Raw genomic sequence first — 57671 nt, 5'->3', positions numbered from 1 at the left:
GAAAAGAGGGAATTCCCTCTTTTTCACTTGTCAGAATGTATAGAATAGTAGACATGCGGATATAAAATTTGGGTAAAATTTTCGGTAATGATTAAACGTAATGATTAAACTCCCTGTCTAACTTGCTTATTTTCAGAAAATTTTGTATAATGTAACAATGCTATTGAGCTCGAAAAATATTTAGAAAGATTGGTGAACCTATGCTTCAACAACTTGTCAATGGTTTGATTCTTGGTTCTGTTTATGCCCTTTTGGCCCTTGGTTATACCATGGTGTACGGAATTATCAAACTCATTAACTTCGCCCATGGTGATTTGTATATGATGGGTGCTTTTATGGGGTACTTCCTATTAAACAATTTAACTTTTATTGCAGATGGTGGAACGCGTTTCTTTGTTGCTCTCGTTCTAGCGATGGTGGGGACGGCTATTCTCGGTGTCGTTATAGAGTTTTTAGCCTATCGTCCTTTGCGTAATTCAACGCGTATAGCAGCTTTAATTACGGCTATCGGTGTATCTTTCTTCTTGGAATACACTATGGTCAAATTCTTTACAGCAGACGTAAAAGCCTTTCCACAAGCCATCGAGGCTGTGACCTTTAACCTTGGTCCAGTTTCTGTTACCAATATCCAGTTGATTATTCTTGGTGTATCGCTTGTGTTGATGGTCGCTCTTCAATTAATTGTCAAACGTACAAAAATGGGGAAAGCCATGCGTGCGGTCTCTGTAGATAGCGATGCAGCTCAGTTGATGGGGATTAACGTAAACCGTACAATCAGCTTTACTTTTGCTCTTGGTTCAGCTCTTGCGGGGGCAGCGGGTGTTCTCCTAGGTCTCTACTATAACCAGATAGAGCCTTTGATGGGGATGACGCCAGGTCTTAAAGCCTTTGTTGCGGCAGTATTGGGCGGTATCGGTATTATTCCAGGTGCAGCACTTGGTGGATTTGTTATCGGTATTATTGAGACATTTACATATGTAGTCGGTTTGGATACTTTCCGTGATGCGATTGTTTATGCTGTATTGATCATCATCCTCCTTGTTCGTCCAAGTGGTATTCTTGGTAAAAATGTGAAAGAGAAGGTGTAACCATGAAGCAAAATTTAAAAGTTAATGCAATTTGGTTGGCAATCTTATTAGCTGGCTTTGGACTTATTCAAGGTCTTGTATCAGCAGGGATTCTGAATTTTTACTACATCCAGATTGTTCAGCAAATCGGAATTCAGATAATCTTGGCAGTTGGTTTAAACTTGATTGTCGGTTTTTCAGGTCAATTTTCACTTGGTCATGCTGGTTTTATGGCTATTGGTGCTTATGCAGTAGGTATCCTTGGGAAAATGATGCCATCTTATGGTGGTTTTGCTATTGCCTTGCTTGTTGGTATGTTGGTTGCTGGTGGTGTAGCCCTCTTAGTAGGTCTTCCAACATTGCGTTTGAAAGGTGACTACCTTGCCATTGCGACTCTTGGTGTTGCAGAGATTATTCGTATTTTAATTATCAATGGTGGTAGTGTAACGAATGGTGCAGCAGGTATTATGTCTATTCCACTCTTTACAAGCTGGCCTTTAGTTTATATTTTTGTAATCATCACAACCTTGGTGACAGTTAACTTTTTGCGCAGTCCGATGGGACGTGCTACAATTTCTGTTCGTGAGGATGAAATTGCGGCAGAATCTGTAGGTGTCAATCCAACATTTGTTAAGGTTTCAGCCTTTGTATTTGGTGCTATGACGGCAGCCATTGCAGGTGGTCTCCATGCAGGATACGTTGGGACAATTGTTCCGAAAGACTTTGCCTTTATGACATCCGTTAACGTTTTGATTATCATTGTATTGGGTGGTTTGGGCTCTATCACAGGTACCTTTGTAGCAGCCATTGTACTTGGTATTTTGAACGTATTCCTCAAGAGTTACTCTGATATTTCAATGATTATCTATTCATTAGCTCTTATTCTCTTGATGATTTTCCGTCCTGGAGGTCTTTTGGGAACTAAGGAATTCAGCGTAGCGGCTCTACTCAAGAAGAAGGAGGTTAAGTAATGGCATTACTTGAAGTAAAAGATTTAACCAAGAACTTCGGTGGCCTGACTGCCGTTGGTGACGTGACCATGGAACTTCATGAAGGGGAATTGGTTGGTCTTATCGGTCCAAACGGTGCTGGTAAAACGACTCTTTTCAACCTCTTAACAGGTGTTTATGAACCAAGCGAGGGGACAATTTCTCTTGCAGGGACTATTTTGAACGGTAAAGCACCATCAAAAATTGCTTCGCTTGGTCTTGGTCGTACTTTCCAGAACATTCGTTTGTTCAAAAATATGACCGTTTTGGAAAATGTATTGATTGGACTTGGTAATCACGGCAAAGCAGAAGTTCTCGCAAGTTTCTTACGACTTCCAGCATTTTATAAAAATGAAGAAGAATTGAAAAACAAGGCGATTGAACTCTTGAAGATTTTCGATTTGGATGGCGATGCGGATACGCTGGCTAAGAACCTTCCTTACGGTCAACAACGCCGTTTGGAAATCGTTCGTGCCCTTGCGACCGATCCAAAAATTCTTTTCTTGGATGAGCCAGCGGCTGGTATGAACCCGCAGGAAACGGCAGAATTGACCCAACTCATCCGAAAAATCAAGGAAGAATTTGGCATTACCATCATCTTGATTGAACACGATATGAGCTTGGTTATGGAAGTGACGGAGCGTATCTATGTATTGGAATACGGTCGTTTGATTGCCCACGGTACTCCTGAAGAAATCCGTAATAACAAGCGCGTAATTGAAGCCTACCTTGGAGGTGAAGCATAATGGCAATGTTAGAAGTTAAAAATCTTTCCGTCAACTATGGCGTTATTGAGGCTGTAAAAGATGTCAGCTTTGAAGTCAATGAGGGAGAAGTTGTAACCTTGATTGGTGCCAATGGTGCTGGTAAAACCTCTATCCTTCGTACTATTTCAGGTCTTGTACGTCCGTCAGCTGGAACGATTTCTTTCCTTGGAAATGAAATTCAAAAAGTTCCTGCCCGTAAAATCGTAGCGGATGGTTTGTCACAAGTTCCAGAAGGTCGCCATGTCTTTGCAGGCTTGACCGTTATGGAAAACTTGGAAATGGGTGCTTTTCTTCGCAACAATCGCGAGGAAAACCAAGCTAACTTGAAGAAAATCTTCGCACGCTTCCCACGTTTGGAAGAGCGTAAGAACCAAGATGCGGCAACCCTCTCAGGTGGTGAGCAGCAGATGTTGGCTATGGGTCGTGCTCTTATGAGCCAACCGAAACTCTTGCTCCTTGATGAGCCTTCCATGGGCTTGGCCCCAATCTTCATTCAAGAAATTTTTGATATCATCCAAGATATCCAAAAACAGGGAACAACCGTTCTCTTGATCGAACAAAATGCCAACAAAGCCCTTGCCATCGCAGACCGCGGCTACGTCCTAGAAACAGGAAAAGTCGTCCTCACAGGAACAGGAAAAGAACTCCTCGCCTCAGAAGAAGTCAAAAAAGCATATCTGGGTGGCTAAAAAGGTCCGGGGGACCTTTTTAGGTTGGAAATAGGAAAAGAAAAAGTCTTTCGAGGCTTTTTCTTTGTCCCCCCACACTGACGGGTTGTTTTAGGTTGGAAATGGGAAAACCAGCAATGTAGATTGCTGGTTTATCCCCCCCGAGGCTGACGCCTCATTTTAGGTTGGAGATGAGAACTGCCGGTAGGCAGTTTTCTTTATAAGTGGGTTCCCCCATGTTTTAAGTTGAAAATGAGAACTGCCGGCAGGCAGTTTTTTTATATTCGGATAGGCTAGGCTGTTTTAATCGGGAGATAGGAAAACCAGCAATATGCATTACTTGGTCCTCCAACTTTGACGGTTTTCTTTTTATCTCTTACTTGCTAATTTCTGGATAATATGATAGCATTGTATCTCCATCAGAAGTATTTTTAGAATGTCTATACCGAGGTATAAAAATGTTTAACAAAGAATTTGGTCTTATGTTTTATGTGGATGATGTAGCTGCTGAGAAGGCTTTTTGGACGGCTGCTGGTTTCACAATCTTCAATGAATCAGAGATGATGGGTTACGAAACCTTTGATATGAAGTCACATCTAGAAGCAACAACGACCATTACTGTTTATGCAAATGAATTTATCCACCAAGTATCGCCAGAAGTGATTGATATGAAGCCAAGTCTCTTGTTTGAGACAGATGATATTGACGGTCTTCAGGCACGAATCGCTGGCCTGACAGATACTTGCAGTCCGGTCAATGCGGAGCCTTTCCCTAACTTTAACTTTGCAAGTCCAAGTGGCCATTACTTTGCGGTTAAAGGATAGAAAAATTAGTTAGCTTTGGAACAATCAGCGGTTTTCTATCGCTGATTTTCATTTCTTTTCATTAAATATTGAAATCGTTTTCGGATTTGTGGTATAATAAAGTATGATTTACCAAAGGAGGAAGTCCTATGTCAGTTAAAGATTTTATGACCCGTAAAGTTGTTTACATTTCACCAGATACAACCATTGCATACGCTGCAGATATTATGCGTGAACAGGATTTGCACCGTCTACCTGTTATTGAAAATGATAAGTTGGTTGGTTTGGTCACTGAGGGAACGATCGCAGAAGCTAGTCCATCGAAGGCAACTAGCCTATCTATTTACGAGATGAACTACCTTTTGAATAAGACTAAGGTCAAGGATGTGATGATTAAGAACGTCATTACCGTTTCTGGCTATGCCAGTCTAGAAGATGCAGTCTATCTCATGTACAAAAACAAGGTCGGTATCTTACCAGTCGTGGATAATGGTCAACTCTATGGAGTTATTACTGATCGTGATATTTTTGCAGCTTTTCTTCATGTCTCAGGTTATGGAGAAGAAGGAGTACGCGCTCGGTTCCTTGTTGAAAATAAGGCAGGGGAGTTAGAAAAAATTATTCGATTGGTGGCAGATAAGGATTATAATATTGTATCTACTGTGCAACTTGCTACCAAGTCTGGAAAAGTTGTCATCGAAGTGCAGATTGACGGAAAAGTTGATGTTGAGGAAGTTCGAACTCTTTTCGAGGGTGCAGGTATCCAAGTGGATAGCTTGGTTCCGACTGTTGCTAAAAATATTTAAAAACCGAGATTTCTCGGTTTTTTTCTTTAGCTATCATTCTAGTATTTTAGGGGAATGTGATATAATAAAGTATATCATGTATGAGGAGGCTCTATGGGGCACAAATATAAAAAGTATAAGAAATATGGTAAAAATAATTCAGGACTTGTGGCCCTCCTTGTTTTATTGGCAATCGGTTTTGTCATGAGTTTCTGGTATATCTTATTGCCCATTGGGCTCTTAATTGGCTATTTTTACAAGAGAGAGGCTATCCAGCGTTTTTTGAATGGAGATTCTATAAAACGCTTGCAGGTATTAGCGCTATCTATTCGTTCGGGCTATGAAAAGCATCAAGAGCTCTTGGTGGAAAAGGGTGAGGATAAGGTTGTGTTACAGTTGCGAAACAGACTGTTAGGACAATTATTTGAATTAGATCAGCTCTATCAAAAAGTTGGAAAATATCTGAATAGATATGAAAGTAAAGAAGTTGTAGATACCTTGCAACTAAAATATCATTTAAAACTGCCAGAAGCTAAAACAGAAAAAAATACTGACACACAGGTTTCTACTGGTGGTAATGCTGTGATGGATGAACAAGGCATGATAGCGGATTTAGCTCCTGAAATTCTAGAAACCTATTGTAATATTCAAAGAGACAATCTTGTTATTCTTGAAAAGCTGGAAAAGGCGACAGATAAGCGGGAAGAATTGACAGCTATCCATGAGGCCAATATGAATCGGTTTAACGATATTTTACAGGGTTATTTGAAAATCAAAAAATCACCGAAAGATTATTTTAACGCAGAAGAACGATTGGTGCAGGCAAAATCAGCCATGGAAATGTTTGATAAGGATTTGGATGATACCATCAAACAATTTAACGAAGCGGATATGAAAGATTTTGAAGTCAGTCTGCGTATGATGAAAAGAGAAGAGGAATAGAGAAGATGTCAGAATTTAATTTCGATATTGATCAGATTGCTAATAATAGTTTATCAACCAAAGATAAGACAACAGAGCTTATTCAAGCGACTCCGACTGGAGATAATTCAAAAGTGTCTTTCTTGGCACAGTTGACACCGGAACAACAAACAAGTATTCGTGCCAAGGCTCCCCAATTGGTGGATAATTTCTTAGCTAATCAAAATGCCCTCTTGGATTTTGGTAAGGAAGCGGTAGAAGAAGTCAATGCCACGGTCAATCACATTTTGTCAGAACAGAAGAAGATTGAAATTCCACAGGTGGATGAGCTATTGGCCAATACCAACCGTGAATTGAATGGTTTTGTGGCTAAGTATAAGGACATTTCCACAACTGCTGAATTAGAAAAGAAACCAGGTTTCTTCCAACGCCTGTTCAAGCAGACCAAAAATGATTTGCAGGAATTTTATTTTGATTCGCAGACCATTGAAAAGAAAATGGATAGCATGGCAGCCAGTGTGGTCAAGCAGGAAGAGGTGTTGGCGCGCAATATTGTTTCTGCAGAGCTTTTGATTGAAAACAATACTAAGTCTATTGAAAATCTAGTCGGTGTGATTGCCTTTATCGAGGCGACTGGTCAAGAGGCTGCCCAGCGAGCAAAAGCAGAGCAAGAACGCTTGGCAGGTCTGCAACCAACTACGGTAGATTATCAAGTAGCTTCTGAGAAGTTGGCACATGTAACAGAGGTTGCTAATATCCTCGAACAACAACATTCTGAGTATATGAGTCGCTTGTATGTCGCGTGGACAACGACACCGCAGATGCGTAATCTGGTCAAGGTTTCTTCGGATATGAAACAGCGCCTTGGGATGTTGCGTCGCAATACTATTCCAACAATGAAATTGTCCATTGCACAGTTGGGCATCTTACAACAATCTATCAAGTCTAGCCAGACGGCAGATGCGATTGTCAATGCTAATAATGCTGCTCTTCAAATGCTTGCGGATACATCAAAAGAAGCCATCCCGATGATGGAACGCACAGCTCAGAATCCGACCCTTTCAGTAGCATCTGTTACCAAATTGGCAGAAAGTTTGGTTGCCCAAAATAATGGCATTATTGCAGCTATAGATGAAGGGCGTCAGAAACGTCGGGAGTTGGAAGCAGCTATTGTACGGTCAGCAGAGACTATCAATGATTCTGTTAAGCTACGCGATCAAAAAATCATTGCTGCTTTGCTGGAGCAAGGCAAAGAAGCACAGTCTGAGGCAGAGCAACCACTTGAAACCAATCAATAATATAAAACCTGCAGTTCAGCGAAACTGCAGGTTTGTTTAATGGCGTTCTATTGGTTTTTTATCTCGATCTAAAGTAAATCCCTCACCGAGTACTTCATGTGCGTCTGTAATGGTGATAAATGCGTGGGGGTCAATGCGATGAATAAGCTCCTTCATCTCTTGGAGTTGGCTCTTATATATGACCGAGTAAATCATGTTGACATCTGCTTTGCTGTAGAAACCTTGTGCTTTGATAAAGGTGACACCACGCTCGATTTCACAATCAATAGCCTGGGCCAATTGGTCAGATTTTTGAGAAACAATCATAACACCCTTGCTACCATATCCGCCCTCTGTAACAAAATCAATCATTCTAGAAGCAATTGTCAGCATCATTAAGGTATAGAGTACGGTACGAAGGTCTTTAAAAACAATAACAATCAGAGTTAGGATGAGGATGTCAACTGCAAGAATGATTTGTCCAATGGAGTAAGGTAGGAATTTATGACCTATACGAGCAATAATATCGCTTCCCCCAGTCGTTCCGCCAGCACGGAAGATGGTTCCTAATCCTAGTCCCATAAGAATCCCACCCAGGATACTAACGAGTATCAAATCTTGTTGTAGATTGATTGAAAAATGGATTTTTTCAAAAATGGCCAACCAAAAGGTAACGCTAAAGGTTCCTAAGATACTGAGATAGAGAGTCTTCTTTCCGAGTATTTTCCACCCGAGGATGAACAATGGAATATTAATCACAATGTTCATTATCCAAGGTTGAATATGAAAAAGGTAGTAAATAATCAGCGTCAATCCAGTTGCGCCACCCTCGAATAGACGATTGGGCATGATTAAATAATTTAGCCCAAAGGCAAATAGCCCTGCACCAAGCAAAATAAGTAAAATATTTTTCAAACGAACCATAAGCACCTCCGAATATGTGTATATATCAATTTTAAAAGATTTTCTCCTTAAAAACAAGTCAATTTTCAAGTGATTTTTTGACTAATTTTTGGTAAAATGGAATGAATATCTAAGAACCAGTCTTCATAAGTGAAGTGCTGAACTGTGCATACTGGTACTAAGAGCGAGGGAAAGATGAGAAACGGTTTTTTTATTACATTTGAAGGTCCAGATGGGGCAGGGAAAACGACGGTATTGCAACAGTTATTGCCAGCCTTGCAGGAATTGGGGCCAGAAGTAGTCACAACTAGAGAGCCAGGTGGGGTGGCTATTGCAGAAGAAATTCGCAATATTATTCTGAATCCTGCAAATACAGCGATGGATGATAAGACGGAGCTGTTATTGTTCATTGCAGCACGACGTCAGCATTTGAAAGAGAAGATTCTTCCACCCTTGGCACAGGGGAAATTGCTCTTGATTGATCGTTTTATCGATTCCTCTATTGCCTATCAAGGATTTGGACGGGGTTTGGATATAGATGACATTCATTGGCTTAACCAGTTTGCAACAGATGGTTTAAAGCCAGATTTAACCCTTTATTTTGATATTGATACAGAAGAGGGGCTGGCTCGAATTGCCCGCAATGCTGACCGTGATGTGGATCGCTTGGATATGGAAAAAGCAGATATGCATAGACGGGTGCGTCAAGGCTATCTTAGTATTTTAGAGCAGGAACCAGAGCGGTTTGTAAAGATTGATGCCAGTCAGCCACTAGAGGCTGTTGTTGCAGATGCTCTGGTGGTCATTAAGAAACGGTTTGCAGAAAGAACATGAAGATTGAAGAACTTAGAAACTTACAACCCAATGTATTTCAACGTTTTGTGACAATTTTAGAGCAGAGACGTTTGGCACATGCCTATCTATTTTCAGGTGACTTTGCTAGTTTTGATATGGCAATTTTTCTCAGTCAATCGTTATTTTGTCAGGAGAAAGAAGGCGTCCTTCCTTGTCAGAAGTGTCGTTCCTGTCGTCTAATTGAAGCAAATGAGTTTTCAGATCTTACTGTTATTGCACCGCAGGGAAATGTTATCAAAACAGATACGATACGTGAATTAGTTAAGAATTTTTCACAATCTGGATTTGAATCCAATAAGCAGGTTTTCATTATTCGTGATGCTGAGAAAATGCATGCTAACGCAGCCAACTCTTTGCTAAAAGTGATTGAAGAACCTCAGTCAGCCATTCACATCTTCTTATTGACCAATCAGGAAGAAGCCGTCCTTCCTACTATCAAGAGTCGGACACAGATTATAGGTTTTCCTAAAAATATTCCGGCCATGGAGCGAATGTTAGAAGAGGAGGGCTTGTTAAAAACACAAGCGAATCTCTTAGCTCAACTGGTTTCAAGTCAAGAAGAAGCGAAAAAGTTAGCAGAAAATAAAAACTTTTTAGATTTGATGGGACAGACAAAGAAATTTACAGACTTGCTCTTGGTGGAGCCTACGCGTGCTTATTTGCAAGTTGGAATCCTAGTGTCTTTAGCTGTGGAAAAAGCTGAGCAGGGACGTTTGTTTGACCTTCTGAGTCTGATATTATCTGAGAAAATGATGGAATCGGCAAACGTACGTGAAAAAATGGATGCTGTTCTTAAGGCTAAGAAGATGTGGCAGGCAAACGTAAGTCTACAAAATAGTCTAGAGTACATAACTCTGTAAAATAAAAGAAAGGGAGATAATGGATAAAAAAGAAATTTTTGATGCCCTAGATGATTTTTCGCAAAATCTTCTAACCACGTTGGCAGAAGTGGATGCTATCAAAAAGCATTTACAGGGAGTTATTGATGAAAATACGACCCTCCGTTTGGAAAATTCCAAGTTGCGCGAACGTTTGGAAAAAGAAGATAAGACAGGCCATAAATCTTCCAACTTTGGTAAGGAGAATTTGGAGAATATTTACGAAGATGGTTTCCATATTTGTACCTTCTCTTATGGTCAACGTAGGGATAATGATGAACCTTGTATGTTCTGTGTAGAATTATTGAATCGAGATTAGGATGAAAGTACAAAAATCATTTAAGGGACAGACGAGTTTTGGGACTTTATATCTGGTGCCAACTCCTATTGGAAACTTACAGGATATGACATTCCGAGCTGTTCAGACCTTGAAAGAGGTGGATATAATTGCAGCGGAAGATACGAGAAACACAGGCCTCCTACTCAAACATTTTGAAGTAGAAACCAAGCAAATATCCTTTCATGAACACAATGCCCATGAAAAAATTCCAGTTTTGATTGATTGGCTCAAATCTGGTCAGTCCATTGCGCAAGTTTCTGATGCAGGCCTGCCTTCCATTTCGGATCCTGGTCATGACCTGGTAGGGGCAGCGATTGCGGAAGATATTCCTGTTGTAGCACTTCCAGGAGCATCGGCGGGAATTACAGCCTTGATTGCATCTGGTTTGGCACCCCAGCCACATATTTTTTATGGATTTTTACCGAGAAAATCGGGGCAGCAAAAAGAATTTTTCCAAGAAAAAAAGACCTATCCTGAGACGCAAATTTTCTATGAATCTCCATATCGTGTGGCAGATACCTTAGAAAATATGTTGACAGTTTATGGTGACCGTCAGGTAACAGTTGTTCGAGAATTGACTAAGTTATACGAAGAATACCAGAGAGGAAGCATTTCCGAATTACTAGAGTATTTGGAAGAAAATCCACTTAAGGGAGAATGCTTGATTATTGTCGAGGGTGCTGGTGAGGCAGTCTATCCTTCTGCTGACGAAGTGGACTTGAAGGCTGAGGTAGAAAGGGAAATTGCAAGTGGCATAAAACCTAATCAGGCTATCAAAGAAGTGGCCAAACGCTACCAACTCAAAAAACAAGAAGTATACGATATATATCATGGACTAGGCTAATGCTTGGTCTTTTTGGTTTTTAGGTATTTTCCGTACCTTTTCTGAGAACTCAGCATATTTTATGGAATTGTCTGAATATTTGTGATATAATGAACAGACTAACTTAATGGAGGGATTTTATGACAATCTACAACTTCTCTGCAGGTCCTGCAGTATTGCCAAAACCAGTGCTTGAACGTGCTCAAGCTGAATTCTTGGACTACAATGGTTCGGGAATGAGTGTTTTGGAGATGTCCCATCGCTCCAAGGACTTCGATGATATTATTAAAGGTGCTGAAGCGACGCTTCGTGAATTGATGGCCATTCCAGATAACTACAAGGTGTTGTTCTTACAAGGTGGAGCATCTTTGGAATTTACTATGATTCCTCTCAACTTTGCCCAAGGTAAAAAAGCCTACTATCTTGTCGGTGGCTCATGGGGTAAAAAAGCCTATACTGAGGCTGTGAAGCTATCTAAGACTATTGACTTTGAACCAATCTTGCTTGGCTCTACAGAAGATATCACCTATGCAGAATTGCCAACCTTCGATAAAAATGATATTGATCCAACTGCTGCTTACGTGCATTTGACAACCAACAATACCATTGAAGGTACAGCAGTATATGATATTCCTGACACTAATGGTGTGCCAGTGATTGCTGACATGTCTTCAAATATTTTAGCAGCTCGTTATAATGTTGAAGATTTTGCCATGATTTATGCTGGGGCCCAAAAGAATATTGGCCCTGCAGGTGTTACTGTGGTGATTGTTCGTGAGGATTTCCTCAATGATCAGCCAATGCTTTCAAGCATGTTGGACTACCGTATTCAAGCTGAAAATGAGTCTTTATATAATACTCCGCCAGCATACTCTATCTATATTTCTAAACTCGTCTTTGATTGGGTGAAAGAAATTGGTGGTGTTGATGAGATGGAAAAAATCAACCGTGAAAAATCTGGTTTGCTTTATGACTATATCGACCAGTCTAATTTCTATACAAACCCTGTTCGCAAAAAAGAAGAGCGTTCAGTAGCGAACATTCCTTTTGTCTCACCAAGCGAGGAATTGGATGCTAAATTTGTCAAAGAAGCAACAGCAGCTGGTTTTAAAAACATCAAAGGTCACCGTTCAGTAGGCGGGATGCGGGCGTCGCTCTATAATGCTTTCCCACGTCAAGGTGTGGTTGAATTAATTGAATTCATGAAAAAATTTGCAGTGGAGAATGCTTAATGGAAATTAGATTAGCACATCCCAATGAGATGGAGGCTATTGTCGATATTCTTGAAGATGCTCGTGCATTTCTAGCAACCTCCGGTATCAATCAATGGCAGGGAGAGTATCCAAATAAAGAGGATATCTTTGATGACATTCTTTCTGGCAGAGGTTACGTTGGTCTAGTTGACGGTAAGGTGGCAGCTTATGCCGCCGTTCATCGTGGTCAAGAAGCAGAATATGAGGCCATATATGAAGGAAAATGGCAGCACAATCATCCTGTATATACAACATTTCATAGAATTGCAGCAGCTGACGAATTTCGTGGTCAAGGAATCATACAAACGTTTTTGCAAGGTTTAATTGAAGGTCAAAAAGGACCGGATTTCCGCTGTGATACCCACGAGCAGAATAAGACAACGCAGCACATTCTAAAAAAATTGGGCTATGTCTATTGTGGTAAAGTCCCAATAGATGGAGAACGTCTAGCCTATCAAAAAATCAAGCAAAAGAGCGAGCGAAGTCTTTACCAGGAAATCAGTGAAGACGACCGTTGGTTGCTTGGGAATAATTAATAAATAAAGAAAGTCAGGCGGCAGCTATTCCGCCTTTTTAGGTAAAAATAAATGGTATTTAGCGTACGTACTTTTAACAATATCAATCAAATTGGTCTTAAGGAATTGGGCAATAAATTCCAGATTGATGGTGACCATGCGGCCAATCCAGATGCCTTTATCATTCGTTCTGAAAACTTGCATGGCTTTGATTTTCCCGAAAATCTGAAAGCCATTGCCCGTGCAGGAGCAGGGACTAACAATATTCCAATCGAAGAGGCAACAGAGAAAGGTATTGTTGTCTTTAACACTCCAGGTGCCAATGCCAATGCCGTAAAAGAGGCAGTCATTGCTTCCATTCTCTTGTCAGCACGTGACTATATCGGAGCGACTGCATGGGCAAATACATTGTCAGGAGATGATGTACCTAAGCAGGTTGAAGCAGGTAAGAAGCAGTTTGCTGGGACAGAAATTTCAGGTAAGACTCTTGGTGTTATCGGACTGGGTGCTATCGGTGCGCGCATTGCTAACGATGCCCGCCGTCTGGGAATGAATGTTCTCGGTTACGATCCATATGTGTCGATTGAAACGGCTTGGAGCATTTCCAGCCATGTCAAACGCGTGGATGATTTGAAAGAAATCTTTAACAACGCTGACTATATCACAGTCCATGTTCCTTTGACAGACAAGACCCGTGATTTGTTCAATGCAGACAGTTTTGGCCAAATGAAGAAAGGAACGACTTTGATTAACTTCGCCCGTGGTGAGTTGGTCAATAACGCTGACCTGTTTGAAGCTATCGAAGCAGGAGTAATCAAGAACTACATCACTGACTTTGGGACAGAAGAAGTGCTCAACAAGGACAACATTATCGCCTTCCCGCACGTTGGTGGGTCAACAGAAGAAGCGGAGCTTAACTGTGCTATTGCGGCTGGTCAGACCATTCGTCGTTTTATGGAGACTGGTGAAATCATCAACTCAGTCAATTTCCCAAATGTCAAACAGTTCTTGGATGCTCCCTATCGGATTACTCTCATCAACAAAAACATTCCAAACATGGTGGCAAAAATCACCACAGCCGTGTCTGAATTGGGCATCAATATTGACAACATTATCAACAAGTCAAAAGGTGACTATGCTTATACCTTGTTAGACTTGGATGAAGCAGATAAGGCAAAGATTGATCAGTTAGTTGCTAACTTTGAAGCGACCGATGCGATTGTCAAGGTTCGTGTTATCCAAAATAAAAACTAGTATGTATGTGAAAACGATCTATCAAAGTCCACTTGGGCCGATGTCCCTTGTTGCTAGTGATAGGGGCATGCGAGGAGCCTGGTTTGAGGGACAAAAATATTTTGAACGAGGACTAACTGAAGAACCAGTTCTAGGCTCACATCCTATTCTAGACCAGACTAGTCTCTTGTTGGATGCTTATTTTTCAGGTCAAGATGTGGATTTTACTAGCCTTCCTCTTGAAGCTATTGGAACGGAATTTCAGGAAAAAGTCTGGGCTTTATTGAAAGAAATCCCTTATGGCCAGACCACTAGCTATGGGCAGCTTGCTCGACAACTTGGTCAACGTTCAGGTCAGGCAATTGGTGGAGCAGTTGGGCGCAATCCTTATTCTATTATTGTTCCTTGTCACCGAGTTCTCAATCAGAAAGGGCAGTTGACAGGCTATGCTGGAGGACTGGATAAAAAAATCTGGCTCTTGCGGCATGAGAATCCAGAATTTGAGGTGAAAGATGATTTTATTTTATGAATATCCCAAGTGTTCGACTTGTCGGGCAGCAAAAGCAGAGCTGAACAGTTTGGGCTTGGAATTTGAAGCTATTGACATTAAGTCAACACCGCCTAGTGCTGAAGAGCTAAAAGCTTGGATGGAAGCCACGGGTCTTGAATTGAAAAAGTATTTCAATACTTCAGGAAATAGTTACCGCGAACTTGGTCTGAAGGATAAATTTGACAGTTTAACGGTGGATCAAGCATTAGACTTATTAGCTAATGATGGTATGTTGATTAAACGTCCTCTCTTGATTCAAGATGGAAAAATCTTACAGATTGGCTATCGCACAAAATATGAAAATCTCGGCTTATAAGGTCGGGATTTTTTATTGACTATAAAAGTCTAAATAAAAGGTAATAGTTACCAATCATAAAATGAGTATAAATATACATAATATACATATATGAAAACAATATATATATATATATATTTGTATGGTTAAAATCAAGAAAATTTCAAAAACTTTTTCAGAACTCTCTGCAAAACTGCTGAAAAAATGCGGTCGCATATATATATATATATAACAGTGAAATTTGTCTGCTTTTTGCCGTAAATTACTTTTGTTTTTTTGAAAAAATTAGTATAATAATGCTGAAATGACAACGTGATAAAGAATAATTATGCATATAAGTATATGAAATGGAGTAAAGTTATGAAAAAGGTAAGATACTTTCTTAGTTCTTTCTTATTACTTGTTCTATGTCTAGATATTATTCGGCTACCGATAACAATTTTTTCGGAATCAGTTAGTGCTACAACGCCACTAACCATTCGGACTAAGTATCTAGAACATCTGAAGGAAGATGGTCAAAAGCTGGCCATTAAGCTAGATACCAGTCAAAAGCAGCTCGATAGGCTAGATGTGATTATCCAGATTGAAGAGGGAGTAGACATCAGCAAAGGGCTTTCCTTGGTGATCCAGAATGAGCTGGAACTGGAAAGTCAGCTGGATGAGCAAGGGTTTCCAAAGGAAAAACTTCCACTAGGTTTTGTCAAGGACGAAGATTATCGTGAAGAAGATGTGCCCAAGGAATTTCCTGAGCAGGAAGTTGCCCCAACTGTTGCAACACAGGATTCTCTAGAAGAACCTTTGCCTGTATATGGTCTAGGCTATTACTCCATCAAAATCAAGCCAGAGCCTGAACGCCATATAGAGTGGAAGGTAGATGAAGAGCGGCCTGAGCGTAGATACGAGGAAATTCTGCTACGCTTGAAGATAAAGAATCCGCTACAAACTGGTCAATTTATGGCCGTTCTGTCTTCAGATTATAAGACCATCTTAACAGAAGACTGGAAAACATTTGAAGAATTTGTCAATAGGAATAGTATAGAGATGGTGACTGATTCCGCAGCCTTCGATACCTCACAACCAGTCTCAGAAAAATCGGTTTCTGATACCGAGCAGCCAGTCTCAGAAAAATCAGTTTCTGATACCGAGCAGCCAATTCCAGAAACTTCTGAAGCTATTTCTGACAACACGCAGTCTAATCCAGTACCTGAAGGCGAAGAGGTGCTACAAGAAGAACAAGCTTTAGCCATTCAAACAGCTAATCTACGCTTGGTATTACATGAATACGAAGAAGGTGTCTTGCAACCTAGCAAGCCCATCGCAGGTGCGGAGTTTTCTATTATAGCTGTAGGAAATTTTGAAAGCGTTCACAAAGGTCGTACAGATGAACAAGGAGTCTTGGAATGGCGAGATTTGCCCGTAGGTGAGTACCAGATCAGTCAATTGTCAACAGCTCAAGGTTACGAAGTAGAGAAACAGCTGCCAGCCATTCAGTTGCAAGAAAGTGGAGCCGAAAAAATAATCCATGTCACCAATGCTAAAAAGAATGAGTTAGAAGAACAGATTGGTAGTATGTTGCGCTCTGCTCGGACAAGGAGGGCTGTAACAGAAACGACTACGAATAGTACAACAACGATTATCAATAATCCGAATGGAACAACCACTACCATTACGAAAGAAGAGGAAATTTCAAAATATATATTTTCTCCAATAAAAATTGAAATTCCTGGAATTTCTACTAATTATATTCAAAATGGGCAACTTAGAAAAAAAGAAATAAAAACAGATAGCTCAGGACAAGCAACTTCGATTATATGGGAATATGTTACTACTGTAAATGGAGCTGATCCACAATTTATTAAAAGTATGCAACATCATTTTTCTACAACGACAGATTCTGGATTAGGAGAGCCTAGAATATTATCATTATCAAAAAATAATCAAAGCATATCCCAAAATTTTTTAAATATAGCAGATGATAGATTTAAATCTACTTATTCAAATTTACCGATAGAAAATGGTGTATATACATATACGATAGAAACGCCTATTATAGCACCTAGAGATTACTATACTTTAGATTATCACTCTACAATAAAAGTTCAACCTCCACAAAAAAGTAAGTTAACTCAAAACGGAGTTACAACAGAAATAGCACGAGGAGAAATAAAACATATTACCACTACTGGAACGTTGAGTTTACCAGCAGAAGATTGGGGTGGACCACTTAGTAAGGTAAGTGCAGATACTGTTAATGTATCTAATGCAGCAAATGTAGCAGGTGATTATAAGTCAGAAAGTGTTATAAAATGGACGCAATCTAATGTTAATAAAGGAACTGCGCTAGAAAACTTTGATTTTAGCATAGATCTTGATAATTCTCAAAGATTGCACAATGTTGTAGTCTATATTTATGAACCAACAGAAGACGGCTATAGACAAATAAGTGAACAAACATACACAAGTGTTTCAAATGGTAAAGTTACAGCGAGTAATGTGCCTCCTGGAGGAATAGCTGTAGTAGAAACTTTAACTAATATTACTAACAATAAGACAAACCATACGTTTGTAGGTGCAGAACTTTCTGCACTAAAAAAAGATTTGATTATAAAAAAAGAATGGCTTGAAAATGCAACGCCAGTTGATGTTAATTTTACAGTAAAAGGTGGAAATATAAATGAAACATTAACTATTAGAAGTAATCAAAGAGAAGTTGTAAAAAGAGATGTTAATAAATATGAAGTAACTACATCTCCAACTTTTAAAGTTGGTAAAAAAATATTTTATGATGTAAATGAAATAGAACCATCAGGTTATAGCCTGGTAGCTGCTGAGCAGGACACCGAGGAGCTAATTTACACCTACAAGAACAAAAAGAATACCAGTCGACCTGTTCCGACCAATCCTGGTACCTGTTCGCACTATGGTATCACTTCGGTACAAAATACTGACATCAAGTACTTCCGTTTGAGTGACGGTTGGCAGGGATTTGGCTCTCCTTTGCAGATGCAATTCAGGATTCCTGCCTATGCAGAAGAGGGAGATTATTTCGAAATCAAAATTCCTCGTGAGCTAATTTTAAAACATGTGTCCAATCCTAACAAGGTTTGGAAGGAAATTCAAGCTAATGGACGGCATGTTGCAAATGTCTACCATGTCGAGCAGGATAAAATTCGATTTATATTAACAGCAGATGCTTATTCCGTAACTGATTATACAGGTAGTTTCTTTATCGGAGATGAGATTCGTGGTGTTACTCACATCAATGGTAATCAGGTTTCAGGTAATCAAACTTATTATGATGGTGTAAACCCTCGTATCGAATACTTCTTTGATCCAAGCAATCCCATAGGGACTAAGGAAGTCCGAAAGGAACTTCAATTTGAAACCTATTACAGTGGTAGTGGCATGGAATGTAGCAAGACAGTGACCAACCAAACGACTGCCAATTATAGTGATGGGAATATTTTGTACCTATCAGGTTCAGTTAACAAATGGATGTCTTATACCGATGCAGATGAGATGGTATGGGATGTAGTCTATAATGCTTCAGGTGGTGACATCTGGGGAAAAAGCAATTGGCATGGGAATAACCGTAAGTTCTTTGAACACTTATCAGAAACAAACGAATTATACCACGGAAATAATCCAAACAGTTTCATCCAGGATATTGATGTTTATTTGATAGAAGGAACGGCAGCTGGTGGCTATCGTCAAGATACCATGCGAAAATTGACTCCTACTCAGGGATTGTTAAGAGGACATGTCCAAGAATATACTCTTCCAGGAACTGATGTAAAAGTGCATCTGACGGGGAGCAGTCAGGACTGGGCACCATCAAAATTTATAGGTGCCAACAATCGTCAGTTTAGGAGTAAGTATAAGATTGAGTTTTATTACGAAGGAAGTAACGTAGCCAGTGTTCACCGAAGAGGGATTCTTGCCAAGGTTCGAACTAAAAAGATGATATCTCCTACGGAAAACTATTTCTTCAATGCAGTTATTGCTAATAGCTACTCAGTTGGTTTAAATCGTAGAACTAAACTAGACTATTTCCGTCGCGAAGCAGATACGCTGGCTTGGGGTGGTGCCTATCCAGTGGACTGGTATTCTCTGAAATTACGCAAAGTGGGTAATGAAAATGGACAGAAACGTCCTCTACAAGGTGCAGTATTTGTACTTAGTCGTGATGGGAAGGTTGTTCAGCGGGTGATATCAGATAGCGAAGGTATTCTAAATATTCGAAATGTGTATGGAGGGACTTATAAACTAAGAGAGGTGTTAGCACCGGTGGGCTATGCCTTGGATCCGACTGAGAAAGAAATTGTTATCAGGAACGCTGACAATATAACAATTGATGGACGTCCGTATAATGCTAATACACCACCAGAAATTGTCAATACCAAATACATTTCTTTGCAGATTGATAAATACACTCAGGGGGAAACGCGTCGGCTGAAAGGAGCTGTCTTCCGTTTACGTAGTAAGGAAAATAATCGCTACAGTGTGACTTTGGGAGAAAATGCATCTTCCGCTACCTTCCTCTTTACAAACCTTGCAAAGGGTACCTATGTCTTAGAAGAATTAACGGCTCCGGCAGGTTATAAAAAAATTACCCCAATCGAGATTGAAGTATATGAAGATGCAGGTGTTTTGAAAATTCGCAAAGTGACAGATACCAATCATATCCAGTCTGGACATGTATTTGAAAGCAATGGTACTTTCCGCATGAATGTTGTCAACGAAGACATCAACCAGGAATTTACCAAGGTCAATACCGAACGACAACCACTTGTAGATGCAATCTTTGAATTGAGAAAGATGAAACAGGATGGCTATGACCTTATTCGAACAGGTACCGCCACCAATGCTGCTGGTAAGTTTCGGTTGAATAATCTACAACCAAATAGCCAGTATGAAGTTTGGGAGACCGTAGCACCTGAAGGTTACGAAAAACCTACAAATGCCGTTGCTAAATTCCGAGTAACAGCAGATGGTCAGATTGAATTTACCGAAAATAGTTCTACTATCATCAATAGAAGACCAGACAACAAGAAGTTTCAATTTAGAGTGGTGAAGGTTGATGCTGTAACCGATCAGCCAATTACAAGCCAGTCACGTATTGGTATTACTGACGCAAATGGCTCAGTTATTGGTGGGCAAGTAGCCACTTTTATAAGCGGAGGAACCTTTACTTTCCATAACCGAAACCAGAATTTTGTTGCTGGAACCTACTATATCAAGGAATTTACGGCACCAAATGGTTACAATATTCTGCCAGAACTGATTCCATTTACCGTCAACAACGATGGAACTTTCCATACAACAAGCCCGAATTTGATCATCAGTAATCAAGGTGGTAACCAGCCAATTACACTGGAAATTCGAGTGAAAAACTATAAGAAAGCCACCTTACGTTTCACCAAACGTATCAAGGGGATTGAGGATGTTCAGGGTGAAATCTCAGGCAATGTAACCTTCCGCTTGACCAAAGACAATGATAGTAGCTTTACTGCTGTGGAAAAAACACAGAGCGGCAATAGCGACTTTGTCATTGAAAATCTTGCTCCAGGTACATATACCTTAGAAGAAGTGACTTCGCCCCAAGGCTATGTGAAGGAAAATGCCACTTATAAGGTGGAAGTCAGCAACGACGGTTCGATTAAATACTATAAACAGATCAATCAGGTATCCGTCATAAAATCTGAGCATTTTAACCGCTATATTGACAACACTACGGATGCCAATATGATTGATGGAAGTGATACGAGCGAACTCATCTTTGATACCAATGTCAATGGTCAGAGCAACATCCAAGCTGGAAGTTATTTGGGCGTTGACTTAGGCAGTACCCAGCGTGTGACCCATATTCGCGTTTTACAAGGACGAGCAGGAAATCATGCCGATCGCATGGCCAAGGCTATTTTGGAATATTCGGAAGACGGTGTGAGCTATACTGTCATTCAAAATGGCACAAGCAACCATTTCACTGATCGACTGATTGATTTGGATGTGGCAATCAATGCACGCTACCTTCGTATTCGAAATGCAGAGCTTGTTGTTAATAAATGGATGGCAGTGCAAGAGTTCCAAGTTCAAGCTGATGCCCAAACCATTCTATATAACCAAGCTGGACAAAATGAGAAAATCTTGGTCGGCAACATACAAAATCCATCTATCGCCATTGTCAAAGTCAATCCACAGGATGAAGTAATGACAGGTGCAAACCTGACTGCTCGTTTCAAGCTCTATAAAGTTGCTAACGACACGACCTATCAGAATGTTTCAGAACGTATTCAAGACAGTGGATTGGTTCAAGAGTTCACATGGCAGAGTGGTTCTAAGACTGCAAGTTTACTGTCTGCCAAGGAACTTGGACGGTATGCCTTGGTTGAAACGCAGGCACCGACGGGTTACAGACGCTTAAGCAATCCAATACTCATGGACTTGTTTGAAACTGGTCAGTCTCACGACGGTAGGAATAAAGCCGTGACACGATTTAGAAAGGTCTACGATACAGAGTCAGACCTTGTCATTGATACGACCAATACAGTTAACGATAATACCATCAAATTGAAGGTAAAAAACTATCCTGAACTGTATCAACTCAAACTTCTAAAACGTGCCCTTAACGGTACTACTGGTCTGGTAGCTCGCTTTGAGCTGTATGATAGCCAAGATCGGAAGGTTGCAGAGGGACGAACAGATCAAGAAAGCAATAGCTATCTGTTTACGGACCTCACACCAGGGACCTATCGTTTGCGGGAAACGGAATCCCCAAGGGGTTACTATTTACACAATGATATTCGGGTAACGATTGGCGAGAGGGGAGAGGCAAGCATTGATTCGGGCAATACAGAATTAGTGAGCATTGCTCCTGCCAATAGCCAGAACACCATTGAGCTAACTGTAAAAAATAAACCTTATACGGCATTTAGTATCGAAAAAGTAAGCAAACTCGCTCCAACCACTACTTTGATGAATGTCAAATTGGAGATCAAGGCCAAAGATGGAGTGCTTTCACCTATCTTTAGTGATGAATCTTGGCATAGAGAACACTATCGGGCTGAGATTGATACGGCTAATCGTGCTCTCCGTTGGTGGACAAGTGCAGCAGGAAATGCAGTCTTTAGTCTGCCAGCAGGTACCTACACGGTAACGGAATTGGAAGCACCAGCAGGATATGAACGAATGGAACCGTTTGATATTACCATGTCGGAAGATGGACAGGTGGCAGTTCCGACAAACAATGCACAAGTTGAGGCGGGAGAAAAAGACAATCGTGTTCATATCAAGCTTACCAATGTCTTTAAGCCTAAGATAAAGATTACCAAAGTCGACAGCCGTGATGCCAACCGCAAGCTAGCAGATGCACGTTTCAAGCTATTTGGTCCTGATGAAAATACGCAGATAGGTCAAGAAGTGACGACAGACACCAACGGTGAAATCACGCTTCCAGGCTTGGAACCAGGTACCTACTATTTACAAGAAAGCCAGCCACCGACAGGTTATCAGGCTAATGCTCGCAAATACCAGTTGACCATAGGCGATGATGGTGCCGCCCAGTTGGTCAATGGAGATGCTAAGATTGAAATTGGCAATAGCCAAGATCAGGGGGCAGATAAGATTATTCCGATCACCGTTAAAAATGATCGGACACCGTTTACAGTCAAAATCCGTAAGCGGGATTACAATGATACCAGTAGAGGTCTGGATGCACGCTTCCAACTCTATCGAAAAAATGGCAATCAAGAAGAACTACTTTCTGGATTAGTTGGAGATACCATAGTGAATAATCATGAGTTAGTTCTTCCAAATATCTTGCCTGGAACCTATATCTTGAAAGAGATAAGGGTGCCATCTGGAAATTATGAAGCGATTCGACCGATTCAATTTACCATCACGGAAGAAGGTGCCTTACGGATTGATGTCAACGACCGCGGTTTTGCTTCGGTAGAAAATGGTGGAAACAGTCAGGAGCTCGTCTTGCTGATTAAAAATATCAAGAAGTTCCACCTGCGGATTAAAAAGCAAGATGCGACCAATGACCAAACCTTGCTTGATGGTGCGAGATTTACTCTTTATCGTGCCCAAGGCAATACAGGTGGTAAGCTAGAACAGCTTGCGACTGGTGTAACAGCCAATGGATTAGCAAACATTGATGTGGGTCCAGGCTACTTTATCCTACAAGAAACCCAAGCACCAACAGGCTATGTCCTAAATGATAAGGAATACATTTTCCAAATCAATCACGACGGAACAGTTGCTTTACATAACAGTGATGATATGACCTCTCTACAGGGGGCAGACAATAACCGTGTGGTTGTCTTTACCATGAAGAACAGAAGAAAGACAGGACAGTTTAAGCTAGCCAAACGTGCCTATAGCAACAGCGATCGTCGTCTCGCTGCGGTGTTTGAATTGAAAGAAGAGAATGGTGCGGCTCCTGTTGCCACCAAGACGACAGCGACCGATGGAGAAGAAATTGTTTTTGATAACCTCCGTATCGGTCAGATTTACCAACTGAAAGAAACCCAAGCCCCTGAAGGCTATCAGCTCAATACGAAAGTTTACCGACTTCGTCTTACCGATAGTGGTCAAGTGGAACTCCTAGACGGAGATGACCTCTTGTCCCTAGATGATAGCAATAGGCAGTTGCTTACTGCTAAAAACCTGAAAAAAGGGGAATATCCTAAGACAGGAGGTTTTGGAGTTCTACCATATATCACATTGGGAGGAGGGATGATGTTACTGGCTCTTGCCGTCGAGCTAGGAAAAGAGAAACGTTGGAAACGCATACGTAAATAGACTAGTCATCAGTTTATCTTTTATTACTTGGTTAACTGGTTTTGACGTACTTTAGTACAGTCTGTGACTCGTTGCTTAGTAGTAGAAGCAAACTGAAAGACTATAAAAAGAAAAGGAGAAAATAATGAAGAAGTTAACAAAATTATTCTCCCTCTTGACCGTTCTTCTGACGATGTTCGGTCCATTGGGAAATCTTCGACATTTAGTACATGCGAATGATGCGCAGGAAACTAAGGTTGTGGTGCACAAGATTTTGATGAACAAAGACGAATTTACTGCGTTTGATCATGAAACTAAAAAAGATCAGTACAAAGGTAATCAAATTGACCAAATAACTACTTTCTTTGGTAGTAGTGCTAAAGAAATTGCAGATGTCAACTTTAAGGTTTGGAAGAAGGTTGATGCTAAGATTGAAGGGCAAACAAAAACTGGTGCTGAACTAGGGATTACTGGTGAAGGTGTTGATGAAAACTATAAGTTATTTGAAGATGCCGGCGATAAAAAGTACGGTAGTGAAGGTGTAAATACCAAAGAAAGTGGTGCAGAATTCACTCTAGGTGAGGGAACTTACATCTTCGTTGAAGATAAGGTAGCATCACCTTACTACAATAAACAAGATGGTGATACCAAAGGTAACGAACTAACAGAAGCAAAAGCTGTTCCTTTCCGTCTCGTTTTGCCAGTTACACTTCCAGACGGAACAGGATATTTCAATAACACAGATAAACCTCTCCATGTTTATCCAAAAAACACAGAGGATAAGCCGACTGTGACAAAAGAATTTAAAACAGGTGGTACTGAAACAAAAAATGTGGCAATTGGTGAGGAAATAGAATATAAAATTGATACAACAATTCCAAAAGGTTCTTCTTATAAAACTCTTGTTTGGGAAGATACCATGCTTGAGGGATTGGACTTTGTCGTCTCTTCTTTAGAAGTGACAGGTGCAAATCTTAGTTTAGCTGACCTTGAAATTACACAGAGCAAACGAGGCTTTATTGCTAAGGTAAAAGCAGATAGTTTAGCTAAAGTTGAGACCGCTGCTAAAACAGGAGAAGTAACTATTACTTTAACCTACAAAGGTGTATTAAATGATTCTGCTCAAGTTGATACTGCAATCCCTAACAAGGTGAGATTCCATTATGGAAACCGTCCACGTACCTTCCAAGATGAAAATCCAAAACCAGTTACACCAGACCCAAATGGAAACAAAATTGTTGTAAATAAAACTTGGGGAGATACAGCAGCAACACATCCAGCTGTCGAATTTGATATTTATGAAGAAGAGACAGGTGTGAAAGTAGGGACTGTTACTCTTCCAGCGGATCAAACTAGTGCTGAATATTCTACTGATTTGAAAGCAGGCGTACAATATATTGTTATTGAACAACCAGTTTCAGGTTTCTTACCATCTTATACAGTTAATGGTAATGGAGTTGTAACTGTAACCAACAACCCATCAGACAACCCGCCACCAATCGTACCAGAACAACCAAAAGTTATTACTTATGGTAAACGCTTCATCAAAACAGACGATAAAGAGGTAGCTCAAGCAACCAAGTTGCTCGGTGCAGAGTTTATTGTGAAGAAACAAGGAATCGAAGAATACCTTGGTCTGAAAGATACAAATACCAAAGCTGAAGAACTAAGAAAGTACCAAGAAGCTGAAACAGCTTATCTAGCAGCAGTGAAATCTAATACGGAAGTCGAAGCTAAAAAAGCTCTTCGTAATGCAGCCTATGAAGCCTTGAATATGCAGTGGCAATGGGTGGCTAAGGATCAGGCATTCACTTTTGTATCGTCTGTAGATGGTAAATTTGAAGTTAAAGGTTTAAAAGCAGGTCGATATGAACTTGTCGAAACCAAGGCACCAGAAGGTTATGCATTACCAAGTAGCTCTATCGAGTTTGAAGTTGGACCAGATACCTGGATGGATACTACAACTCATATTGATAATCACTTACAAGTGAAAAACAAAAAGGTTACTATTCCACAAACTGGTGGTATTGGTACCCTTGTCTTCACAGTTGTTGGTTTGAGTACAATGGTATTTGCATTCATCGCTATGAAAAAACGCCAATCTGAAGAGGCATAATATCCGTTGAAAAGGAGGGACAGATGAGACGAATCAGACAGCTAGTATGTTGTTTCATAGCTATTATTTGTGTATTGTCACTGCCCTCGCTTTCACTTCAAGCACAAGATTCCTTTGATGTTCAGGTTCATATTCCGCTTCCTGATGGGATAGATGCCAGTCAAGTTTCGACAGGCTTGGAGGCTTGGTATATCGCTGCAGAAGAGTCAACCTCTTCTGAACGGTTGGCAGATACTTTATATCAAAAAAGTCGGTCCGAGTTGAACCAACTCTACGGAGAGCCAATTTCCTCACTGGCTCTCACTTCAGATGGTCAAGCCAGCTTTCAGGGCTTGGCTAAGGGATGGTATTACGTTCGACAAGTAGGGACTCCTACAAAACTCGAAGTCATTCCATTCGTCATGAAGGTAGATGGAAGTGTGTTGAAGATTGAGGCAAAAGTCAGAAGACCAAGCAAGGAAACCGGCAGTAAAACCTTTCTGAAGGTATCTACAAGTACTGCCCCCTTATCTGGTGCAGAGTTTGCAGTTCTTGAGGAAGTGAACGGAGAATTGAAGGAAGTGATAGTCGACGGCATTACCTATCATGTTACTTCTGGAGCAAACGGTCAGTTTGTTGTAGGACCTCTTCCCTATGGTACTTATTATCTGAAAGAGGTCAAGGCTCCTGCAGGCTATATTCTAGCCCAAGATACGATTCCTTTTGAAATTACTTCGGATTCACATGTGTCTGAAATTGTTAAAATCAAGAATAAACCCGTCACACCTCCCGGTATTGAAATCCCCTATACCGGAAATGCGGTGCTGGTGACGGTCGTTTCCATCGGAGTCTTGCTTTTCCTCTTGGGCTACCGTTTGGTTAGCTACAAGAAAGAGGAGAAGTTTTAAACAACTTTGAGACATGTTATTAACAAAGTATACACCTGCTGAAATCAAGTGTCAGCAGGTGTATTTTTCCTTGAAAACACCGAGTGTCTCTGGAAAAAAATTCTCTCAAGTGCTATAATATTACTAGGAACTTCGAATAAATAGATTGAGATTATTCTTAAATTCTATTTATCGGAGGAACACAATTGACAAAATTTCGACATAGCATCAATCCCATGATTGATATCGTGGCAAAAAAGATATTTAATGACCACGAGATTACCATTGATTTCATTGAGACCTTTCTGGGCTTTCGTCCCAAGTCTGTTCAGATTTTAAATGGAACGATTGCTGATTTGAAGAAAGAACGGGAGGGTTATTTTAGCACCACCGTGGACATTCTAGCCAGACTGGATGATGGCACTCAGGTCATCATTGAAATTCAGGTGGTCCATCAACACAGCTTTATCAAACGTCTCTGGACTTACTCTTGTCAGCACTTGGTCAAGGATTTGCCCAATGTTCGTGACAAGGTCAAACGAACCCATGACATGTATGATAAGATTTCACCAGTTTATTCCATCGCCTTGGTCGCCACCCAGTATTTTGATGACAAGCACCCCATTCATTCCTTTGTCTTGACAGCTGAGGAAAATGGACAGGTGTTGGAAATTCCGTTTGGAGAGCAAGGGGAGATGAAGAGGGAGTGGGAAAGAACTCAACTAGTCAAAAAAGAGTTCGTCTTCCCACCCCCGCACAGTTGATTAGGTCAGATTTGGAGTGTGAAACACGAGCAAATCTGCCAATCAACCACTGCGCTGAGATGTTGACACGAACTCTGAGAAGTGGCTTTGGACTTTTTGCCCAGCCTCATTATTGAATTGAACAAGCTGAGTGAGGGAAAATTGGCTACGAACCAACGCTTGTGGATGGAATTTTTTGCCAATCGTGAATTTAGCCAGCAACAAACAGACGCTATCAGCAGGGCCGAACACCTGCTGGATAGAAATACATGGACAGAGGAGGAAAGGAAGATGATTGATCAATTAGCCTACAGTGCCGCCAATCATTTTGGTGAATTGGAGACTTCTTTCATACTAGGTAGAAAGCGTGGTCAGGAAGAGGGTATGGCTCAAGGACTTCAAAAAGGTATTCAAAAGGGCATTCAAAAAGGTCGAGCAGAAGGTATGCTGGATGGTCAGCTCAAGGTTGCTCGTCAGATGTTAGCAAAGCATTTTGCGGATGAGCTGATAAAGGAACTGACAGGACTAAGTCAGGAAGATTTGGATGGTTTGAAGACCGAAGGATTGGATGCGACAAAAGCTGATTTCTAGAATTGAATGTTGAGCATCCAAAGAGCAACTGAGTGAGACGGACGAATTAAAGAATTTTCTATGGACATCCGTGCTGTTTCAAACGATAGGAATCAGGAATTGCGTTATTTTAGTTGCAGTTTTTGTTAGCTTGGAATGATTTAGTGCGTGACAATTCTTCATCAATGCATCACGTTGTAGCACATGGAGGTGATGTTGAATGAGAAAAGGGAAAAAGAAGAATAATCTCTTTTTCTACTTGATTTTTATAATCGGATTTGGAATTTTACTCTATCCCCATATTTCAAATTTCTACTATCGTTATGAGGCGACGCACATTGTAACGGATTTTGACCAAGCCAAGTCAGGCTTAGCCTCAGCTGAAATCAAGCAACGATTGGATTTGGCTTATGCTTTTAACGAAAGTTTACACAACGTTCTTGCGGAAGATCCCTATAGTCGTTCTCGTCACGAGGCCGGTCGGGCGGAATATGCACGCATGTTGGAAATCCATGAACGGATAGGGCATGTCGAGATTCCTAAGATTGAGGTAGATATTCCCATGTATGCTGGGACTTCAGAGGAGGTCTTGCAGAAAGGGATTGGGCATTTAGAGGGGACTTCCCTACCTGTTGGCGGTCAGGATACCCATAGTGTATTGACGGCTCATTCTGGTCTTCCCAAGGCACGCTTGTTTACAGATTTGCATCGTTTAAAGCTAGGAGATGAATTTTATATTCACAATATAGGAGACGTATTGGCTTATGAAGTGGATCAAATCTTGGTGGTTGAGCCGAGTAATTTTTCTCAATTATTGGTCGTTCCAAACCAAGATTATGTAACCTTATTGACTTGTACGCCTTATATGGTGAATACACATAGGCTCTTGGTGCGAGGACATCGCATTCCTTATGTAGAGGAGGAACATCGCAAGGCGACGGATCAGGCAGAAAAACGGATTTTGATACGCTATCTTTTATATGCTTTAGGCATGCTTGTTGCCATTGGTTTGATTTTTGTCTTGACTAAAAGGAAGAGGAGGAAGAAATGATGAAGAACCTGCTGGGATCTAATCGCTTTCTTCAAAAGAAGTTGGTCCTGCGTTTGATTTTTGTGTTGGGACTGCTCATAACGCTCTATCCTTTATGTTCTCATCTATACTATCGCTACGAGGCAGATCAGGAAGTGCAGGAGTTTTATCAACTAGCCAAAGACCTGCCGACTCAAGAGGTGTTAAATCGTCTCGAATTGGCTAGGGCCTACAATAAAACTTTAAATCCAAGAAAATTACAGGATCCCTATTCAGAGGAGGAAAAGGCTGGTCTAGCAGAGTATGCTCGGATGTTGGAGGTCAAGGAGAAAATTGGCTATGTCGAGATTCCGAAACTAAATGAAAAAATTCCTGTCTATGCAGGAACATCCGAGGAAGTCTTACAAAAGGGAGTTGGTCACTTGGAAGGTTCTTCCTTGCCTGTCGGTGGTGCCAATAGCCATACGGTCTTGACAGCTCATCGAGGTCTTCCCACGGCCTCTCTTTTTACCAATTTGGATCAACTCAAGCTAGGAGATCGCTTTTATATTCATAATATTGCTGAGATTTTGGCCTATGAAGTAGATCAGATTTTAGTTGTTGAACCTGGTGATTTTGAGCCTGTGTTGGTAGTAGAAGAAAAGGATTATGCCACTCTTTTGACCTGTACTCCTTATATGGTCAATAGCCATCGCTTGTTGGTCAGGGGGCATCGGATTCCCTATGTTCCAGAGGTGCATGAGGAAGAAGAACCAGGTTTCTTTGTCGATAGGATGCTTTTATCCTATCTGGTAGCTGCTCTTCTCCTTATTCTCTTATTGGCAGGCTACCTCCTATTCCGAAGAAGAAAAGCGACTAGGAGGAGACGGTCATGAAGTTGAAAATTGTTGGCTATCTATTGATGATAGTGGGATTATTGTTGCCCTTATTATTGTTCAGCAATATGACAGTTCATGAGGTGAGGGAATTTTTTGCCTACCAGAGTTATAAAAAGTCGGAGTCAGGCTTTTCAAAGAAAGAGGAAGAGGTCATTGAACACTATCAAGAAGCGGTGCGGAGTGGTCAACTGGCAACGGTTGATCCCTTTGCTGAGACTAGGAAAGATGAGCAGTCCGTATCTGATTTTGGAGATACCATCATCGGCTATGTAAGTATTCCTAGTCTTGAAATCCGCCAACCTATTCGGGTGGGAGCCAGTGATTCCCATCTTGATCAGGGGGTAGCGGTGGTGTCAGGAACGGATTTGCCTTTCGGAGGTCTGGATCGTCGTAGTGTGCTGGCTGGTCACAGAAGTTGGTATAGTGATTTGCGCTTTTTCCGATTAAATGAAATGCGTGAGGGCGATGAGATTTTTGTTGAAATTGGTGAAAAAGTAGTCACCTATTGGGTCAAAAATACAGAAATCATCAAGGCAACCGATTGGCAAAAATTGCTTCCGATTGAAAAACAGGATGTCCTGACCCTGTTGACCTGTGATCCACTGGTTCCTCCCTTTGATTATCGGCTTTTGGTCAATGCCTATCGCCATCATGATAGTAGCGAGCAGGAAGTATCAGCTTCAGAAGAAAAAAGACAGTCTAGTCAAGCAGTGCTGGAATCTTATCGCAAGAAAGGTGTAAGCTTCATCGCCTATCTGACCCTTTTTGGCTGGTTCTTGTTTGTCTATCTTGCCTACAAGTTGCTCAAGCTTGTGAGAGAATGTCGAGTTACTAAAGTATGATAGGTAGAGTGTAACAGGAATAAAAGGAAAAAGACTTAGAGAACCACCGTTTCTGATGGCTGTTCTAAGTCTTTTTGTTTGGTGAACTGTATTATTTATAGCTCAATTTCCATCACAATTGGTGTATGGTCTTGGCGGGCACCTGAGTCAATCATATCTGACTTACTTACTTTGTCGGCGATGCGGTCGCTGACAAGCCAGTAATCAATCCTCCAGCCTGTGTTGTTGATTTTGCTAGTACGGCTGCGTTGAGCCCACCAAGTATAGGCGTTGAGAACATCACCGTGCAAGTGGCGGAAGGTATCAGTGAAACCTTTAGCAAGTAGATTTGTAAAACCTTGACGTTCTTCGTCTGTAAATCCTGGTGACTGGCGGTTGCTGGATGGGTTAGCCAGGTCGATCTCCTTGTGGGCAACGTTGTAGTCACCTGTGGCTAAGACAGGCTTTTGGCTGTCAAGCTGTGATAGGTATGCCGCATACTGAACGTCCCAGATTTGACGGTCAGCAAGCCGTTTCAAGCCATCACCAGCATTTGGCGTATAAACCTGGGTAACATAGAAGTCATCAAATTCCAGTGTGATGATGCGCCCTTCAGAATCCATGGTTGTTGGAGCACCAATCTCAGGGAAGGTAATGGTTGGAGTTAGATGGTTTTTGTAGAGGAAGAGCGTACCAGCATAGCCTTTGCGAGCTGGTTCTACAGATGAACGCCAGGTATTGGCATATCCAGGGAAGTAGCTTTCCAAAATTTCTAGATGCTTTTTAGTCGGTCCCTTATCTGACAATTTTGTTTCCTGAATGGCGATAATATCAGCGTCTTCTGTCACAAGTGTATCGATGACTGCGCGTGATAATAGGGCGCGAGGAGACTCTGCAGTCAATGCAGCGTTAAGAGAATCAATGTTCCAAGAAATGAGTTTCATAATTTTCCTTTTCTAGTCTGTTACTGTTTTACATTATACCAAAAATAAAAGTTGCAGGCGAATATGGAAACTTGAAAAAAATTTTCAATTTTTGTGTTACAGTATTAAAAGTATGGTACAATAGTAGCAAAGAAATCTGTGTCAAGGAGGTTATTATGAAAAGAAAATTATTTGTTTTTGCCTGGTTAGCCCTAGTTTTGGAAATGCTAATCTACTACTGGTACCAGTTGCCTGCTTTAAATATTTTGAGTGTGGACTTCTGGATATTTTTCCTTCAATCTGTCGGATTGGTCTGGCTCATACTTTCCATGTTCAGCTCCAAAGGTGCTTTTCAAAAGGTGACCAAGATTTCCGGTCGTCAGAGACAAGTAGATACCTATCAGATTAAAACCTCGCAATTGCCAGCTTACTTAAAATGGTTGGGACGAATTTGGGTATTGGTTGTCCTGGGTTTGTTGGGGCTGGGGCTTATTAACTCACATGTATTTCGTGCTAAGGATTACGCTGCTGTCATAAGCGTCAAGGATGCGGATTTCAAGTCGGATTTCCCTGAAACAGATATTTCCAAGCTGGCCCTCTTGGACCGTGCATCAGCTGAAAAGATTGGTGACACCTATCTGGGCACCATCGACAAGGTTTCCCAGTTCGGTATTTCAGATGATTACCGTCAGATTACCATCGGTCAGCAACCGTTCCGTGTATCGCCTTTGGAATATAAGAATTTTTGGAAATGGCTGAGCAACCATCAAGATGGGATTGGTTACTACGTGAAGGTTAATCAGACAACAGGGAAGGCAGAACTTGCCAAGTTGAGCAAAGCCATGCACTATTCAGATTCCGAATTTTTGCTGAATGATACCTTACGTCATCTTCGCCTGCAATACCCGACAACTATTTTTGGGAAACCATCCTTCGAAGTGGATGACCAAGGAAATCCATATTATATTGCAACGATTTACGAGCCAAAATTTGGACTTTCATCAAATGATCCGATTGGTGCTATTGTATTGGATGCAGTAACAGGGGAAAGTAAGAAGTATAGTCTGGAAGATATTCCAGAGTGGGTAGACCGTGTTTATTCGGCAAACAATGTTATCAGCCGTGTAGATGACCACTATACTTATCAAAATGGTTTCTGGAATACCATTTTCAGTCAAACTGGTGTGAAAAATACAACAGACAGCTATAATTATATTTCTATCGGCTCAGATATTTATCTCTACACAGGTATCACCTCAGCAACTGCTGATTCATCCAACCTTGGATTTATTCTTGTCAATATGAGAACTCGTGAAATTACCAACTACAAATTGGCTTCGGCGACTGAAACAGCAGCGCAAGAGTCCGCAGAAGGTGAAGTGCAGGAAAAAGGCTATAAAGCCACTGCTCCAAGCCTGGTCAAATTAGCAGACACGGCCTACTATCTGGTTTCTCTCAAAGACGACGCTGGCCTGGTCAAATCCTATGCATTGGTCGATGCGGAAGATTACCAGCAAGTGACAGTCAACAATGACGTGGCGTCCCTTATTTCTCAAGTCACAGGAACGGATGCTTCTAGCCTTTCAGGATTGACGGTAACTGAAAATGGAGAAGTTGGTGAACAGACTGAGGTTATCAGTGGAAAAGTAGAAGCTTTAGCAAGTCAAATAATTGGCGGTGCGACAATCTACTATATTGAGTCTGAGGGCAAGATTTACAAAGTCAAAGCAACGGAAGATAGTACAGACAAGTTGCCATTTATCAAAGTAGGAGATCACTTTAGCGGTCAGTTAGATAAGAAAAATTATCTTAAAAACTTTAAGGTTAATCCAGAATAATCATAAGAAAGAGTGAGGTAGAAAAGCCTTGCTCTTTTGCTTGTCATCACCCATGCGAGATATTTCAACTTATGGTATAATGGGGCGTTGTGGTTCTTTGACAGGAATCCGTAGATTGTTCTGTCGAGTATCCATATTCTTATTCTGAAGGAGTATTTTGTGAGTTTATTTAGAAAAAAACAAGTAGTCGGTCGCCATAGTCAGATGCGGCGACATTTAGGCTTAGTTGATTTGATATTTTTAGGTATCGGTTCGATGGTTGGAACAGGTATCTTTACGGTAACTGGTTTGGCAGCAGCCCAGTATGCAGGGCCAGCTCTGATCATCTCAATTGTTATTGCAGCAATTTCAGTCGGACTAACAGCCTTGTTTTACGCAGAATTTGCCTCTCGTATACCGACTAACGGTGGTGCCTATGGTTATCTCTATTCGGTTTTTGGTGAATTTCCTGCCTGGATTGCTGGCTGGCTGACAATCATGGAATTCTTGACTGCTGTATCGAGTGTTGCATCTGGTTGGGGAGCTTATTTGAAAGGACTCCTGGCTAATTTTGGTATCGCTATGCCGACAGCTCTGAATGGAACTTTTAACCTCGCTGCAGGTACCTATGTAGACCTCTTACCAGTTCTTGTCTTGATTTTTGTGGTAGGAGTGGTCTTGCTTAATTCTAAGGCAGCTCTTCGTTTCAATTCAGCCTTGGTAGTTTTGAAATTTTCAGCGTTGGCTTTATTTATTTTAGTAGGGATATTCTTTATCAAACCAGAAAACTGGTCGAACTTCTCTCCTTTTGGTTTTGGTGCCATTTATGGTGGACAGGCAGGAATTATGGCAGGAGCGTCTCTCATGTTCTTTGCCTTCCTGGGATTTGAGTCTATTTCATTAGCAATTGATGAGGTGAAAAAACCTGAGAAGAATGTACCAAAGGGAATCGTGTTGTCTTTATCCATTGTAACAATTCTTTATATTGTAGTGACATTAGTATTGACTGGCATGGTTCACTATACTAAGTTGAATGTGGCAGATGCGGTAGCCTTTGCACTTCGAGAAGTTGGATTGGATTGGGCAGCGAGTTATATTTCTATTGTTGCAATCCTAACATTGATTACAGTATGTATTTCGATGACCTACGCCTTGTCGAGAATGGTCTATTCCATCAGTCGTGATGGTTTGCTACCGAAATCATTGAGCCGATTGACACAAACAAGCAAGGTTCCTAAAAATGCGACCATTCTTGTGGGGATTTTTGCAGCCATTTGTGCAGGTATTTTCCCACTAGCAAGTATTGCTTCCTTCCTCAATATCTGTACCTTAGCTTATTTGATCATGCTGGCGTTGGGTATTATTCGTCTGCGTCAAGTCGAAGGTTTGCCAAAAGATGGACAATTTAAAACACCTTTGGTACCAATCTTGCCAATTCTTTCAATTATTATCTGTCTATCCTTTATGTTTCAATACAGCTTTGATACTTGGCTAGCATTCGGAGTATCATTGGTCATTGGAATTTTGATTTACTTCTGTTATGGCTATCGTCATTCGGAAGTGAAATAATAAATAGATTAAGGCTGGGCAAAAAGCCTAGCACCACTTTTCAGAGTTCGTGTCAACATCTCAGCGCAGTGGTTGATTGGCAGATTTGTTCGTGTTTTACACTCCAAATCTAACCTAATCAACTGTGCGGGGGTGGGAAGACGAACTCTTTTTAACTAGTCGAGTTCTTTCCCACTCCCTTTTTGTACAATTTTTTTATAGAAATAATGGAAAACTTAAAAATAAAATAGTATAATATATATAATGATACGGATATATGAAAGGAGAAACGCAATGTCTAATAGCGATATTCGAGCTAAAGCAACGGTTATTCGTGAACAAACAGATGGGATGATAACCTTGTTTTTGGCACCTGTTTTGATTTCTTTTCTGTCAGGAGTGGCAGAATTTGGCTTGAAACAAATCTGGGGACGAACGGGTATCGTCTTTTGGGGAGAGACGATTGTAAAAGATGGGGTAACATGGAGTCACAATTATATATCGCTTGACCCGTCAATCATATTTGATTTTATTGCACAATGTTTGATTGTGACGGCGTGTTTTCAACTCATAAGAGTCGTAAGAAAGCAGCGAGACAAGGTCAGCTTTTCAGAGTGTTTTAGTCTACTGGATGGCAAGAATTTTTTACCTATTCTGGTCACGACCTTTTTGAAAATGCTCGTTATTTATATAGCTGGTTTCCCAGCTGTCATTGGGATGGCTTTACTTAGTATTTCATTTTTCAGTACAGTTTTCATTGTTGGGGCTCCGGTTGGCTATCAGCCTGATTTTTCAGGATTTTTTAGCTCCTCCTATTTTCAAATAGGAGTAATCTTAGTCGTGATTGGCTTGGTTTGTGGTCTATTAGTAGATTATGGTCTCAGTCAGGTTCAATTTCTTCTTTATGATCATTTGGAAAATAATATTTATTCTTCTCCGTTTAAATTATTCAAACAGAGTTGGCAATTGATGAAAGGTAATAAGTGGCGTCGATTCATGCTTGACTTGTCATTTATTGGTTGGTTCATTGGGGTTCTTTTGACGTTTGGTTTCTTGGGACTTTACGTATATCCATACTATTGGACTTGTCAGACTATATTTTATGAAGATTTGAAAGCCAAGAATCCATTGGTGTTTTCAACATATAAATCAGCTATCTCTTCCACAGTAGCCTAGGGAGTATAGTGTTAATAAATTATTAGGAATCCCTTCGTATTTTGGAGGGATTTTCCTGTTTTTAAGAGATGCTCTGGAAAATTAATGGATAAAGTTTTATACTAATTTAGTAAAACCAAGTCCTACCCACGGGCTTTTTTCAATATACCGTGCCCATAAAATGACCATCAGGCTGATAAAAGCGAAAGCGAACAGTTCAAAACTTACAGAAAGGGTCTCGCTAAATGGGAGTAAAAAGCTTATTGGAGTGAAAATAAATCTCCTACTAGCAACAAAATAATAGCTATAATAGGAGAGGTGATGATGTTGAGATTGAAAGCTGATTGAGCCCTCTCATTGATAAATTCGGTTTTCATAGGACCTCTTTTTACTAGATACTTTACTAGTTCACTATTCTACAATATTTTTCCAAAGAAGACTAGACCTAATTTCCTAGTATATGATAGAATAGTACATAGCTATATAAGAGGAGAATAGTATATGGAATTGAATCAATGGCTGAAGTCCTTTCAACTGAAAGATAATCGACTAGTGGGTCCATTCTTTTATGGCACACCTCTTGCTCTTAGATTTGAAATCGGGCCTGCAGACGAAGCAGAAGAATTATCAAGAGCAATCTATCTTGAAAGAGCCTATGCACGTGCAGTAGAACTTTTTGAGCAGGCTAGTTCAGAATACGACTATGTGCTCCTTTCGCTCCTTCGACAGGAAGATAGGGATATAGACACCTACCTCTGGCATTTTTCATCGAAATTTAACTTCGACAAAGTCCCTGAGCCTGAGTTGATAGAAGTGGAGGATTGGACGGGAGATGTGCTAGTCTTTGAGTGCTATCTCTTTCCAGTTACCGACCAGGACCTAAACGCTTTGTTGAGGGAGATTGTCAAAGCCGACCATGGAGGTTTTAACTATCTATCAAGTTCCGTTCTCTTCCTATCTAGTCAGGACAATATCATCTATCATTGCTACGATGATCGGGGAGTTGATATTGCTGTTTTAGATGATGATAAACGTCGTCAGCTCTTTACAGACTGCCATGACCTCCTTTTTGACTATGATATGGAGGAGATAGGAAGAAAATGTATATCTGATGACCGTCTTCTATAGTAATCAGGATATTATGGCACGCTACTAATTTTTAGGGAGCAAATCAATGCCTTACCGTAAATTAACATCAAAAGTTCGGTCTTTTATCAAAGGACAGACGGATCGCTTGCTGAATCAGATGAATAGCAATGCGGCCTATTTGGGGACAGTTCAGACCTATGAGGTGGCCAAGGCCCGCATGAATCAAGCCTATTTGGCTATGGAGTTGGAAGATGACCCAGAGAAAAAGTTGCGACTGGCAAAATTGGTTGAAACCTATACTGCACAAGCCCAGGCTATATTGGACGAGTGGGAGGAGAAGAACAGACATGCAGAGAAAGCGGCAAGAAATGTCAAGTTGATCGTCTGGTTTTATCGGAATTACCTTCGTTCTAGTAAATCCGACCGAGTGACTAAGACCGCCGCTAATAGCCAGTCTTTGACAGAAGAGGAAAGGTATGAAGAATGGCTGACAGAAAAGATTGTCACTCTCAACAAGGACAAGCGGGAGTGGACTGAGGCTATGCTGACAAAATATGACAGTTTGGATGAAATAGCAGCAGGTATTGGTAAAATTGAAGAGATAGATAAAGAAGCTGGTAAGAAAATCCTCCATCGTTATCAAGCAATCTTAGTTGATATTGAAAAATTACCAGATTCTGACCAGAAAACCTATCATTTAGATTTTCATCGAGAAATGATAGCTGATTTGGAAAATGTATTTGAACAGCTCCATATTGTATAAGAACACCGGAAACAGTTCCAAACTGGTTCCGGTTTTTCGCTCTTCGTCAATTGACAAGAACAGAACTATAATTTTATAGAGAAGATAGACATTAGCTTTCTACTCGGCTTGTATTTAGAACCGCTTTGTGATTTAGCTGAAAATATGATAAAATAGGATGTTGTCAATAACAGGGTTTCATTTGCTCTGAATTTGAAAGGAAGAAAGCATGACAAAAACACCGTTTTACATTACCACACCGATTTATTATCCGTCTGGCAAGCTCCACATCGGTTCGGCCTACACAACTATTGCCTGCGATGTCTTGGCTCGCTACAAGCGTCTCATGGGCCACGAGGTCTTCTATCTGACAGGGCTTGATGAGCATGGCCAGAAGATTGAGGAGAAGGCTAAAGAAGCAGGTCTGACACCTCAGGCCTACGTTGACGGCATGGCGGTTGGCGTCAAGGAACTTTGGAACTTGCTGGACATCTCTTACGACAAATTTATCCGCACGACTGATGATTACCACGAGGAAGTGGTGGCGGCTGTTTTTGAAAAATTGCTGGCGCAGGACGACATTTACTTGGGAGAGTATTCTGGTTGGTACTCCGTATCGGACGAGGAATTCTTCACCGAGAGCCAATTAGAAGAGGTCTTCCGAGATGAAAACGGTAAGGTAACAGGCGGTATCGCTCCCAGCGGTCACGAGGTTGCCTGGGTATCAGAAGAGTCTTACTTCCTCCGCCTCAGCAAGTATCAGGACAAATTGGTTGAGTTTTTCAATGCTCATCCAGACTTTATCCAGCCAGACGGCCGCCTCAATGAAATCATGAAAAACTTCATCGAGCCAGGCTTGGAAGATTTGGCAGTATCTCGGACATCATTTACTTGGGGTGTGCCTGTACCGTCCAATCCAAAGCACGTTGTCTATGTCTGGATTGATGCCCTACTCAACTACGCAACTGCCTTGGGCTATGGTCAGGAAGAAACAGTCAACTACGACAAGTTCTGGAATGGAACAGTTTACCACATGGTTGGCAAGGACATTCTTCGTTTCCACTCCATTTACTGGCCAATCATGCTCATGATGTTGGATATGAAGTTGCCAGACCGCTTGGTTGCTCATGGCTGGTTTGTCATGAAAGATGGCAAGATGTCTAAGTCTAAGGGCAATGTGGTCTATCCAGAAATGTTGGTTGAGCGTTTCGGCTTGGATCCACTTCGTTACTACCTCATGCGTAGTCTGCCAGTTGGCTCTGACGGGACCTTCACACCAGAAGATTATGTTGGTCGTATCAACTACGAGCTAGCCAACGACCTTGGAAACTTGCTCAACCGTACGGTTGCTATGATTAACAAGTATTTCGGTGGTCAGGTACCGACTTTTGTTGCCAACGTGACAGATTTTGATGCGGACTTGGCGGCAGTAGTAGCTGACAACTTGGCAAGCTACCACAAGTATATGGAAGCAGTTGACTACCCACGCGCCTTGGAAGCTGTTTGGAATATCATCTCCCGTACCAACAAGTACATCGATGAAACAGCACCATGGGTCTTGGCAAAAGAAGAAGCTGACCGTGACAAGTTGGCAGCGGTCATGGCTCATTTGACAGCAGGTCTGCGTGTGGTGGCTCACCTCATTCAGCCATTCATGATGACCACTTCAAATGCCATTATGGAACAGCTTGGTTTGGGAACAGCATTTGACCTTGAAAACCTTGACTTTGCAGGTCTTCCAGCTGGTTTGACAGTGGTAGAAAAAGGTACACCTATCTTCCCACGGTTGGATATGGAAGAAGAAATCGCCTATATCCAAGCCCAAATGGGTGGCAGCTCTGCTATTTCCCAAGAGGAAGAAAAGGAGTGGAACCCAGCTGACGTGGAGCTCAAAAATGAAAAAGCTGAGATCAAGTTCGAGGACTTCGACAAGGTAGAAATCCGCGTGGCCGAAGTCAAGGAAGTGGCCAAGGTGGAGGGCTCTGATAAGTTGCTCAAGTTCCGTCTGGACGCAGGTGATGGCCAGGACCGCCAAATCCTGTCTGGTATCGCCAAGTACTATCCAAATGAGCAGGAGTTGGTCGGCAAGAAAGTCCAAATCGTTGCTAACCTCAAGCCACGTAAGATGATGGGCTTGCTCAGCCAGGGTATGATCCTCTCAGCCGAACACGACGGCAACTTAACACTCTTAACAGTAGACCCATCTGTGCCAAACGGCAGTCAGATTGGGTAAAATTGCTTAGAAAAGACACAAAAACCAGCCCTAGTCAGCTGGTTTTTTGAGTGCTTTCCATTCGTCTTCTAGGATTGACATGATGAGGGTATCGGCGTAGCCGTCTGCTGTCTTCTGGCTGTCACGCTTGATGCCTTCCAAACGAAAGCCTGCTTTTTCATAGGCACGCTTGGCACGCGGATTGAAGGAAAAAACTTCCAGTTCCAAGCGGTGTAAGCCAACTTGCTCAAACGCAAAGTCCCTGGTTTTCTCAACAGCCCAAGAGCCCAGACCTTGTCCCAGATAGTCCTCATCAAAGATAACAATACGGAAGTTAGCAGAGCTGTTCTCCCTATCCAGTTCATTGATAACCGACTCGCCGATAAAGGTCCCGTCAGGTGCAATCAGCATAAAGTCAAACCGGTCAGGGTCAGTGACAATCCGGTTGTAGTAGCTGACAACATCCTCTTTCTTATAAGTTCCTGAACTCCCCGTCAGGCGATCAATTTCAGCGGAAGGCTTAGTAAAACAGTCCTCATAATATTTCTCCGCAAAGCCCGCTTGAAAGGACTGCAGGACAAAGCCGTCCTTTTCCCATTTATCAATTTTTTTTGTCATTTTTACTCTCCTTTCCAACATTTTACCACAAATTCCGAACTAATATAGAAAGGAGGTTCTATGTTAGTTGCACTTGATGAAGACAGACAAATTTTTAATCTTTTGGAAAAGCCTGCGCCGCAAGGTCGCTATTCTTGTCCAGGTTGTGGAGGCCAGGTCCGATACAAATCTGGTAAAGTTCTGCGTTCGCACTTTGCCCACGTAACCCTACGGGATTGTAGCTACTTCTCCGAGAATGAATCAGCCCAGCACCTGTCACTTAAGTCCAGTCTCTATAACTGGTTGGCTAAAAACGAATTGGTTGAACTGGAAAAATGCCTGCCAAAGATTGGCCAGGTTGCTGATTTATTGGTCAATAATAGTCTAGCCTTGGAAGTCCAATGTTCCAGTCTACCCATTTCTCGTTTGCAAGTGCGGACACAAGCCTATCGTGAATCAGGTTATCAGGTTCGCTGGTTGCTTGGCAAGGATTTGTGGCTCAAGGGGCGTTTGTCCAATTTGCACAAGCAATTTCTCTCTTTTAGTATGAATATGGGCTTTCATCTTTGGGAACTAGATGATGAGAAGAAAGAGTTAAGACTCCGTTACCTCATTCATGAAGATTTGCGAGGTAAGGTACACTGTCTTACGAAAGTCTTTCCCTTTGGTCAGGGAAACTTGCTGGATATATTCCGTTTACCTTTTGCCAAGCAAACCCTATCTAGCATGACGTGTCCAATGGATGAGGATTTGCCTCGCTACATTGCTCAACAGCTTTATTACAAATCTCCCAAATGGCTCGCCCTGCAAGCAGAGGCTTATGGACGTGGAGAAAATCTACTGACCAAGGCAGCATTAGACTTCTATCCCCACATCCGTCTGCCCCGCTCAGCTATTGGCTTTGCCCAAATACCAAAAGATTTAAGTCCCGTCTATCAGGCCTTTGACCACTATTATGCAGAGGTCAAGGACAAGCGGATACAAGCGGTTTATCCACCAGCAATTTATTGGAGGAAAAAAATAAACAGGTAAAACTAGTCCACAATTGGACACAGTCTTGAAGGTATTGGCTAGCCTAGGAAAAACTTTAGCAGTTGTTCCTTTGAAACAAGAACAACATTTTTAATAGTGTATGTTGCGGGATATAATTTTATTATAACAACTGTTATGAAAGCCCTCACTTTCCATTGGAAAGTGAGGTATTTTTATGTTAGAATAGTAAGACGGAGGATTTATTATGTCTAAACAACGTCATGAAATTGAAGAAAAATACCAATGGGATTTGACTACTATTTTCCCAACCGATGAAGCCTGGGAAGCAGAACTTGCAGATTTACAAGCTGAAACGGAAAAAACAAAAGAATTTGCAGGTCACTTGCTCGACTCAGCGAAGAGACTTTTGGAAATCAGCGAAACGCAACTCGGTCTCATGCGTCGCATTGAAAAACTCTATGTTTATGCGTCTATGAAAAACGACCAAGATACTCGCGAAGGAAAATACCAGGAATTTCAAGCTAAGGCTATGGGTCTTTATTCTGCTTTTTCACAAGCATTTGCCTTCTATGAGCCTGAATTTATGGCCATTACTGATGAGCAGATGGAGGCCTTTAAGGCAGAAGAGCCTGCTCTTGTTCAGTACAGCCACCAATTTGAAAAGCTGCTGGCAGCCAAGGACCATGTCTTGTCACAAGAAGTAGAAGAAGTCCTTGCAGCGACCAGTGAGATTTTCGAGTCACCAGCTGAAACCTTCTCAGTCTTGGACAATGCCAGTCTGCGTTTCCCAGAAATCGCTGATGAAGATGGTCATTTGGTACCACTTTCTCATGGTAACTACATCCACTTTATGGAGTCTAAAAACCGCGACGTCCGTCAGGAAGCATACGAAGCTATGTACGGAACTTACGAGCAGTTCCAGCATACCTACGCTAAGACTTTGCAGTCTAATGTCAAGGTCAATAACCTGAAAGCTCGTTTGCGGAAGTACGACTCGGCCCGTCACGCATCACTTGCAGCTAATTTCATTCCAGAATCCGTATACGATACATTAGTGGCGGCAGTCAACAAGCACCTTCCGCTCTTGCACCGTTATATCAATTTGCGTAAGAAACTCCTGGGTATTGATGATTTGAAGATGTACGATATGTACACACCATTGTCAGATTTCAGTACCAAGATTTCCTATGAAGATGCACTCAAGAAATGCCAAGAAACCTTGGAAATTTTCGGTGAGGATTATGCGGCTATTGTGAAGGAAGCCTTCGAAAACCGCTGGATTGATGTCCATGTAAATGAAGGAAAACGCTCTGGAGCATACTCAGGAGGTGCCTACGACACCAACGCCTTCATGCTTCTCAACTGGCAGGATAACTTGGATAATATGTACACCCTTATCCATGAAACAGGCCACTCTCTCCATTCTATGTTGACACGTAAGACGCAGCCTTATGTCTATGGTCACTATTCTCTATTCTTGGCTGAAATTGCTTCAACGACCAATGAAAACCTTTTGACAGAAAAACTCTTGGCAGAAGTAGAAGATGACAAAGAACGCTTTGCTATTCTAAATCATTACCTAGATGGTTTCCGTGGTACAGTTTTCCGCCAGACCCAATTTGCAGAGTTTGAGCAAGCGATTTACAAGGCAGACCAGGAAGGTCAAGTCTTGACGGCTGATTTCCTCAATGAATTGTACGGTCAGACAAATGAGAAATACTACGGACTTTCGGCAGAAGAAAACCCAGAAATCCAGTTTGAGTGGGCTCGTATTCCACACTTCTATTACAATTTCTATGTCTATCAGTATGCGACAGGTTTCGCAGCAGCATCAGCTCTAGCAAACAAGATTGTCAATGGTAGTCCAGAAGACAAAGAAAACTATCTCAACTACTTGAAGGCTGGTAGCTCAGATTATTCTCTCAATGTCATTGCCAAAGCTGGCGTAGACATGACCAAGGCAGATTACCTCAACGATGCCTTCAAGGTATTTGAAGCTCGTTTGGAAGAATTAGAAGCGCTCGTTGAGAAAGGTGTGCACCTCTAATATGATTTCCTATAAACGTTCGATTGTCATTCACAGTGTGATTAGTCTTGTTTTAATCTTAATCGGTCTTGGTGGTTTGACCAGGCCTGAACCATCTGTTGGAAGTGTTATCTATTTGATATTTTTACAACCTTTGCTGGTTTATATATATATATTGAGAAAGCAAAAGGCTGTTTTTATCTTGACAAAACAGTACCTAGAATTTCAAGAACACTTTTGGAGTGAACGCCAGCGCTATTCGTTAGAAGAGATTGCGGAGATTCGCTACCTTGTTTCTCCTGTCTATCGTGGCTATCAATCGAAACGTTTGCGAATTGTAGGAAATAAGGGAGAACTACTTGCAGTCGTCAATTTGAATAAGCTTGATGGTGCAGATTTTAATGATATTTACCATTTTGTAGAGCAAGTAGCACCGCATATAAGATGGGATTTTTCAAATTCATAATGGAGGTACTATGTTAACGGAAGAACAGCTACAGGACATTTTTGAACTGGCGGACCTCATGTCAAATGGTGACAGGGAGCTATTTCTCCAACTTAGAGATGTGGTTTTTGCTAGTGATCCGAATCAGATTCTAGACTCTATCGAACGCATCCTAGAACCAGATTCATTCGATGATTTCTTGGACCGTGTTGGGGAGTCTGAAAAGGAAAATCTTTGGTTAATCTTGATAAAATTACTAGAGCATTTGAACTATATTTGTGTGCGTGATTATAAGGATAATCTTGAAGATTTTATCTACTTTTTTGACCGTCTTCATCAAGTCCGCAATGCAGGGATTTCTCTCAAATTGGATTCAGATGGATTAAATCCAGCTGCCTCTATTTCAGAATGGGCAAGAGTCGTTGATAGCAAATATCTTGATGAAAACTTTTGTCTAGGGGCAGTGGATATGGACACGGATAGTTACTATCTCTTTTTCAGTAAGCAAGCGACTTTTGTTCGACTTCAAGAACTAGCTGGAAATTTAGGGTATCGAATTGATTACGCCAAAAATATGTAAAGAAAAGGTGGGGAAACCTACCTTTTAGTGTGTTGAGGAAGAAAATCTTGTCGGCTTATGATATAATGGATTCTATGGTCGAATCATATAGCAAAAACGCAAATCACAATATGCGCCGTCCTGTCGTTAAGGAAGAAATTGTGGATTTTATGCGAACACGTCAGGCGCAAAATACAGGTTTTTTGAAAGAACTGGAAGAGTTTGCTCGTCAAGAAAATATTCCAGTCATCCCTCATGAAACGGTAGCCTATTTCCGCTTGCTGATGCAGACACTTCAACCTAAACGTATTTTAGAGATTGGAACAGCAATTGGTTTTTCTGCCCTACTAATGGCTGAGAATAGTCCGCAATCGCAGATTACGACAATTGATCGCAACGAAGAGATGATTGGATTTGCCAGGGAAAATTTTGCCAAGTATGATAGCAGACAGCAGATTGAATTGCTAGAGGGAGATGCGATGGACTTGCTTCCAACACTTGAAAATGATAGCTATGATTTTGTTTTTATGGATTCGGCTAAGTCAAAATACATTGTTTTTCTTCCAGAAGTTCTCAAAAAGGTAAAAGTTGGTGGCTTGATTATCTTAGATGATATTTTTCAAGGTGGAGATATTGCCAAAGATATCAAGGAAGTTCGCCGTGGGCAAAGGACTATCTATCGCGGTTTGCAACGTTTATTTGATGCGACCTTGGACAATCCTGATGTAACAGCTAGCCTTGTCTCCATGAGCGACGGTCTCTTAATGTTGAGGAAAAATGTCGCAAATGTTGACTTAAATATTGAAGAAATTTAAGTACTTTTTAAGCTTTTGTGATATAATAAATAACGTTAATGAAAAAAGGAGTAAACTTTTTAAATGAAAAACACAAAAAAAATCTTAGCAGGAGCAGTCACACTATTTGCGACTGTGACCCTTGCAGCATGTACAAGTACAGCTGATAAAGACATCATTACCATGAAAGGAAATACCATCACAGTTTCTGAGTTTTATGAGCAAGTCAAAACAAACACAAGTGCTCAACAGGTATTACTTTCAATGGTCATTAGCGATGTTTTTGAAGAACAATACGGCGATAAAGTTTCTGATAAAGAAGTTACGGAAGCTTATGAAAAAATGGCTGAGCAATACGGAGATTCGTTTGCGACTGCCTTGGCTTCAGCAGGTTTGACAACTGAAACATACAAGCAGCAAATTCGTACAAATAAATTGGTTGAATATGCAGTGAAACAGGCTGCTGAAAAAGAATTGACAGATGAAAACTACAAAGCTGCCTACGAATCCTATACTCCAGAAGTGACAGCTCGTATTATCAAGTTAGATGACGAAGCGAAAGCTAAGGAAGTTTTAGCTTCTGCTCAGGCTGCTGGTGCTGATTTTGCAAAATTAGCTAAAGAAAACTCGACAGATACAGATACAAAAGATAAAGGTGGAGAAATCAAATTTGATTCTACATCAACAACTGTACCTGCGGAAGTTCAATCTGCAATCTTTGCCTTGGATGCTGGTCAGGTTGGTGCATCTGTTGTAACAGTTGTTGATATGACAACTTACACAACGAGCTACTATGTTGTGAAATTGGAAGCTAAGTCTGAGAAGTCAGCGAATTGGGAAGACTATAAAGATAAGTTGAAAGAAATTATTTTAGCACAAAAACAAAATGATTCTACATTTGTTGCAGGTGTGTTGAAGGAAGCTCTTCAAAAAGCTAATGTTAAAGTGAAGGATGCAGCTTTCCAAAATCTTCTTTCACAATATGTGACAACAGAAGAAAGCAGTTCTTCATCAACGGAAAGTAGCTCTTCTTCTACAACAGAATCTTCTAGTTCTTCAGGTCAATAATTGACGCTTTACTTATTAAGAATAGATACTTGATTACTTAGTTCAGAAAATTGGCGGTTGCTGCGAGCCATCTAAGCCAAGTATCTTGCTACTTAATAGAACAATTGAATATAGGTTATGAAATGAGAATGACAAGTCATTGAATGAAGGTGGTACCGCGGTTTTTCGCCCTTCGTTTGGTTTCTTGTTATTTTTTTTTGGAGGTTATCATGAAGCAATTTCAAGTGAAACAGCGCTTTACCTTCGGTGGTGAAAAATTTGATATTCGTGATAGTTTTGGGGATCTTGCTTATCAAGTGGAGGGCTCTTTTCTCGAAATTCCAAAACGATTTATCGTGATCAATTCCAGAGGTGGGGAAGTTTGTCAGATTACTAAGAAGTTTTTGACCTTCCTGCCCCAGTTTACCATTGATATGGCAGATGGTCATTCATTCTACTTGCAAAAGGAATTTACTTTTTTCAAGGATCGCTATACTGTGGAAAATCTAGGTTTAATCCTTGACGGAAATATCTGGGATTTGGATTTTCGCTTGAAAAGGCCCGATGGTATGCTCGTAGCTGAAATCTCCAAAGAACTCTTTCATTTCACTTCTCATTATTCCGTTACTGTCTTGGAGGATTCCTATGCAGATTTGGTCATTTCCTTAGTGGTCGCAATTGACTACATCGAAATGATGGAAGATGCATCGAGATAATCTTAAAATAATTGTTCAGTTTAACTGTTTCGTTAAATTGAATCCGCCTAACTATCACTTATGAAAGGAAAGGGCATCGAGTTTATTCTGAAATGAACTCGGGCTACGGACTTTGTCAAAAAGAGAAACACTTCCTGAGAGTGGGAAAGAACTCGACTAGTCTAAAAAAGAGTTCGTCTTCCCACCCCCGCACAGTTGATTAGGTCAGATTTGGAGTGTAAAACACGAACAAATCTGCCAATCAACCACTGCGCTGAGATGTTGACACGAACTCTGGGTAGTGGAGCTGGGCTTTTTTGCCCAGCCTCTTCGTCAGGTTTCCTATTTTGACGGTGTCCGCTTAACGCCCTTAGTATCTTAGTTGAACTCGGGCTACGGACTTTCCCCTAAATTATCAAATATGAAAGGAAATGTTTAATTTGGATAATTTTCTGAATTGAACACGCCCGGAAGGCTCGGAAAAAAGATAAACTGTCTAGGAAATCAGTATTTCCTGTCAGTTTCCTATTTTTCAGTCGCCTTCTAATCGGGCTTGGTATCTTAATTATGAAACAATTATCATCAGCACAAATTCGTCAAATGTGGTTGGATTTCTGGAAATCAAAGGGTCACTCTGTTGAGCCTTCAGCAAATCTTGTCCCTGTTAACGATCCAACTCTTTTGTGGATCAACTCTGGTGTGGCAACCCTTAAGAAATACTTTGATGGCTCTGTCATTCCTGACAACCCACGGATTACAAATGCTCAAAAATCTATCCGTACCAACGATATTGAAAACGTTGGTAAGACTGCCCGCCACCACACCATGTTTGAAATGCTTGGTAACTTCTCTATTGGTGATTATTTCCGTGATGAAGCGATTGAGTGGGGCTTTGAGCTCTTGACAAGCCCAGAATGGTTTGCCTTTCCAAAAGACAAGCTCTACATGACCTACTATCCAGATGATGTGGATTCATACAATCGTTGGATTGCTCTTGGTGTTGAGCCAAGCCACTTGATTCCGCTTGAAGATAACTTCTGGGAAATCGGTGCAGGTCCTTCTGGTCCAGATACGGAGATTTTCTTTGACCGTGGCACAGATTTTGACCCTGAAAACATTGGTATCCGTCTCTTGGAAGAAGATATTGAAAATGACCGTTACATCGAGATTTGGAATATCGTATTGTCCCAGTTCAACGCAGACCCAGCTGTTCCGCGTTCTGAATACAAGGAATTGCCTAACAAAAACATTGATACGGGTGCAGGTTTAGAGCGTTTGGCGGCTATTTTCCAAGGGGCTAAGACCAACTTTGAAACTGACCTTTTCTTGCCAATTATTCGTGAAGTAGAAAAGATTTCTGGTAAGACTTATGACCAAGATGGCGACAACATGAGCTTCAAGGTTATCGCAGACCACATCCGTGCTTTGTCATTCGCTATCGGTGATGGTGCCCTTCCTGGGAATGAAGGTCGTGGTTATGTCCTTCGTCGTTTACTTCGTCGTGCTTCTATGCATGGCCAACGTTTGGGCATTACAGAGCCATTCTTGTACAAATTGGTGGAGACAGTTGGCAATATCATGGAAAGCTACTATCCGGAAGTACTTGAAAAACGTGCCTTCATTGAGAAGATTGTTAAGAGTGAAGAAGAGTCATTTGCTCGTACTATCCATACAGGTTCACAATTTGCTGAGCAATTGATGGATAAATTAGCAGCAGAAGGTAAGTCTGAGATTGATGGTCGTGACATTTTCAAACTCTACGATACCTATGGTTTCCAAGTAGAATTGACAGAAGAATTGGCTGAGCACCGTGGAATGACCCTTGATATTGCTGGTTTTGAAGCGGCTATGAAAGAGCAACAAGACCGTGCACGTGCCTCAGTTGTCAAAGGTGGTTCAATGGGTATGCAAAATGAAACCCTGGCTGCTATCACAGAAGAGTCGACCTTTGTTTACGGCCAAACAGCTCTTGAAGCAAGCTTATCTGTCATTGTGGCTGATAATGCGCGTACAGAAGCAGTCTCAGAAGGTCAAGCCCTCCTTGTCTTTGACCAAACACCATTCTACGCTGAAATGGGTGGTCAGGTTGCAGACCATGGTTTTGTGAAAAATGCTGCTGGAGACATTGTTGCGACTGTCATCGATGTGCAGAAAGCACCAAATGGTCAACCATTGCACACAGTTGAACTGTCCGCAAGCATTTCAGTTGGTCAAACCTACACACTTGAAATTGAAACAAAACGCCGTAAGGGTGTTGAGAAGAACCACACAGCAACTCACTTGCTCCATGCAGCTCTTCACAATATTATCGGCAAGCATGCAACACAGGCTGGTTCCTTGAACGAGCAAGACTTCCTCCGCTTTGACTTTACGCATTTTGAGGCAGTTACTGCGGAAGAACTTCGTCGTATTGAAGAAGAAGTCAATGAGCAAATTTGGAATGCCATTCCAGTTGTGACGGTTGAAACCGATATTGACACTGCTAAGGAAATGGGTGCCATGGCCCTCTTCGGTGAAAAATACGGTAAAGAAGTCCGTGTGGTGACAATTGGTGACTATTCTGTGGAGCTCTGTGGTGGTACCCATGTTAGCAACACCGCTGAAATCGGTATCTTCAAGATTTTGAAAGAAGAAGGTATCGGTTCAGGTACTCGCCGTATCATTGCGGTAACAGGCCGTGAGGCCTTCCTTGCCTATCGTGACCAAGAAGATGCCCTCAAAGAAGTAGCGGCAACCATCAAGTCACCACAGATCAAGGAAGTGCCAAACAAGGTTGAAAGTCTTGCACAACAAGTTCGTGACCTGCAAAAAGAAAATGCAGCTCTGAAAGAAAAAGCAGCGGCAGCTGCTGCTGGTGATGTCTTCAAAGAGGTCAAGGATGCTAACGGCATTCGCTACATTGCTAGCCAAGTCCAAGTTTCAGATGCAGGTGCCCTCCGTACCTTCGCTGACAACTGGAAGCAGAAAGACTACTCTGATGTCTTGGTGTTGGTTGCGGCAATCGGTGATAAGGTCAATGTCCTTGTAGCCAGCAAATCAAGCGATGTTCATGCAGGCAACCTCATCAAAGTCCTTGCTCCAATCGTAGCAGGTCGCGGTGGTGGTAAGCCAGATATGGCTATGGCAGGTGGTAGTGATGCCTCTGCAATTCAAAACCTCTTGAACAGTGTTGCTGAAAACTTATAATATAGTCAGTGTATATCCCTTTGTTAAAGCAACTAGCAAGGGGATATCTTTCTATTCTAAAATGAGGAGTACGTATGGAACACATCAAAGATATTTGGCAAGAGATGTATGAGAAAGCAAAAGGTCATTATGCGCCACATTATGTTTCGCCTTTTATTTATTCAAACCATGTTGTTGCTGCAATTGAGGCAGAAGATGGACAAATTTACACCGGTTATTGCTTTGAGGCAACAGCAGGTGTATTTCATCTTTGTGCAGAGAGAGCCGCTGCCTTTAATATGTTTCAGGATAGTGGTCAGACAGCGATAAAACGCATTATTGCCTTTCGAGATCAAGCGCCCTCTGGAGAAGGTTCAGGAATGCCTTGCGGAGCTTGTCGTGAATTTTTGATGCAACTGTCGGCTGATAATGCACAAACAGAAATCATGCTTGATTTTGACAAACGAGAAACCATCACATTAGGTGAACTCATGCCTTACTGGTGGGGTGAAGAAAGAATGCAAGCTGGCGTGGATCACTTGGAATAACAAATGAACTCTTTTATCCTCTGGGTAAAAGAGTTTTTTGTATGGCATTCTAGTCAATTTGACAACATTCATAAACTTTTTGACAAAAATTATTATTTTTTTGACAAAGATACTTGTCAAAAAGAAAAAGAAGTGTTACAATGATATCAAGATAAGGAGATAAAAACGAATTCATCAGACAAGAAAAAAAGAAAGTTGGGGTATAACAATGAAAAAGATAAATAGCAATAAAAAAGGAATTTTGATTACAGGAACAACCGTTGCGCGTGCAGTCGAAATAGGGTCCATTCTATTATTGGCTTACATTCTCCTTTCTGATTTGCTGGGATGGAGCGATATGGATACAGCTCTAATGACTACTCTAATTGCTTCAATTGCTTGTATCGAAGCAAGTTTACAGATGGAGAAAAAAGGAAATAAGTAGAAGGAGATAGACCATGAAGCGGTACATTTCAGCAGATATGGCAGCGATTATGATTGCAGGAGCCTGTATTGTCGGATTATTGATTGGAGTTGCTCTAGGACTATATAGTTTAGTCTAGCTTGTAGGCAAATGAAGGAGAAGAAACATGGAAGCGAAAAAGAAATTATTTGAAGTAGATGTTAGAAGCGATAAAAAGTTGGCAGCAAGGTTGTATGTAACTACAATTTTATTAGTGTTTCCGTTCTTTTGGCTATTTGGATTCATAGCTTCTAAAGTTGAGTTTCAAAATGTTATGAATGAGATGCAATTCATTGAAGCACTATTTGTTTTTCTATTGCTTATTATCATTCATGAATGGATTCATGGACTGTTTTTTAAAATTTTTTGTCCCAAAAATCCTGTCAAATATGGAATTAAATGGAAAACAGGGATGGCTTATGCAATCAGTCCCAACTCCCTTTATAATCGTTTCCAAACAGTTGTAATTGCCCTTGCCCCTTTCGTTCTGATTAGTTTGGGGTTGACAGCATCTGCAATGTTTGGTTGGCTTGACAAAGGGGCTTATCAGATTCTAGCAACCATGCATGCAGCAGCTTGTATTGGGGATTTCTATTATACCTATTTACTGATAGCAAAATTCAAAGAAGTGGCGGTGGAAGTAGCTGTAACAGAAAAGAGCTTGATTATCTACCAAGCCTAGAAAGGAAAATTTATGGAATATGTCTTAAAAAATCGGCTCAAGGAGTTGCGGGCACGGGATAGCCTCAATCAGACTGAGTTGGCAAAATTAGCAGAAGTTTCGCGACAGACCATTAGCTTGATTGAGCGGGGAGAATATACGCCCTCGGTGGTCATTGCCATGCGAATTGCTCAAATTTTTAACGAAAATGTGGAGAATGTCTTTCAATTAGTGGAGGTAGAAGAATGAAACAGGGGAAACAATTAACGACAAAACAAAGATGGCTCAGAAATCTTACATATTTGTTTTTGGGAGCAATTTTCGGAGCATTTTGTGGCTTTTTTGGAGTATCGATTTCTAAGCTTGGATTACCATCTTTTGTCAATTTAGATAATTTCTTGTTTTGTTTGCGTATCATTACTTTTGTAATTTTTGCTGGAACCATTTATTTTGGTATTAAAGCTAATAAAAAATACCATCTTTACCATTCTATTTCAGATGAGGAAGAAGAACACTTTGATGAACTGTATAAAAAAATGTATCGTAACCTAGAATATGCGACCATATCATTTAATGTTGCCGTATCATTGACTCTGTTAAATTTAGTTTTAGGATTTGGAGTTGCCTTCTTAGAAGAGAGTGCGGTTATGTATGGGTCAATTTTTGACTTGGTTCTCTTTATCGTACTTCTAATTACTCAAGTGATTATTATTAAATTAACAGAGAAAATTCGAGACTATAAGTTATCTGCATTTGCTACAGTAAAAGAGATGAAAGACTTTGCTGAGGCAATGGACGAGGGGGAGAAACAAGCAAACTACGAAATGAGTTTCCAAATCGTCTTCACTTTGAATCAAATCGTGTTACCAGGTTTGTATCTATTCCTATTTGTACTTAGCATGCTATTGCAGGAGCGACAAATTACAGCATTTCTAGTTGTTGCCTTTCTTCACATTTACATCAATGTCATGCAGGTTCGCATGGTTCGTCGTTATTTTAAATAAGGATTTTTGAAAGAGTTTTAGGTGATAGCTATGAAAAAGGAAAATCTACACATTCGAGCAATTCGATATTTCTATGATATTGTTGGTGAGTTAGACGAGGTGTCTTATGCGGCCTTGACCAATTTCGGCAACAATATGTATATGCTCTTTATGACAGTGACACTGCTAAGCTTCCTAGTTAGCTTTGCGCTGGGAGAAGATGTCATGGGGATCAGCCTTTTCTTGACATTGGTTTATTCTCAATTCAAACAGGATGCCATTATCAAACAGTTGGGTCTGGATAAATTGGTGGTTGCCAAGGCTGAAGTGAAATTGGCTCGGAAGAGAATGATGAAACGAACTCTGTATCAAACCCTACAGATTGCTGTCTACAGTCTGCTAGTTAGTATTGGAATGTGGCAGTTACAAATTCCACAGGAAAGTGGAACATCTGCAGCGGAGTATTTCCAGTTTGTCACTCCCATGACAGTTGTTCTTCTGACCATGGTGGGATTCCTTAGTTTCTATATTGTTAACCGTAAGAAAATCAAACTTATTTAGTTTAGATGGAGGTCAACTCATGAAATTCTTTAAGAAAATTTATCTTGTCCTATTAATCGGTCTTGGTCTGTACGCAGTTGGCTATATTTTCGGAGAGTGGCTGGCTACTGGGCAGGTTGATGTGTCAACCCTGAATATCCTCTTGCCGATGGTTTTGGGCTTGCCAGCTCTGCTATTGATCGAAAAAGAAAGTAATGAAAACTGACTTAGTGTATGTGAAGGAGATTGTTATGAATAGACTTGGAAGTGTCAAAGATTGGAATGTGGTTAAAAATTGGAAGTTTCTCTTAGTGGGACTAGCTGTCGTTGCCCTTAATGTATTGACCCAGATGGCTATGTTTACCCTACCAAATTTTGATGGGAATAACATATTGATTGCTGTAGCCCTTTTATTGTTAGCCGTGGTGCTTGGTCTTATCTTGACTGGTAAATTAGGTCTATGGAAAAGTGAGCAGAAGTGGGGGATGGGTGCGAATGTTGGTTTTGTAGTCCTTGCTTTTATCGTTATGTTTGGTCTGAAAATAATTGGTGGGCAATTGATTATGCTGGAAGAGGGATATGTTCAAACGACTGCTAATCAGGAAATCATCAATAATTCAGGCTTACCAACCTTAGTTTTGTTTCTCTTTACGGTTTTCTTTGCTCCAGTTTTGGAGGAACTGCTTTTCAGAGGGATTCTTATGGGGAAAGTCTTTGGTAAGGATTCGATTGTAGGATTATTGTTATCGAGTTTTCTGTTTGGACTTATTCACAATCCGACCAATATCGGATCTTGGGTTGTCTACGGAGGTATGGGGCTAGTACTAGGACTTGCTTATCGTATTTCTGGCAAATTTACCAATGCACTTATTCTACACAGTCTGAATAATCTTCTCGGATTTTTGTTGATGCTACTGATGAAAAGTCTGGGCTTGATATAGGAGGAAAATATGGACTTTTTCTTATGGATTCTAGTAGGATTTCTATTTTTCAATTCTCTATCAGATAGGAAAAAAGTGCAGCGGTTGCAAGCTAGGGTAAAAAAGTTGCAGAAAACTACAAAAGGAGAAAATCAGATGTCAGTTTTATTGAAAGAATTGGTCGGAAGTAAAGCCAAAATCCGCTTTGATGAGGAATTTTCTATTGCTTATGAATACACCATTTTGGCAGTTGATGAGGAATGGGTTAAAATTTCTCGTGAATTAGCGAATGGGGAGCTTGAAACCAAGTTAGTACGAGTCGATAATATTGTTGACTTGAGCTTTTAGGGAGGGAATATGTTGAAATTTATCAAACACGTCGCATTACTATTTCTATACTTTGTTGCCTATCAGATTACATCTGGTTTTCTAATGGTAGGACCAACTTTACAAAGCATACCAGACATACCTGCCCAGTTGATTGACAGTACAATTTGGATTTGTGCGATAATTGGTCTTGTTCTCTCCATTGCGCTCATTATTTTGTTATGGAAGTATATCTATCCACGTCATTCTGTTGACTATCGTGTGACAGCTTTATGGTTCCATAAGATTCAATGGCCGATATTACTCTATATTGCATTTTTTATCTTCCAATTTGTTGTACCAGTCCCAGAAAGTGAAAATCAGAAGCTGGTGATTGAATTCGTATCAGCTTATCCCTTGATTGCATTTAGCTCCGTAGTGATCTTTGCTCCAATTTTAGAAGAATTGATTTTCCGTGGATTTTTTGCGACCTATTTCTTCCCTAAAATGGCAGATATGAAGGCTGTTGGAATCTATCTATTTGTAACGGGGTCTTTATTTAGTCTGGTCCATATGCCAGCAACTCTTCCTCAATTTTTGATTTATTTCACAATGGGACTCAATCTTGGTTGGCTCTATTTGATTAGACGTGATATTCGTTATCCGATTGCGCTACATATGCTCAACAACGGTATTTCTTATTTGATGATTGTATTTTTAGTATAAAAAATAAGCAGCTCGGATTGAACTGCTTTTTTGATTATAAACCGTAAAGATAATCATCGTCCTGCATAGCTTCCACTTCACCAAGAAGATAGCCGTTACCGACTTGGGAGAAGAAGTCGTGGTTAGATGTACCGGTTGAAATACCGTTCATGATGATTGGGTTTACATCATCTGCTGAATCTGGGAAGAGTGGATCCTGTCCCAAGTTCATGAGAGCCTTGTTGGCATTGTAACGAAGGAAAGTCAAGACTTCCTCTGTCCAGCCGACTGCGTCATAGAGGGAGCGTGTGTAACCTTCTTCATTTTCGTAAAGTTGGTAGAGAAGGTCATACATCCAGTCACGAAGTTTGTCCTGTTCTTCCTCGGACAATTCATTGAAACCAAGCTGGAATTTGTAGCCAATGTAGGTACCGTGAACAGACTCGTCACGGATAATCAGTTTGATGATTTCTGCAACGTTGGCTAGTTTGTTGTTACCAAGATAGTAGAGTGGGGTGAAGAAACCAGAGTAGAAGAGGAAGGTTTCCAGGAAAACGCTGGCTACTTTCTTCTCAAGTGGTGTACCTGTTTCGTAGATTTCGTTGATAATCTTTGCCTTGCGTTGCAAGTATTCGTTGCTGTTGGTCCATTCAAAGATGTCTTCAATCTCAGACTTGGTATTCAAGGTTGAGAAGATAGAAGAGTAAGACTTGGCATGGACTGACTCCATGAATTGAATGTTGTTGTAAACAGCTTCTTCGTGCGGTGTACGAATATCATTGCGAAGAGCTTGGACACCTGTTTCAGATTGAAGGGTATCCAAGAGGGTCAATCCGCCAAAGACCTTACCAACCAGGTCTTTTTCTTCAGCAGTAAGTTTACGCCAGTCATCCAAGTCGTTTGATAAAGGAATACGTGTATCGAGCCAGAATTGCTCTGTCAACTTTTCCCAAGTAGACTTGTCGATAACATCCTCAATGGCGTTCCAGTTTATGGCTTTGTAGTAGGTTTCCATCATATTCTCTTTCTTTTTCTTATACTTCAAATATTATATCACAAATAGATAGTAGCCTGTAAAAAAATCCCCTAAAAGGGATTTTAATCGATCGCTTATTAGTTGCTTCACATCGTGAACGACTAGGTACTGACTATATGGTCAGTACCGTTCATTCATTAGATACTTTGGTATTAGTGTATTGCGACACGTAGAAACTGAAGACGATATTTCTTCAGTTTCGGAGTTAGTGAGGTAGCTAGCTAATCCGCTCATAGCGCGGTTGGCGTAGATTAGCTAGTTGGCTTACCAATAGCTAATCTTGCTACGTCGAAATCGAGTTTGGGCTAAGGACTTGGCAAAAAAGATAAATCCCTTTGAGATGCAAGACATCTCTGCGGTATTTCCTATTTTCTCATTTCCAACTTTCAACAGTCCCCCAGACTGTTGAAACGCCCTCACATCTTACGACACGTAGAAACTGAAGACGATATTTCTTCAGTTTCGGAGTTAGTGAGGTAGCTAGCTAATCCGCCGAGAGCGGTTAGCGTAGTTTAGCTAGTTGATTTATCAACAGCTAAACTTGCTACGTTAGATCACACAACTCTCACATTGGTTTGCGCCGACTTCTTCGCCGTCATCGGTAAAGGTACGAATGTAGTAGATAGACTTGATACCTTTGTTGAAGGCGTAGTTACGAAGGATAGAGAGGTCACGTGTAGTTTGTTTGTTCTCTTTTTTCCATTCATAGAGTTCTTTTGGGAGCTCGCTGCGAAGGAAAAGAGTGAGTGACAACCCTTGGTCGACGTGTTCTGTTGCAGCAGCGTAGACATCAATGACCTTGCGCATATCCATATCGTAGGCAGACTTGTAGAATGGAATGGTTTCAGTTGCCAAACCAGCTGCTGGATAGTAGATTTTACCGATTTTCTTCTCTTGGCGTTCTTCAATCCGTTGGGTAATCGGGTGAATAGAAGCAGAAACATCGTTGATGTAGCTGATAGATCCGTTTGGAGCAACAGCTAGGCGGTTTTG

Annotated in this window: 54 protein-coding genes and 1 pseudogene (1 of these 55 running past the window's edge); 50 read left to right on the top strand and 5 right to left on the bottom strand. The window is 41.0% G+C overall.

Annotation, left to right across the window (positions count from 1 at the left end):
* Positions 1-200: 200 nt before the first annotated feature.
* From P7J49_RS01785 to P7J49_RS01750, 8 genes are all read left to right on the top strand, one after another.
* A complete protein-coding gene (locus tag P7J49_RS01785; protein ID WP_408569052.1) occupies positions 201-1088 on the top strand; it encodes a branched-chain amino acid ABC transporter permease in 888 nt (295 codons plus the stop codon).
* 2 nt (positions 1089-1090) lie between these two features.
* Positions 1091-2038 carry a branched-chain amino acid ABC transporter permease gene (locus P7J49_RS01780; RefSeq protein WP_029996528.1) on the top strand — a complete coding sequence of 316 codons (948 nt, stop codon included), beginning with the start codon at positions 1091-1093 and terminating at the stop codon, positions 2036-2038.
* Positions 2038-2802 (top strand): ABC transporter ATP-binding protein, encoded by a 765-nt coding sequence (locus P7J49_RS01775; RefSeq protein WP_408569050.1) that lies wholly within the window; start codon positions 2038-2040, stop codon positions 2800-2802. Before P7J49_RS01780 ends, P7J49_RS01775 begins: the two co-directional genes overlap by 1 nt.
* Positions 2802-3512 (top strand): ABC transporter ATP-binding protein, encoded by a 711-nt coding sequence (locus tag P7J49_RS01770; protein ID WP_105110045.1) that lies wholly within the window; start codon positions 2802-2804, stop codon positions 3510-3512. The genes P7J49_RS01775 and P7J49_RS01770 overlap by 1 nt, the downstream gene beginning before the upstream one ends.
* Positions 3513-3949: 437 nt before the next feature.
* The gene (locus P7J49_RS01765) at positions 3950-4315 is read left to right on the top strand and encodes a glyoxalase (RefSeq protein ID WP_408569048.1); all 366 of its coding nucleotides are present in this window, start codon (positions 3950-3952) and stop codon (positions 4313-4315) included.
* A gap of 128 nt (positions 4316-4443) precedes the next feature.
* Complete coding sequence (locus P7J49_RS01760) at positions 4444-5100, top strand: CBS domain-containing protein (protein ID WP_105112737.1); 657 nt, start codon at positions 4444-4446, stop codon at positions 5098-5100.
* 93 nt (positions 5101-5193) lie between these two features.
* A complete protein-coding gene (locus P7J49_RS01755) occupies positions 5194-6021 on the top strand; it encodes a hypothetical protein (protein WP_408569046.1) in 828 nt (275 codons plus the stop codon).
* A gap of 5 nt (positions 6022-6026) precedes the next feature.
* A complete protein-coding gene (locus P7J49_RS01750; RefSeq protein ID WP_408569044.1) occupies positions 6027-7298 on the top strand; it encodes a toxic anion resistance protein in 1272 nt (423 codons plus the stop codon).
* Between the two features lie 36 nt (positions 7299-7334).
* Here P7J49_RS01750 and P7J49_RS01745 read toward each other — a convergent pair whose 3' ends face one another.
* The gene (locus P7J49_RS01745; protein ID WP_024379692.1) at positions 7335-8201 is read right to left on the bottom strand and encodes a YitT family protein; all 867 of its coding nucleotides are present in this window, start codon (positions 8199-8201) and stop codon (positions 7335-7337) included.
* Positions 8202-8375: 174 nt separating this feature from the next.
* On the opposite strand from P7J49_RS01745, the gene tmk reads away from it, so the two are divergent.
* The 17 genes from tmk (at position 8376) to P7J49_RS01660 (ending at position 30751) form a co-directional block, all read left to right on the top strand.
* Complete coding sequence (gene tmk, locus P7J49_RS01740; RefSeq protein ID WP_024418527.1) at positions 8376-9014, top strand: dTMP kinase; 639 nt, start codon at positions 8376-8378, stop codon at positions 9012-9014.
* The gene (locus tag P7J49_RS01735; protein WP_015646955.1) at positions 9011-9895 is read left to right on the top strand and encodes a DNA polymerase III subunit delta'; all 885 of its coding nucleotides are present in this window, start codon (positions 9011-9013) and stop codon (positions 9893-9895) included. The genes tmk and P7J49_RS01735 overlap by 4 nt, the downstream gene beginning before the upstream one ends.
* 19 nt (positions 9896-9914) lie before the next feature.
* The gene (yabA, locus tag P7J49_RS01730) at positions 9915-10232 is read left to right on the top strand and encodes a DNA replication initiation control protein YabA (protein WP_002935361.1); all 318 of its coding nucleotides are present in this window, start codon (positions 9915-9917) and stop codon (positions 10230-10232) included.
* Position 10233: 1 nt separating this feature from the next.
* A complete protein-coding gene (gene rsmI, locus P7J49_RS01725; RefSeq protein WP_408569041.1) occupies positions 10234-11097 on the top strand; it encodes a 16S rRNA (cytidine(1402)-2'-O)-methyltransferase in 864 nt (287 codons plus the stop codon).
* Between the two features lie 119 nt (positions 11098-11216).
* Entirely contained in the window at positions 11217-12308 is a 1092-nt protein-coding gene (serC, locus tag P7J49_RS01720) for a 3-phosphoserine/phosphohydroxythreonine transaminase (RefSeq protein WP_408569039.1), read from the top strand.
* Complete coding sequence (locus P7J49_RS01715; RefSeq protein WP_408569037.1) at positions 12308-12865, top strand: GNAT family N-acetyltransferase; 558 nt, start codon at positions 12308-12310, stop codon at positions 12863-12865. The genes serC and P7J49_RS01715 overlap by 1 nt, the downstream gene beginning before the upstream one ends.
* Positions 12866-12916: 51 nt before the next feature.
* Positions 12917-14098: a 3-phosphoglycerate dehydrogenase family protein gene (locus P7J49_RS01710; protein WP_408569036.1), complete on the top strand. Its 1182-nt coding sequence runs from the start codon at positions 12917-12919 to the stop codon at positions 14096-14098.
* A gap of 1 nt (position 14099) precedes the next feature.
* On the top strand, positions 14100-14606 hold the full coding sequence (locus P7J49_RS01705) for a methylated-DNA--[protein]-cysteine S-methyltransferase (RefSeq protein ID WP_408569034.1): 507 nt from the start codon (positions 14100-14102) through the stop codon (positions 14604-14606).
* Positions 14590-14943, top strand: coding sequence for an arsenate reductase family protein (locus P7J49_RS01700; protein WP_024379686.1), 354 nt, complete (start codon positions 14590-14592; stop codon positions 14941-14943). The genes P7J49_RS01705 and P7J49_RS01700 overlap by 17 nt, the downstream gene beginning before the upstream one ends.
* Before the next feature lie 339 nt (positions 14944-15282).
* A complete protein-coding gene (locus P7J49_RS01695; protein ID WP_408569032.1) occupies positions 15283-23727 on the top strand; it encodes a SpaA isopeptide-forming pilin-related protein in 8445 nt (2814 codons plus the stop codon).
* 124 nt (positions 23728-23851) lie between these two features.
* A complete protein-coding gene (locus tag P7J49_RS01690; protein ID WP_408569031.1) occupies positions 23852-25822 on the top strand; it encodes a pilin N-terminal domain-containing protein in 1971 nt (656 codons plus the stop codon).
* Positions 25823-25845: 23 nt separating this feature from the next.
* Positions 25846-26709 (top strand): collagen binding domain-containing protein, encoded by an 864-nt coding sequence (locus P7J49_RS01685; RefSeq protein ID WP_100664765.1) that lies wholly within the window; start codon positions 25846-25848, stop codon positions 26707-26709.
* A 185-nt stretch (positions 26710-26894) separates the two neighbouring features.
* Positions 26895-27452, top strand: a complete 558-nt coding sequence (locus P7J49_RS01680; protein ID WP_408569029.1) for an Rpn family recombination-promoting nuclease/putative transposase — start codon at positions 26895-26897, stop codon at positions 27450-27452.
* A 141-nt stretch (positions 27453-27593) separates the two neighbouring features.
* A complete protein-coding gene (locus P7J49_RS01675) occupies positions 27594-28022 on the top strand; it encodes a hypothetical protein (RefSeq protein WP_408569027.1) in 429 nt (142 codons plus the stop codon).
* A gap of 199 nt (positions 28023-28221) precedes the next feature.
* Entirely contained in the window at positions 28222-29052 is an 831-nt protein-coding gene (locus P7J49_RS01670) for a class C sortase (RefSeq protein ID WP_408569025.1), read from the top strand.
* A complete protein-coding gene (locus P7J49_RS01665) occupies positions 29049-29906 on the top strand; it encodes a class C sortase (protein WP_332441071.1) in 858 nt (285 codons plus the stop codon). The genes P7J49_RS01670 and P7J49_RS01665 overlap by 4 nt, the downstream gene beginning before the upstream one ends.
* On the top strand, positions 29903-30751 hold the full coding sequence (locus P7J49_RS01660) for a class C sortase (RefSeq protein ID WP_408569024.1): 849 nt from the start codon (positions 29903-29905) through the stop codon (positions 30749-30751). The genes P7J49_RS01665 and P7J49_RS01660 overlap by 4 nt, the downstream gene beginning before the upstream one ends.
* Positions 30752-30846: 95 nt before the next feature.
* Here P7J49_RS01660 and P7J49_RS01655 read toward each other — a convergent pair whose 3' ends face one another.
* Positions 30847-31674: an exodeoxyribonuclease III gene (locus P7J49_RS01655; protein WP_408569022.1), complete on the bottom strand. Its 828-nt coding sequence runs from the start codon at positions 31672-31674 to the stop codon at positions 30847-30849.
* 155 nt (positions 31675-31829) lie between these two features.
* Between P7J49_RS01655 and P7J49_RS01650 the strand changes: the two genes are divergently transcribed.
* The 6 genes from P7J49_RS01650 to metG all read left to right on the top strand — a co-directional run bounded on the left by P7J49_RS01650 (position 31830) and on the right by metG (position 40237).
* A complete protein-coding gene (locus P7J49_RS01650) occupies positions 31830-33491 on the top strand; it encodes a hypothetical protein (RefSeq protein WP_408569021.1) in 1662 nt (553 codons plus the stop codon).
* 159 nt (positions 33492-33650) lie between these two features.
* Positions 33651-35039 carry an amino acid permease gene (locus P7J49_RS01645; RefSeq protein ID WP_408569020.1) on the top strand — a complete coding sequence of 463 codons (1389 nt, stop codon included), beginning with the start codon at positions 33651-33653 and terminating at the stop codon, positions 35037-35039.
* Between the two features lie 273 nt (positions 35040-35312).
* A complete protein-coding gene (locus P7J49_RS01640) occupies positions 35313-36194 on the top strand; it encodes a DUF975 family protein (protein WP_408569018.1) in 882 nt (293 codons plus the stop codon).
* Positions 36195-36674: 480 nt separating this feature from the next.
* Complete coding sequence (locus P7J49_RS01635; RefSeq protein WP_408569016.1) at positions 36675-37301, top strand: DUF3885 domain-containing protein; 627 nt, start codon at positions 36675-36677, stop codon at positions 37299-37301.
* Between the two features lie 46 nt (positions 37302-37347).
* Positions 37348-38025, top strand: coding sequence for a hypothetical protein (locus P7J49_RS01630; RefSeq protein ID WP_408569014.1), 678 nt, complete (start codon positions 37348-37350; stop codon positions 38023-38025).
* Positions 38026-38233: 208 nt separating this feature from the next.
* Positions 38234-40237, top strand: coding sequence for a methionine--tRNA ligase (gene metG / locus P7J49_RS01625; RefSeq protein ID WP_408569012.1), 2004 nt, complete (start codon positions 38234-38236; stop codon positions 40235-40237).
* Positions 40238-40267: 30 nt separating this feature from the next.
* On the opposite strand, the gene P7J49_RS01620 is transcribed toward metG, so the two are convergent.
* Positions 40268-40834 carry a GNAT family N-acetyltransferase gene (locus tag P7J49_RS01620; RefSeq protein ID WP_408569011.1) on the bottom strand — a complete coding sequence of 189 codons (567 nt, stop codon included), beginning with the start codon at positions 40832-40834 and terminating at the stop codon, positions 40268-40270.
* Positions 40835-40894: 60 nt separating this feature from the next.
* Between P7J49_RS01620 and P7J49_RS01615 the strand changes: the two genes are divergently transcribed.
* From P7J49_RS01615 to P7J49_RS01525, 19 genes and pseudogenes are all read left to right on the top strand, one after another.
* Complete coding sequence (locus P7J49_RS01615) at positions 40895-41845, top strand: competence protein CoiA (RefSeq protein ID WP_408569009.1); 951 nt, start codon at positions 40895-40897, stop codon at positions 41843-41845.
* Positions 41838-41939, top strand: a pseudogene (locus P7J49_RS01610) (transcriptional regulator); the annotation flags it as partial. The gene P7J49_RS01615 and the pseudogene P7J49_RS01610, both read left to right, overlap by 8 nt.
* A gap of 111 nt (positions 41940-42050) precedes the next feature.
* Positions 42051-43853: an oligoendopeptidase F gene (gene pepF / locus P7J49_RS01605; protein WP_408569007.1), complete on the top strand. Its 1803-nt coding sequence runs from the start codon at positions 42051-42053 to the stop codon at positions 43851-43853.
* Position 43854: 1 nt separating this feature from the next.
* The gene (locus P7J49_RS01600; RefSeq protein WP_408551345.1) at positions 43855-44298 is read left to right on the top strand and encodes a hypothetical protein; all 444 of its coding nucleotides are present in this window, start codon (positions 43855-43857) and stop codon (positions 44296-44298) included.
* Positions 44299-44308: 10 nt separating this feature from the next.
* A complete protein-coding gene (locus tag P7J49_RS01595) occupies positions 44309-44857 on the top strand; it encodes a DUF6630 family protein (protein WP_014637770.1) in 549 nt (182 codons plus the stop codon).
* A gap of 74 nt (positions 44858-44931) precedes the next feature.
* Positions 44932-45651, top strand: a complete 720-nt coding sequence (locus P7J49_RS01590; RefSeq protein ID WP_408569005.1) for an O-methyltransferase — start codon at positions 44932-44934, stop codon at positions 45649-45651.
* A 63-nt stretch (positions 45652-45714) separates the two neighbouring features.
* Complete coding sequence (gene prsA, locus P7J49_RS01585; RefSeq protein ID WP_408569003.1) at positions 45715-46698, top strand: peptidylprolyl isomerase PrsA; 984 nt, start codon at positions 45715-45717, stop codon at positions 46696-46698.
* 209 nt (positions 46699-46907) lie between these two features.
* Complete coding sequence (locus P7J49_RS01580) at positions 46908-47393, top strand: LURP-one-related/scramblase family protein (protein WP_408569002.1); 486 nt, start codon at positions 46908-46910, stop codon at positions 47391-47393.
* A gap of 546 nt (positions 47394-47939) precedes the next feature.
* On the top strand, positions 47940-50558 hold the full coding sequence (alaS, locus tag P7J49_RS01575) for an alanine--tRNA ligase (protein WP_408569000.1): 2619 nt from the start codon (positions 47940-47942) through the stop codon (positions 50556-50558).
* 74 nt (positions 50559-50632) lie between these two features.
* The gene (locus tag P7J49_RS01570) at positions 50633-51085 is read left to right on the top strand and encodes a cytidine deaminase family protein (RefSeq protein WP_099832651.1); all 453 of its coding nucleotides are present in this window, start codon (positions 50633-50635) and stop codon (positions 51083-51085) included.
* Between the two features lie 208 nt (positions 51086-51293).
* Positions 51294-51509: a hypothetical protein gene (locus tag P7J49_RS01565; RefSeq protein ID WP_024379659.1), complete on the top strand. Its 216-nt coding sequence runs from the start codon at positions 51294-51296 to the stop codon at positions 51507-51509.
* A 145-nt stretch (positions 51510-51654) separates the two neighbouring features.
* Positions 51655-52209, top strand: a complete 555-nt coding sequence (locus P7J49_RS01560) for a DUF3267 domain-containing protein (RefSeq protein ID WP_099810316.1) — start codon at positions 51655-51657, stop codon at positions 52207-52209.
* A 12-nt stretch (positions 52210-52221) separates the two neighbouring features.
* Entirely contained in the window at positions 52222-52437 is a 216-nt protein-coding gene (locus P7J49_RS01555) for a helix-turn-helix transcriptional regulator (RefSeq protein WP_004299042.1), read from the top strand.
* On the top strand, positions 52434-53192 hold the full coding sequence (locus tag P7J49_RS01550; RefSeq protein WP_408568997.1) for a DUF3169 family protein: 759 nt from the start codon (positions 52434-52436) through the stop codon (positions 53190-53192). The genes P7J49_RS01555 and P7J49_RS01550 overlap by 4 nt, the downstream gene beginning before the upstream one ends.
* 30 nt (positions 53193-53222) lie before the next feature.
* Positions 53223-53732, top strand: a complete 510-nt coding sequence (locus tag P7J49_RS01545) for a DUF3278 domain-containing protein (protein ID WP_408568995.1) — start codon at positions 53223-53225, stop codon at positions 53730-53732.
* Positions 53733-53751: 19 nt separating this feature from the next.
* Entirely contained in the window at positions 53752-53937 is a 186-nt protein-coding gene (locus P7J49_RS01540; protein WP_408568994.1) for a hypothetical protein, read from the top strand.
* A 25-nt stretch (positions 53938-53962) separates the two neighbouring features.
* Positions 53963-54652, top strand: a complete 690-nt coding sequence (locus P7J49_RS01535) for a lysostaphin resistance A-like protein (RefSeq protein ID WP_408568992.1) — start codon at positions 53963-53965, stop codon at positions 54650-54652.
* A 9-nt stretch (positions 54653-54661) separates the two neighbouring features.
* Complete coding sequence (locus P7J49_RS01530; protein WP_408568990.1) at positions 54662-54979, top strand: hypothetical protein; 318 nt, start codon at positions 54662-54664, stop codon at positions 54977-54979.
* Positions 54980-54988: 9 nt separating this feature from the next.
* Positions 54989-55663, top strand: coding sequence for a lysostaphin resistance A-like protein (locus tag P7J49_RS01525; RefSeq protein ID WP_408568988.1), 675 nt, complete (start codon positions 54989-54991; stop codon positions 55661-55663).
* Positions 55664-55697: 34 nt separating this feature from the next.
* On the opposite strand, the gene nrdF is transcribed toward P7J49_RS01525, so the two are convergent.
* Both nrdF and nrdE read right to left on the bottom strand, forming a co-directional pair.
* Positions 55698-56657 carry a class 1b ribonucleoside-diphosphate reductase subunit beta gene (gene nrdF, locus P7J49_RS01520; protein ID WP_004299066.1) on the bottom strand — a complete coding sequence of 320 codons (960 nt, stop codon included), beginning with the start codon at positions 56655-56657 and terminating at the stop codon, positions 55698-55700.
* A 570-nt stretch (positions 56658-57227) separates the two neighbouring features.
* Positions 57228-57671: the 3' end of a class 1b ribonucleoside-diphosphate reductase subunit alpha gene (nrdE, locus tag P7J49_RS01515; protein ID WP_408568986.1), read on the bottom strand. 1716 nt of this gene lie beyond the right edge of the window; only the last 444 of its 2160 coding nucleotides appear in the window; its start codon lies off the right edge, out of view; it ends in the stop codon at positions 57228-57230.

Origin of the sequence: Streptococcus suis, from assembly GCF_046032515.1 — a bacterium.
GTDB lineage: Bacteria > Bacillota > Bacilli > Lactobacillales > Streptococcaceae > Streptococcus > Streptococcus suis_AL.
This window is presented reverse-complemented; position numbering and strand designations above follow the sequence as displayed.

What these genes read in the sequence shown, in the direction of transcription:
- P7J49_RS01785 (WP_408569052.1), top strand. Translation starts at nt 201, where the DNA reads ATGCTTCAACAACTTGTCAATGGTTTGATTCTTGGTTCTGTTTATGCC.
- P7J49_RS01780 (WP_029996528.1), top strand. Translation starts at nt 1,091, where the DNA reads ATGAAGCAAAATTTAAAAGTTAATGCAATTTGGTTGGCAATCTTATTA.
- P7J49_RS01775 (WP_408569050.1), top strand. Translation starts at nt 2,038, where the DNA reads ATGGCATTACTTGAAGTAAAAGATTTAACCAAGAACTTCGGTGGCCTG.
- P7J49_RS01770 (WP_105110045.1), top strand. Translation starts at nt 2,802, where the DNA reads ATGGCAATGTTAGAAGTTAAAAATCTTTCCGTCAACTATGGCGTTATT.
- P7J49_RS01765 (WP_408569048.1), top strand. Translation starts at nt 3,950, where the DNA reads ATGTTTAACAAAGAATTTGGTCTTATGTTTTATGTGGATGATGTAGCT.
- P7J49_RS01760 (WP_105112737.1), top strand. Translation starts at nt 4,444, where the DNA reads ATGTCAGTTAAAGATTTTATGACCCGTAAAGTTGTTTACATTTCACCA.
- P7J49_RS01755 (WP_408569046.1), top strand. Translation starts at nt 5,194, where the DNA reads ATGGGGCACAAATATAAAAAGTATAAGAAATATGGTAAAAATAATTCA.
- P7J49_RS01750 (WP_408569044.1), top strand. Translation starts at nt 6,027, where the DNA reads ATGTCAGAATTTAATTTCGATATTGATCAGATTGCTAATAATAGTTTA.
- P7J49_RS01745 (WP_024379692.1), bottom strand. Translation starts at nt 8,201, where the DNA reads ATGGTTCGTTTGAAAAATATTTTACTTATTTTGCTTGGTGCAGGGCTA.
- tmk (WP_024418527.1), top strand. Translation starts at nt 8,376, where the DNA reads ATGAGAAACGGTTTTTTTATTACATTTGAAGGTCCAGATGGGGCAGGG.
- P7J49_RS01735 (WP_015646955.1), top strand. Translation starts at nt 9,011, where the DNA reads ATGAAGATTGAAGAACTTAGAAACTTACAACCCAATGTATTTCAACGT.
- yabA (WP_002935361.1), top strand. Translation starts at nt 9,915, where the DNA reads ATGGATAAAAAAGAAATTTTTGATGCCCTAGATGATTTTTCGCAAAAT.
- rsmI (WP_408569041.1), top strand. Translation starts at nt 10,234, where the DNA reads ATGAAAGTACAAAAATCATTTAAGGGACAGACGAGTTTTGGGACTTTA.
- serC (WP_408569039.1), top strand. Translation starts at nt 11,217, where the DNA reads ATGACAATCTACAACTTCTCTGCAGGTCCTGCAGTATTGCCAAAACCA.
- P7J49_RS01715 (WP_408569037.1), top strand. Translation starts at nt 12,308, where the DNA reads ATGGAAATTAGATTAGCACATCCCAATGAGATGGAGGCTATTGTCGAT.
- P7J49_RS01710 (WP_408569036.1), top strand. Translation starts at nt 12,917, where the DNA reads ATGGTATTTAGCGTACGTACTTTTAACAATATCAATCAAATTGGTCTT.
- P7J49_RS01705 (WP_408569034.1), top strand. Translation starts at nt 14,100, where the DNA reads ATGTATGTGAAAACGATCTATCAAAGTCCACTTGGGCCGATGTCCCTT.
- P7J49_RS01700 (WP_024379686.1), top strand. Translation starts at nt 14,590, where the DNA reads ATGATTTTATTTTATGAATATCCCAAGTGTTCGACTTGTCGGGCAGCA.
- P7J49_RS01695 (WP_408569032.1), top strand. Translation starts at nt 15,283, where the DNA reads ATGAAAAAGGTAAGATACTTTCTTAGTTCTTTCTTATTACTTGTTCTA.
- P7J49_RS01690 (WP_408569031.1), top strand. Translation starts at nt 23,852, where the DNA reads ATGAAGAAGTTAACAAAATTATTCTCCCTCTTGACCGTTCTTCTGACG.
- P7J49_RS01685 (WP_100664765.1), top strand. Translation starts at nt 25,846, where the DNA reads ATGAGACGAATCAGACAGCTAGTATGTTGTTTCATAGCTATTATTTGT.
- P7J49_RS01670 (WP_408569025.1), top strand. Translation starts at nt 28,222, where the DNA reads ATGAGAAAAGGGAAAAAGAAGAATAATCTCTTTTTCTACTTGATTTTT.
- P7J49_RS01665 (WP_332441071.1), top strand. Translation starts at nt 29,049, where the DNA reads ATGATGAAGAACCTGCTGGGATCTAATCGCTTTCTTCAAAAGAAGTTG.
- P7J49_RS01660 (WP_408569024.1), top strand. Translation starts at nt 29,903, where the DNA reads ATGAAGTTGAAAATTGTTGGCTATCTATTGATGATAGTGGGATTATTG.
- P7J49_RS01655 (WP_408569022.1), bottom strand. Translation starts at nt 31,674, where the DNA reads ATGAAACTCATTTCTTGGAACATTGATTCTCTTAACGCTGCATTGACT.
- P7J49_RS01650 (WP_408569021.1), top strand. Translation starts at nt 31,830, where the DNA reads ATGAAAAGAAAATTATTTGTTTTTGCCTGGTTAGCCCTAGTTTTGGAA.
- P7J49_RS01640 (WP_408569018.1), top strand. Translation starts at nt 35,313, where the DNA reads ATGTCTAATAGCGATATTCGAGCTAAAGCAACGGTTATTCGTGAACAA.
- P7J49_RS01635 (WP_408569016.1), top strand. Translation starts at nt 36,675, where the DNA reads ATGGAATTGAATCAATGGCTGAAGTCCTTTCAACTGAAAGATAATCGA.
- P7J49_RS01630 (WP_408569014.1), top strand. Translation starts at nt 37,348, where the DNA reads ATGCCTTACCGTAAATTAACATCAAAAGTTCGGTCTTTTATCAAAGGA.
- metG (WP_408569012.1), top strand. Translation starts at nt 38,234, where the DNA reads ATGACAAAAACACCGTTTTACATTACCACACCGATTTATTATCCGTCT.
- P7J49_RS01620 (WP_408569011.1), bottom strand. Translation starts at nt 40,834, where the DNA reads ATGACAAAAAAAATTGATAAATGGGAAAAGGACGGCTTTGTCCTGCAG.
- P7J49_RS01615 (WP_408569009.1), top strand. Translation starts at nt 40,895, where the DNA reads ATGTTAGTTGCACTTGATGAAGACAGACAAATTTTTAATCTTTTGGAA.
- pepF (WP_408569007.1), top strand. Translation starts at nt 42,051, where the DNA reads ATGTCTAAACAACGTCATGAAATTGAAGAAAAATACCAATGGGATTTG.
- P7J49_RS01600 (WP_408551345.1), top strand. Translation starts at nt 43,855, where the DNA reads ATGATTTCCTATAAACGTTCGATTGTCATTCACAGTGTGATTAGTCTT.
- P7J49_RS01595 (WP_014637770.1), top strand. Translation starts at nt 44,309, where the DNA reads ATGTTAACGGAAGAACAGCTACAGGACATTTTTGAACTGGCGGACCTC.
- P7J49_RS01590 (WP_408569005.1), top strand. Translation starts at nt 44,932, where the DNA reads ATGGTCGAATCATATAGCAAAAACGCAAATCACAATATGCGCCGTCCT.
- prsA (WP_408569003.1), top strand. Translation starts at nt 45,715, where the DNA reads ATGAAAAACACAAAAAAAATCTTAGCAGGAGCAGTCACACTATTTGCG.
- P7J49_RS01580 (WP_408569002.1), top strand. Translation starts at nt 46,908, where the DNA reads ATGAAGCAATTTCAAGTGAAACAGCGCTTTACCTTCGGTGGTGAAAAA.
- alaS (WP_408569000.1), top strand. Translation starts at nt 47,940, where the DNA reads ATGAAACAATTATCATCAGCACAAATTCGTCAAATGTGGTTGGATTTC.
- P7J49_RS01570 (WP_099832651.1), top strand. Translation starts at nt 50,633, where the DNA reads ATGGAACACATCAAAGATATTTGGCAAGAGATGTATGAGAAAGCAAAA.
- P7J49_RS01565 (WP_024379659.1), top strand. Translation starts at nt 51,294, where the DNA reads ATGAAAAAGATAAATAGCAATAAAAAAGGAATTTTGATTACAGGAACA.
- P7J49_RS01560 (WP_099810316.1), top strand. Translation starts at nt 51,655, where the DNA reads ATGGAAGCGAAAAAGAAATTATTTGAAGTAGATGTTAGAAGCGATAAA.
- P7J49_RS01555 (WP_004299042.1), top strand. Translation starts at nt 52,222, where the DNA reads ATGGAATATGTCTTAAAAAATCGGCTCAAGGAGTTGCGGGCACGGGAT.
- P7J49_RS01550 (WP_408568997.1), top strand. Translation starts at nt 52,434, where the DNA reads ATGAAACAGGGGAAACAATTAACGACAAAACAAAGATGGCTCAGAAAT.
- P7J49_RS01545 (WP_408568995.1), top strand. Translation starts at nt 53,223, where the DNA reads ATGAAAAAGGAAAATCTACACATTCGAGCAATTCGATATTTCTATGAT.
- P7J49_RS01540 (WP_408568994.1), top strand. Translation starts at nt 53,752, where the DNA reads ATGAAATTCTTTAAGAAAATTTATCTTGTCCTATTAATCGGTCTTGGT.
- P7J49_RS01535 (WP_408568992.1), top strand. Translation starts at nt 53,963, where the DNA reads ATGAATAGACTTGGAAGTGTCAAAGATTGGAATGTGGTTAAAAATTGG.
- P7J49_RS01530 (WP_408568990.1), top strand. Translation starts at nt 54,662, where the DNA reads ATGGACTTTTTCTTATGGATTCTAGTAGGATTTCTATTTTTCAATTCT.
- P7J49_RS01525 (WP_408568988.1), top strand. Translation starts at nt 54,989, where the DNA reads ATGTTGAAATTTATCAAACACGTCGCATTACTATTTCTATACTTTGTT.
- nrdF (WP_004299066.1), bottom strand. Translation starts at nt 56,657, where the DNA reads ATGGAAACCTACTACAAAGCCATAAACTGGAACGCCATTGAGGATGTT.